At 71.7% G+C, this 57,671-nt stretch carries 51 protein-coding genes and 1 pseudogene (1 of these 52 running past the window's edge); 35 read left to right on the top strand and 17 right to left on the bottom strand.

All coding sequences use genetic code 11. The features are described 5' to 3' along the window. The 6 genes from IF02_RS0102265 to IF02_RS0102295 form a co-directional block, all read right to left on the bottom strand. Positions 1–2,038 (bottom strand): TPM domain-containing protein (locus tag IF02_RS0102265; protein WP_051695540.1); only part of this gene is annotated, 2,038 nt, incomplete at its 3' end. A gap of 112 nt (positions 2,039–2,150) precedes the next feature. Continuing rightward, positions 2,151–5,456 carry a protein kinase domain-containing protein gene (locus IF02_RS35865; RefSeq protein WP_158708437.1) on the bottom strand — a complete coding sequence of 1,102 codons (3,306 nt, stop codon included), beginning with the start codon at positions 5,454–5,456 and terminating at the stop codon, positions 2,151–2,153. A 60-nt stretch (positions 5,457–5,516) separates the two neighbouring features. Beyond that, on the bottom strand, positions 5,517–6,290 hold the full coding sequence (locus IF02_RS0102280; protein WP_030153366.1) for a succinate dehydrogenase/fumarate reductase iron-sulfur subunit: 774 nt from the start codon (positions 6,288–6,290) through the stop codon (positions 5,517–5,519). Then, positions 6,287–8,206 (bottom strand): fumarate reductase/succinate dehydrogenase flavoprotein subunit, encoded by a 1,920-nt coding sequence (locus IF02_RS0102285; protein WP_030153368.1) that lies wholly within the window; start codon positions 8,204–8,206, stop codon positions 6,287–6,289. Before IF02_RS0102285 ends, IF02_RS0102280 begins: the two co-directional genes overlap by 4 nt. A gap of 1 nt (position 8,207) precedes the next feature. Beyond that, on the bottom strand, positions 8,208–9,029 hold the full coding sequence (locus IF02_RS0102290) for a hypothetical protein (RefSeq protein WP_030153370.1): 822 nt from the start codon (positions 9,027–9,029) through the stop codon (positions 8,208–8,210). 149 nt (positions 9,030–9,178) lie between these two features. Next, positions 9,179–9,400 carry a hypothetical protein gene (locus IF02_RS0102295; protein ID WP_030153372.1) on the bottom strand — a complete coding sequence of 74 codons (222 nt, stop codon included), beginning with the start codon at positions 9,398–9,400 and terminating at the stop codon, positions 9,179–9,181. 350 nt (positions 9,401–9,750) lie between these two features. On the opposite strand from IF02_RS0102295, the gene IF02_RS0102300 reads away from it, so the two are divergent. From IF02_RS0102300 to IF02_RS0102405, 22 genes are all read left to right on the top strand, one after another. Further along, positions 9,751–12,051, top strand: coding sequence for an ABC transporter family substrate-binding protein (locus IF02_RS0102300; protein WP_030153374.1), 2,301 nt, complete (start codon positions 9,751–9,753; stop codon positions 12,049–12,051). A 317-nt stretch (positions 12,052–12,368) separates the two neighbouring features. Beyond that, complete coding sequence (gene typA / locus IF02_RS0102305; RefSeq protein WP_030153376.1) at positions 12,369–14,273, top strand: translational GTPase TypA; 1,905 nt, start codon at positions 12,369–12,371, stop codon at positions 14,271–14,273. Positions 14,274–14,702: 429 nt separating this feature from the next. Continuing rightward, the gene (locus tag IF02_RS0102310; RefSeq protein WP_030153379.1) at positions 14,703–16,340 is read left to right on the top strand and encodes a peptide ABC transporter substrate-binding protein; all 1,638 of its coding nucleotides are present in this window, start codon (positions 14,703–14,705) and stop codon (positions 16,338–16,340) included. Between the two features lie 174 nt (positions 16,341–16,514). Beyond that, positions 16,515–17,447: an ABC transporter permease gene (locus IF02_RS0102315; protein ID WP_030153381.1), complete on the top strand. Its 933-nt coding sequence runs from the start codon at positions 16,515–16,517 to the stop codon at positions 17,445–17,447. Further along, positions 17,440–18,387 (top strand): ABC transporter permease, encoded by a 948-nt coding sequence (locus IF02_RS0102320; protein ID WP_030153382.1) that lies wholly within the window; start codon positions 17,440–17,442, stop codon positions 18,385–18,387. The genes IF02_RS0102315 and IF02_RS0102320 overlap by 8 nt, the downstream gene beginning before the upstream one ends. Before the next feature lie 20 nt (positions 18,388–18,407). Beyond that, positions 18,408–19,454 carry an ABC transporter ATP-binding protein gene (locus IF02_RS0102325; RefSeq protein WP_420708086.1) on the top strand — a complete coding sequence of 349 codons (1,047 nt, stop codon included), beginning with the start codon at positions 18,408–18,410 and terminating at the stop codon, positions 19,452–19,454. Beyond that, entirely contained in the window at positions 19,447–20,499 is a 1,053-nt protein-coding gene (locus tag IF02_RS0102330; RefSeq protein WP_030153387.1) for an ABC transporter ATP-binding protein, read from the top strand. The genes IF02_RS0102325 and IF02_RS0102330 overlap by 8 nt, the downstream gene beginning before the upstream one ends. A gap of 95 nt (positions 20,500–20,594) precedes the next feature. After that, entirely contained in the window at positions 20,595–22,214 is a 1,620-nt protein-coding gene (locus tag IF02_RS0102335; protein WP_030153389.1) for a peptide ABC transporter substrate-binding protein, read from the top strand. Between the two features lie 66 nt (positions 22,215–22,280). Next, complete coding sequence (locus tag IF02_RS0102340) at positions 22,281–23,246, top strand: GNAT family N-acetyltransferase (protein ID WP_078621821.1); 966 nt, start codon at positions 22,281–22,283, stop codon at positions 23,244–23,246. 106 nt (positions 23,247–23,352) lie between these two features. Then, positions 23,353–24,981: a peptide ABC transporter substrate-binding protein gene (locus tag IF02_RS0102345; protein ID WP_030153392.1), complete on the top strand. Its 1,629-nt coding sequence runs from the start codon at positions 23,353–23,355 to the stop codon at positions 24,979–24,981. Between the two features lie 30 nt (positions 24,982–25,011). Continuing rightward, positions 25,012–25,935 (top strand): ABC transporter permease, encoded by a 924-nt coding sequence (locus IF02_RS0102350; protein ID WP_030153394.1) that lies wholly within the window; start codon positions 25,012–25,014, stop codon positions 25,933–25,935. Next, positions 25,928–26,929, top strand: coding sequence for an ABC transporter permease (locus tag IF02_RS0102355; protein WP_051695547.1), 1,002 nt, complete (start codon positions 25,928–25,930; stop codon positions 26,927–26,929). The genes IF02_RS0102350 and IF02_RS0102355 overlap by 8 nt, the downstream gene beginning before the upstream one ends. A 12-nt stretch (positions 26,930–26,941) precedes the next feature. Then, positions 26,942–27,916, top strand: coding sequence for an ABC transporter ATP-binding protein (locus tag IF02_RS0102360; RefSeq protein ID WP_030153397.1), 975 nt, complete (start codon positions 26,942–26,944; stop codon positions 27,914–27,916). Further along, positions 27,909–28,940 (top strand): ABC transporter ATP-binding protein, encoded by a 1,032-nt coding sequence (locus tag IF02_RS0102365; RefSeq protein WP_030153399.1) that lies wholly within the window; start codon positions 27,909–27,911, stop codon positions 28,938–28,940. Before IF02_RS0102360 ends, IF02_RS0102365 begins: the two co-directional genes overlap by 8 nt. 311 nt (positions 28,941–29,251) lie before the next feature. After that, a complete protein-coding gene (locus tag IF02_RS0102370) occupies positions 29,252–29,446 on the top strand; it encodes a hypothetical protein (protein ID WP_030153401.1) in 195 nt (64 codons plus the stop codon). A gap of 32 nt (positions 29,447–29,478) precedes the next feature. Continuing rightward, a complete protein-coding gene (gene mshB, locus IF02_RS0102375; RefSeq protein WP_030153403.1) occupies positions 29,479–30,405 on the top strand; it encodes an N-acetyl-1-D-myo-inositol-2-amino-2-deoxy-alpha-D-glucopyranoside deacetylase in 927 nt (308 codons plus the stop codon). After that, positions 30,402–30,785, top strand: coding sequence for a DUF6113 family protein (locus IF02_RS0102380; RefSeq protein ID WP_030153405.1), 384 nt, complete (start codon positions 30,402–30,404; stop codon positions 30,783–30,785). The genes mshB and IF02_RS0102380 overlap by 4 nt, the downstream gene beginning before the upstream one ends. A 205-nt stretch (positions 30,786–30,990) precedes the next feature. Then, positions 30,991–32,949, top strand: coding sequence for a hypothetical protein (locus IF02_RS33435; RefSeq protein ID WP_030153407.1), 1,959 nt, complete (start codon positions 30,991–30,993; stop codon positions 32,947–32,949). Positions 32,950–33,140: 191 nt separating this feature from the next. Beyond that, positions 33,141–34,097, top strand: a complete 957-nt coding sequence (locus IF02_RS0102390) for an ABC transporter ATP-binding protein (protein WP_030153409.1) — start codon at positions 33,141–33,143, stop codon at positions 34,095–34,097. Further along, positions 34,097–34,852, top strand: a complete 756-nt coding sequence (locus IF02_RS0102395; RefSeq protein WP_030153411.1) for an ABC transporter permease — start codon at positions 34,097–34,099, stop codon at positions 34,850–34,852. The genes IF02_RS0102390 and IF02_RS0102395 overlap by 1 nt, the downstream gene beginning before the upstream one ends. Before the next feature lie 62 nt (positions 34,853–34,914). Then, positions 34,915–36,090, top strand: coding sequence for a sensor histidine kinase (locus IF02_RS0102400; RefSeq protein WP_078621850.1), 1,176 nt, complete (start codon positions 34,915–34,917; stop codon positions 36,088–36,090). Beyond that, entirely contained in the window at positions 36,087–36,707 is a 621-nt protein-coding gene (locus IF02_RS0102405; protein WP_030153415.1) for a response regulator transcription factor, read from the top strand. Before IF02_RS0102400 ends, IF02_RS0102405 begins: the two co-directional genes overlap by 4 nt. Positions 36,708–36,759: 52 nt before the next feature. On the opposite strand, the gene IF02_RS0102410 is transcribed toward IF02_RS0102405, so the two are convergent. After that, a complete protein-coding gene (locus IF02_RS0102410) occupies positions 36,760–37,551 on the bottom strand; it encodes a transglutaminase-like domain-containing protein (protein WP_030153417.1) in 792 nt (263 codons plus the stop codon). Then, complete coding sequence (locus tag IF02_RS0102415; protein WP_037835380.1) at positions 37,548–38,564, bottom strand: GNAT family N-acetyltransferase; 1,017 nt, start codon at positions 38,562–38,564, stop codon at positions 37,548–37,550. The genes IF02_RS0102410 and IF02_RS0102415 overlap by 4 nt, the downstream gene beginning before the upstream one ends. A 117-nt stretch (positions 38,565–38,681) precedes the next feature. On the opposite strand from IF02_RS0102415, the gene fdxA reads away from it, so the two are divergent. Continuing rightward, entirely contained in the window at positions 38,682–39,011 is a 330-nt protein-coding gene (fdxA, locus tag IF02_RS0102420; protein WP_030153420.1) for a ferredoxin, read from the top strand. 122 nt (positions 39,012–39,133) lie between these two features. Next, positions 39,134–40,228: a succinyldiaminopimelate transaminase gene (gene dapC / locus IF02_RS0102425; protein ID WP_030153422.1), complete on the top strand. Its 1,095-nt coding sequence runs from the start codon at positions 39,134–39,136 to the stop codon at positions 40,226–40,228. Between the two features lie 90 nt (positions 40,229–40,318). On the opposite strand, the gene IF02_RS0102430 is transcribed toward dapC, so the two are convergent. After that, positions 40,319–40,783: a hypothetical protein gene (locus tag IF02_RS0102430; RefSeq protein WP_030153423.1), complete on the bottom strand. Its 465-nt coding sequence runs from the start codon at positions 40,781–40,783 to the stop codon at positions 40,319–40,321. 238 nt (positions 40,784–41,021) lie between these two features. Beyond that, positions 41,022–41,987 carry a hypothetical protein gene (locus IF02_RS0102435; RefSeq protein WP_030153424.1) on the bottom strand — a complete coding sequence of 322 codons (966 nt, stop codon included), beginning with the start codon at positions 41,985–41,987 and terminating at the stop codon, positions 41,022–41,024. A gap of 86 nt (positions 41,988–42,073) precedes the next feature. On the opposite strand from IF02_RS0102435, the gene dapE reads away from it, so the two are divergent. Both dapE and IF02_RS0102445 read left to right on the top strand, forming a co-directional pair. Further along, the gene (gene dapE, locus IF02_RS0102440) at positions 42,074–43,153 is read left to right on the top strand and encodes a succinyl-diaminopimelate desuccinylase (RefSeq protein ID WP_030153425.1); all 1,080 of its coding nucleotides are present in this window, start codon (positions 42,074–42,076) and stop codon (positions 43,151–43,153) included. A gap of 64 nt (positions 43,154–43,217) precedes the next feature. After that, complete coding sequence (locus tag IF02_RS0102445) at positions 43,218–43,985, top strand: TIGR00730 family Rossman fold protein (RefSeq protein ID WP_030153426.1); 768 nt, start codon at positions 43,218–43,220, stop codon at positions 43,983–43,985. 355 nt (positions 43,986–44,340) lie between these two features. Here IF02_RS0102445 and folP read toward each other — a convergent pair whose 3' ends face one another. Next, positions 44,341–45,201, bottom strand: a complete 861-nt coding sequence (folP, locus tag IF02_RS0102460; protein WP_030153427.1) for a dihydropteroate synthase — start codon at positions 45,199–45,201, stop codon at positions 44,341–44,343. Between the two features lie 82 nt (positions 45,202–45,283). On the opposite strand from folP, the gene IF02_RS0102465 reads away from it, so the two are divergent. Together IF02_RS0102465 and IF02_RS0102470 are read left to right on the top strand one after the other, a co-directional pair. Beyond that, complete coding sequence (locus tag IF02_RS0102465; RefSeq protein ID WP_030153429.1) at positions 45,284–45,646, top strand: DivIVA domain-containing protein; 363 nt, start codon at positions 45,284–45,286, stop codon at positions 45,644–45,646. Further along, positions 45,643–46,218: a DNA-3-methyladenine glycosylase I gene (locus IF02_RS0102470; RefSeq protein ID WP_030153430.1), complete on the top strand. Its 576-nt coding sequence runs from the start codon at positions 45,643–45,645 to the stop codon at positions 46,216–46,218. Before IF02_RS0102465 ends, IF02_RS0102470 begins: the two co-directional genes overlap by 4 nt. A gap of 70 nt (positions 46,219–46,288) precedes the next feature. Here the strand turns inward: IF02_RS0102470 and IF02_RS0102475 are convergent, their stop codons facing one another. Continuing rightward, positions 46,289–47,092 carry an enoyl-CoA hydratase/isomerase family protein gene (locus tag IF02_RS0102475; RefSeq protein ID WP_030153431.1) on the bottom strand — a complete coding sequence of 268 codons (804 nt, stop codon included), beginning with the start codon at positions 47,090–47,092 and terminating at the stop codon, positions 46,289–46,291. A gap of 333 nt (positions 47,093–47,425) precedes the next feature. Here IF02_RS0102475 and IF02_RS33440 point away from each other — a divergent pair, with 333 nt between their 5' ends. Next, a complete protein-coding gene (locus tag IF02_RS33440; protein ID WP_003966491.1) occupies positions 47,426–47,593 on the top strand; it encodes a DUF3117 domain-containing protein in 168 nt (55 codons plus the stop codon). Between the two features lie 121 nt (positions 47,594–47,714). Here IF02_RS33440 and IF02_RS0102485 read toward each other — a convergent pair whose 3' ends face one another. Further along, a complete protein-coding gene (locus tag IF02_RS0102485; RefSeq protein WP_030153432.1) occupies positions 47,715–48,377 on the bottom strand; it encodes an O-methyltransferase in 663 nt (220 codons plus the stop codon). 216 nt (positions 48,378–48,593) lie between these two features. Between IF02_RS0102485 and sigE the strand changes: the two genes are divergently transcribed. The 5 genes and pseudogenes from sigE to IF02_RS0102510 all read left to right on the top strand — a co-directional run bounded on the left by sigE (position 48,594) and on the right by IF02_RS0102510 (position 52,907). Continuing rightward, a complete protein-coding gene (gene sigE / locus IF02_RS0102490) occupies positions 48,594–49,373 on the top strand; it encodes an RNA polymerase sigma factor SigE (protein WP_078621824.1) in 780 nt (259 codons plus the stop codon). Then, positions 49,370–49,828, top strand: a pseudogene (locus IF02_RS32100) (zf-HC2 domain-containing protein); the annotation flags it as partial. The gene sigE and the pseudogene IF02_RS32100, both read left to right, overlap by 4 nt. A gap of 299 nt (positions 49,829–50,127) precedes the next feature. Further along, complete coding sequence (locus IF02_RS0102500) at positions 50,128–51,423, top strand: S1C family serine protease (protein WP_030153436.1); 1,296 nt, start codon at positions 50,128–50,130, stop codon at positions 51,421–51,423. A gap of 106 nt (positions 51,424–51,529) precedes the next feature. After that, a complete protein-coding gene (locus IF02_RS0102505) occupies positions 51,530–51,976 on the top strand; it encodes a sec-independent translocase (protein ID WP_030153438.1) in 447 nt (148 codons plus the stop codon). A gap of 151 nt (positions 51,977–52,127) precedes the next feature. Beyond that, on the top strand, positions 52,128–52,907 hold the full coding sequence (locus tag IF02_RS0102510) for a hypothetical protein (protein WP_030153439.1): 780 nt from the start codon (positions 52,128–52,130) through the stop codon (positions 52,905–52,907). Between the two features lie 83 nt (positions 52,908–52,990). On the opposite strand, the gene IF02_RS0102515 is transcribed toward IF02_RS0102510, so the two are convergent. The 3 genes from IF02_RS0102515 to IF02_RS0102525 form a co-directional block, all read right to left on the bottom strand. Next, entirely contained in the window at positions 52,991–54,106 is a 1,116-nt protein-coding gene (locus tag IF02_RS0102515; RefSeq protein WP_030153441.1) for an Mrp/NBP35 family ATP-binding protein, read from the bottom strand. An 87-nt stretch (positions 54,107–54,193) separates the two neighbouring features. Further along, positions 54,194–54,745, bottom strand: coding sequence for a DUF1003 domain-containing protein (locus tag IF02_RS0102520; RefSeq protein WP_030153443.1), 552 nt, complete (start codon positions 54,743–54,745; stop codon positions 54,194–54,196). Positions 54,746–54,878: 133 nt separating this feature from the next. After that, positions 54,879–56,150: a magnesium transporter MgtE N-terminal domain-containing protein gene (locus IF02_RS0102525; RefSeq protein ID WP_030153445.1), complete on the bottom strand. Its 1,272-nt coding sequence runs from the start codon at positions 56,148–56,150 to the stop codon at positions 54,879–54,881. 181 nt (positions 56,151–56,331) lie between these two features. On the opposite strand from IF02_RS0102525, the gene IF02_RS0102530 reads away from it, so the two are divergent. Further along, positions 56,332–57,129 (top strand): hypothetical protein, encoded by a 798-nt coding sequence (locus tag IF02_RS0102530; protein ID WP_234318065.1) that lies wholly within the window; start codon positions 56,332–56,334, stop codon positions 57,127–57,129. Between the two features lie 35 nt (positions 57,130–57,164). Here IF02_RS0102530 and IF02_RS0102535 read toward each other — a convergent pair whose 3' ends face one another. Next, positions 57,165–57,671, bottom strand: the 3' portion of a protein-coding gene (locus IF02_RS0102535; RefSeq protein WP_030153449.1) for a hypothetical protein. The gene runs 6 nt beyond the window's last position; the window shows 507 of its 513 coding nt (coding positions 7–513); its start codon lies off the right edge, out of view — the gene reads right to left on this strand; it ends in the stop codon at positions 57,165–57,167.

The raw sequence follows: 57,671 nt of genomic DNA on the forward strand, positions 1-57,671 counted from the left end.
CCCCGAATCCGCCCCCGAACCCGCCGCCCCCGCCCCGGCCGCCGCCCAGGATCTCGCCCAGGATGATCCCGCCGAGGACCGCGCCGCCCATGCCCCCGCGCTGCTGCCGCTGCCCGCCGTACGGGTTCTCGTACGCCCGTACGTCCTGCTCCGCCAACTCCTGTGCCTGCCGCGCCAGCCCGTCCGCCCGCTGCGCCTCCGCCAGCGCGCCCGCCGGGTCCGAGCCCGCCAGGGCCGCCGCCCGCTCCATGTGCCGCTGCGCCTCCGCGAGCCGGGTACGGGCCTGGCTGCCGACCGCGCCCCGGCTGGTGGTGACGTAGTCCGTCGCCGCGCCGATCGCGCTGCGCGCCGAGAGCATCGCCTGGTCCAGCAGGGCGGCCGCCCGCCGGCTCCCCGTCTCGCGCTCCCGGGCCCCGGCCAGCGCCTCGTCGAGGACGGCATCGGCCTCCTCCACCCGGCGCAGGGCGTCGATCGGGTCGTACCGGCCGGCCGCCTGCTCCCGCCGTACGTCCGCCAGGACCGCCTCCGCCCGGCCGATCCGGCCGCGCAGGTCCGCCGTCGAGGCCCCCTCCGCGGTGCCGGTCAGCAGGCCGCGCGCATCCGCGAGGTCGGTGTCCGTCTCCGTGAGCGCCCCGGGCAGCTTCCCCGCCGCCTCCGCCAGCTCCTGCGCCCGCCGCTCCACCGCGTCGACCAGCGTCGCCGCCTGGTCCACCGCGCCCTCGGCGGCCCGTACGTGCACGGCCGCCTTCCCGCTGTCGCCGCCGTCGATCGCCGCCCGCGCCTCGCCGAGGCTGGTCGTCGCGAACAGCAGCCGGTCCTCGGCCTGTTCGGCGTTGGAGGCCACCGGCGCGGCCGCCGAGTCCGCGTAGCGCCCGGCCAGCGCGGTCAGCGTCGCCCGGGCCGTCGTCGTACGGCCCGTCAGCGCGCGGAAGTGCGCCTCCACCGTGGCGAGCGCCTGCGGGGCGTTCTTCTCCAGGTCCCGCAGCCGGTCGAAGTCCGCCGACTCGGCGTCGAGCCGCCGGTTCGCCTCGGTGCAGCGGGCCACGATCTCGTCCAGCATCCGCCGCCGCGTCGGATCGTCCTCGGGGTACGCGTCGTCGAGCTGCTGGCGCAGCCGGAACGCGGCCGTCAGCTCGCTCTGCGCGAAGGCCACGGCCGCGGTGAAGGTGCCCACCGCCTCGTCGCCGAACTGCGCGGACGCGAAGCCGAGCTCCTCGTTGCTCGTACGGATCGCGTCGTCGGTCTCCACCAGCAGGGTCTTGGTCTTGGCGTCCAGTTCGGGCAGCGGGAGCGCGGTCGTGGTCGCGGGCTGCTCGCCCCAGCCCGTGGTCTTGCCGGAGCCGCCGCCCCGGCCGCCCCCGCGCTTGCGGCGGCTGTACGCGTACGCCCCGAGGGCGCCCGCCGCGCCGACGACGACCACCGGGAGCACGTAGTCCCCGGCCCCGCCGTCCTCCTCCGCGCCGCCGCCGGGGTTCGCCACGCCGGGCGTGATGGCCGGCGACGGTACGGGCTTCCCGTCGAGCACGGCCCCGTACCCGTCGGCGGCGCCGATCGCCGCGCCCGCCCAGTCGTTCTGCTTCAGCGCGGGCTCGATGGCCGTGCGGGCGACGTCCGCGAGCTGCGCCGCGGTGAAACCGGAGTCGACATCGGCCGAATAGGCGTACTGGCGGGCCCCGGTCGCCACCGCCAGCAGCACGTCGTCCTGGCCCAGGCCGTTCTTCTGCGCGGTGGCGTCCGCCCAGCTCTGCGCGGAACGCCCGGAGAAATCGTGCACGTACGTCACGAAGAGCTGGATCCGGTGGCCGGCGTACAGCCTGTCCAGCGCGGTGGTGACGGCGGCCGTCCGGTCGCCGAGGGCGCCCACGCGGTCGGTGATCTGCCCCTGCCCGGACAGCGTGACGGGATCCTCGGCCCGGGCGGCCGGCGCCCCGGCCACCCCCCAGCCGCCGAGCCCCAGCAGCGCGGCGGCCAGGACGAGCCCGGCCCGTACGGATATCCCGGCGGTGGTGCGTCGCTTCGACCTGCTCCTGGGCGGCATCACATTTGGGAGGGTATGGGCGGATCGTCCGCTCCGCACCCGCGCCGCACCCGGGACCGTCCCCGCACGACCCCGCCGCCCGGGGCAGGCGGCGAGGGCGGCGGGGGCCGGGTCAGGGCAAGGCCCGAGCCGAGAGGCTGGGGCGGGAGACGACGAGGTGGTCGGCGACCAGGAGGACTTCGTCGAGGGTGAGGGTGAGCGTGAGGTCCTCCCACAGGCGGCGGCGCTTGCCCGTCGCCGGGTCCAGGACTGCGATGAACAGGTCCTCCGGCCCGATCAGCCTCCAGCGGCGGCCGCCACCGGAGGCCTTCACGTAGAGCCCGCCCGGCCGGCGGCCCAGCAGTTCGAGCGCGCACACCGTGCCCTCGCGCCGCGTCAGCGACCGTTGCCAGCGCAGCGCCCCCGTCCGCGCGTCGAGTGCGAACACCAGGTCCGCGCGCTGCTGCGGGCGGTACGCCGCCGCGTACACGGTGTCGCCCTCGATCAGCAGCCGCTCCGCCGGATCGCCCAGCCTGAACCGCCACATTTCCCGGCCGGTGTCGCGTTCCAGCGCGAGGAGGTGGTCCCCGTCCAGGACGTGGACGGGCTGGCCCTGGACGGCGCGGACGGCGGGCCGGTCCCGGCGCCGTGACCACACCTGCCGCCCGTTCGCCAGGTCCAGCGCCTGGAACTCCCGGTCGTCCGCGAGGACCAGACGGTCGCCCACCGCGGCGAGCGACCGGGTGGCGGTGTCCCGCACGGCGCGCCGCCACAGGATCTCGCCCGTCGCCGCCCGCAGCGCGGTCAGGTCGCCCGGCGCCCCGTGCACCAGCACCGGCCCCGCGGTCCGCAGCGGCCGCTCCTGTGGCAGGTCCCGCCACCACCGCACCCGCCCGTCGTGCGGCTCGCGCGCCACGACCCGTACGCCCGGCTCGCCGTCCCGGCGTACGTTGACGTACACGGTGGCGGCGTCCGCCACGCAGGACACCAGAACCCGCCCGGCCCCGGGCAGCGGCGGCGCGGCCGTGCCCTCGTCGGCGTACGCCGTCCAGCGGGTCGTGCCCGTGTCGGCCCGTACGCAGCCCACCTCGATCCCCGACCGCCACACCACGTGCGCCCCGGCGGCACAGAGGGCGTCGGGCCGCGCGCTCGTGTGCCAGGCGCGGGTCCCGGGAGCCGCGGGCGGGAGCGACGACGGCGCCACGGACCCCTGGCCCACGCGTCGGACGTGCGCCCCGGGGGCCACCGCGGGCCCCGAGTCCGGGCCGCCCAGGGCCGTCGTGCCGGGCGGCGGAGGGGTTCCCGCGCCGTCGGCCGCCTCCGCCAGCCAGGGCATCCGGTCCGTCGGCAGGCACTCCCGCGCGGCACGGGCCAGCGCGCGGGCCCGTGGCCCCGGGTCGGGCAGGCTGCGGGCGGCGTACGCGTGCTCCCGCGCCGCCGCCGGGTCCAGCGGCGGCAGGGCCGCCCGCCGGACGTGGGCCCGGGCCTCGGCCAGCGCGGACAGGGCGTGGCCGGCCTTCTCGTCGGCGGCCTCTTCCGGGCGGTGGCTCAGCAGGGCGGCCGCCTGGGTGCGCAGCTGTTCGGACGTTGCGACCCGCCCCTGTCCGGCGTGGTGCGCCGCCTCCTCGCGCAGCCAGGCGGCCCGTTCCTCCAGGAACCGCGGAAGCTCCTCCTCGGCCTGCTCCAGCGCCAGGGCCCCGCCCGCCGCGTCCCCGGCCCCGGCGCGGTCGCGCGCCACCTGACACAGCGCCAGCAGCCGGGCCCCGGCGGAGCCGATCCGCTCGCTCAGGCGCAGGGCGCTCTCCAGGTCCCGCGGGGCGACGGCCAGCACCGTGTCGTACGTGGCGGCCGCGCGCTGGCCCGGGTCCTGGATCCGGGTCAGCCGCTGCTCGGCCTCCTCGGGCCGCTCCGCGGCGAGGGCCGCCTCGATCCGGGCGCGGAGCCCGCCGGGGGCCGGGCGCCCGCCGAGGTGGTACCCGGCGATCTGGGAGGCCTGCCCGGGGGCCACCTTGACCAGCTCCTCCGCCAGTGCGCGCAGCGGACCCTCCCGCCGGGAGCCGGGCACCGTGAACAGCGCCTGCTGCGCATCGGTCAGCAGCCGCCGGGCCCGCGCCGGGGCGTGCGGGGCGGTGGCCCGGGCCAGCGCCGTCAGCAGCCGGGCCACGCGGGCCCCGTCGCCGCCACCGTCGGACCACGCCGCGCTCTCGGCGTCGGCCAGCAGCCGGGCCGCCAGGTCCGCGTCGAAGCGGGCCGCGGCGTCGGCGGCGATGGCCAGCACCTCGACGCGGGCGTCGTCGCCACCCGGCAGCTCCCGCAGCGCGTCCTCCGCCTCGACGAGCAGCCCCCGTACGAACTCACGCACCCCGGAACCCACACCGTCGCCCGCCCCGGAAGCGACCGCCACCCCGGCTTCCGCCCCGGCTTCCACCCCGGACACCGCCCCGGCTTCCACCCCGGACACCGCCCCGGCCTCCGACCCGGCCACCGCCCCGGCTTCCGCCCCGGCTTCCGCTCCGGACACCGCCCCGGACACCGGCCCCGGCCCCCGGCCGGTCGGGGTGTACGCCGTCCCCGGGCCGTCCCCGTCCTCGTCCCCGCGAAGGCCGTGCAGCGCCCGGAGGGCCTTGCCCACCGCCTCCGCCGACTCCGGCCGGTCCGCCGGGTCCTTCGCCAGCAGAGCCAGCACCAGCCGGTCCAGCTCGGCCGGAACCGGCGTCCCCGCCTCGCGCAGCGGGAGCGGCGCCTCGGCGACGTGCCGGTGCATCAGGACGTACGGCCCCTCGGTCTGCCCGAACGGGGGCGCCCCGCTCACCAGCGCGTACAGCACGCACCCCAGCGCGTACAGATCGCACCGCGGGCCCACCCGCTCGCCCCGCCACTGCTCCGGCGCCATGTACGCGGGGGTGCCGATGATCCGGCCCGTGACCGTCCAGCCCGCCGTCGCGTCCGCGGAGTGCGCGATGCCGAAGTCGCATATCTTGATCCGCCGGCCCGGCAGCAGGAACAGGTTGCCCGGCTTCAGGTCCCGGTGGACCACGGCCTGTCCGTGCGCGACGGCCAGCGCCTCCGCCGTCTGCGCGGCCAGCTCCACCGCGAGGTCCACGGCGAGCCTGCCGTCCCGCGCCAGCACCGTGGCCAGGTCCTCGCCGGAGAGGAGCTCCATCACGATGAACAGCCGCCCGTCCTGCTGCCCCACGTCGTGCACCACGGTGATCCCGGGGTGCTGGAGCCGTGCCCCGATCGTGGCCTCGCGCCTGAACCGCGCGACCACCTCGTCGTTCGTGGCCGCCTCCAGCAGCACCTTGACCGCCACGGACCGGTCCAGCATCAGGTCGTGCCCGCGCCACACCTCGCCCATGCCGCCCTGGCCGAGCCGCTGCTCCAGCCGGTACCGGCCGGCCAGTTCGTCCCCCACCCGCACCGCAGAGCCCCCTGACATCACGTCATGCGACGTTTTCCCAGGGGGCATTGTGTCCTGCGAAGTGAACGGCCGGGGGTGCTACAGATCAGCGCGCCTGCGGATCTTGTTGCCCAGCCACACCAGCGGGTCGTACTTGCGGTCCACCGCCCGCTCCTTCAGCGGGATCAGCGCGTTGTCGGTGATCTTGATGCCCTCCGGGCAGACCTCCGTACAGCACTTGGTGATGTTGCAGTAGCCGAGCCCGTGCTCCTCCTGAGCCGTGCGCTTGCGGTCCAGGCCCGCCTCGGCCGCCGCGTCCAGCGGGTGCATGTCCAGCTCCGCCACCCGCATCAGGAAGCGGGGACCGGCGAAGGCGGGCTTGTTCTCCTCGTGGTCGCGCACCACGTGACAGGTGTCCTGGCACAGGAAGCACTCGATGCACTTCCGGAACTCCTGTGAGCGGTCCACGTCCACCTGCTGCATCCGGTACGCGCCCGGAGCCACCCCCTCCGGCGGCACGAAGGCGGGCACCTCGCGCGCCTTCTGATAGTTGAACGACACGTCCGTCACCAGGTCCCGGACGACCGGGAAGGCGCGCAGCGGCGTGACCGTGATCGTCTCGGACCGTTCGAAGGTGGACATGCGCGTCATGCACATCAGCCGCGGCCGGCCGTTGATCTCCGCACTGCACGAACCGCACTTGCCCGCCTTGCAGTTCCAGCGCACCGCGAGGTCCGAGGCCTGCGTGGCCTGCAGCCGGTGGACGATGTCCAGGACCACCTCGCCGTCGTGCACCTCGACGGTGAAGTCCCGCAGTTCCCCGCCTTCCGCGTCGCCCCGCCAGATCCGGAAGCTCGCGTCGTACGTACTCATTCGTACAGCTCCTCTTCGGCGAGGTACTTGACCAGCTCTTCCTTCTCGAAGAGCGCGAGCAGGTCGGGGCGGATGGGTTCGGTTCGGGTCCGGACGAGGGAGATCCGGTCGGCGGCCGGATCCTGCGGCGCCGGCTCCACCGGACGGCACAGCAGGTTCACCGGGCGCCAGGTGCGCTCCATCGACGGGCAGTCCTCCCGGGTGTGCCCGCCGCGGCTCTCGGTCCGCTCCAGGGCCGCGCGGGCCACGCACTCGCTGACCAGCAGCATGTTCCGCAGGTCCAGGGCGAGGTGCCAGCCCGGGTTGAACTGCCGGTGCCCCTCGACGCCGGCCCGGGCCGCCCGTACGCGCAGACCCGCCAGCCTCTCCAGGGCCTCGGCCATCTCGCCCTCGCGGCGGATGATCCCGACCAGGTCGTTCATGGTCGTCTGGAGCTCCTGGTGGAGCGTGTACGGGTTCTCCGCGCCCTCGGCGGCGTGGAACGGGGCCAGCGCCTCCGCCGCTGCCGCGTCGATCTCCGCCTGGGAGACCGCGGGCGGCGCCCCGGCGAGGCCGTCGGCGTACTCGGCCGCGTGCAGTCCGGCCCGCCGGCCGAACACCAGCAGGTCGGAGAGGGAGTTCCCGCCGAGCCGGTTCGAGCCGTGCATGCCGCCCGCGACCTCGCCGGCCGCGAACAGGCCGGGGACCCCGACGGTGGCGGCGGTGTCGGAGTCCACCGCGATCCCGCCCATCACGTAGTGGCAGGTCGGGCCGACCTCCATCGGCTCGGCGGTGATGTCCACGTCCGCCAGCTCCTTGAACTGGTGGTACATGGAGGGCAGCCGCCGCTTGATCCGCTCGGCCGGCATCCGGGTGGACACGTCGAGGAACACCCCGCCGTGCGGGGAGCCGCGGCCCGCCTTGACCTCGGAGTTGATGGCCCGGGCCACCTCGTCGCGGGGGAGCAGCTCGGGCGGGCGCCGGTTGTGGTCCGGGTCCTCGTACCAGCGGTCGCCCTCTTCCTCGGACTCCGCGTACTTCTCCTTGAAGACGTCCGGGACGTAGTCGAACATGAACCGCTTGCCCTCGCTGTTGCGCAGCACCCCGCCGTCGCCGCGCACCGACTCGGTGACGAGGATGCCCTTGACCGAGGGCGGCCAGACCATGCCGGTCGGGTGGAACTGCACGAACTCCATGTTCAGCAGAGGCGCCCCGGCGAGCAGGGCCAGCGCGTGGCCGTCGCCGGTGTACTCCCAGGAGTTGGACGTGGTCTTGAAGGACTTGCCGATCCCGCCCGTGGCCAGGACCACCGCCGGGGCCTCCAGGACGAAGAACCGGCCGGACTCGCGCTCGTAGCAGAAGGCCCCCGAGACCCTCTGCCCGTCCTTGGAACCGCGGTCCTTCAACACCCTGGTGACCGTGCACTCCTGGAAGACCTTGAGGCGGGCCTCGTAGTCCCCGAACTCCTTGAAGTCCTCCTGCTGGAGCTGGACGATCTTCTGCTGGAGGGTGCGGATCAGCTCCAGGCCGGTCCGGTCGCCCACGTGCGCGAGGCGCGGGTACTCGTGGCCGCCGAAGTTGCGCTGGGAGATCTTCCCGTCGGGCGTGCGGTCGAAGAGCGCGCCCCAGGTCTCCAGCTCCCAGACCCGGTCGGGAGCCTCCTTCGCGTGGAGTTCCGCCATCCGCCACTGGTTCAGGAACTTCCCGCCGCGCATGGTGTCGCGGAAGTGCACCTGCCAGTTGTCGCCCTCGTTGACGTTGCCCATGGAGGCGGCGATCCCGCCCTCCGCCATCACCGTATGGGCCTTGCCGAACAGGGACTTGCAGATCACGGCCGTGCGCTTGCCCCGCTCGCGGGCCTCGATCGCGGCCCGCAGTCCGGCGCCGCCCGCACCGACCACGACCACGTCCCACTGCTGCCGGTCGACTTGAGCCATCTCAGAAGAACCTCGGATCGGTGAAGGTGCCACTGGCCAGCAGGTACACGTAGAAGTCGCACAGGGCGACGCTGATCAGGGAGGCCCACGCGAGCTGCATGTGGCGGGTGTTGAGCCTGCTGACCCAGCCCCACAGCCGGTAGCGCACCGGGTGCTTGGAGAAGTGGCGCAGGCGGCCGCCCATGATGTGCCGGCAGGAGTGGCAGGAGAGCGTATAGGCCCAGATCAGCGCGATGTTGACGAGGAACAGCAGCGTCCCGAGACCCATGTGGCCCCACTCGTACCGGTCGTTGCGGAACGTCAGCACCGTGTCGTACGTGAGGATGCCCGCGACCGGCAGCGCCGCGTAGAAGAAGTACCGGTGGATGTTCTGGAGGATCAGCGGGAAGCGCGTCTCGCCGGTGTACTTCGCGTGCGGCTCGGCGACGGCGCAGGCGGGCGGCGAGGCCCAGAAGCCGCGGTAGTACGCCTTGCGGTAGTAGTAGCAGGTCAGCCGGAAGCCGAGCGGGAAGACCAGGATCAGCAGGGCGGGGGACAGGCCCCACCAGCTGCCGAACAGGTCCAGGTTCGGGCCGCCGCGCATCTCCTGGCAGTTCTCCGCGAGACACGGGGAATAGAACGGGGACACGTACGGGGCCGCGTAGTAGTCGGCGTTCGCGAAGGCCCGCCAGGTCGAGTAGACGATGAAGGCGAGCAGCCCGGCCGCGGTGACGGCGGGGGCCAGCCACCACCGGTCGGTGCGCAGGTGCCGGGCGGGGATCGCGGCCCGGGAGGCGTCGTGGACGCCGGTCAGCTGCCGGGGTGGTTCCGTGCCTGTGGCCAAAGGGGACTCCGGGTGGAGTGATGAGGGGTGACCCACGAGGCCCAGCCGCGGACGGCTGGGCCGGGTGGGGTGCTGGGCTGTGCGGGGGTGCGGTCGCGCGGGTGCACCGGTGCATTGGTGCGGTGCGGTGCGCGGGTGCGCCCGCCGGGTCAGGGTGCCCGGCGGTCGCGGGCGCCGAGACCCTCGTCGTCGACGTCCTTCCACAGCGAGCTGTCGTACGGGGCGTCCGGGACGGAGACCATCCCCTCCTGCCGTGGGGCCCGAGAGGTGGCCGGAGACTGCCGGGCGATGTCCTGCTCCAGCCGTTCCACCGAGCGGACCAGCTCGTTCAGGTTGCGTCGTACGGCGGTCAAATCGTCTTGCAGGGACATGACTTGCCCTCACTTCCGCTGGTTGCGGTGGCAACGCTCATGTGCGCCTGCGAGTGTCGCGCCTCCCGTCCCCGGTTGTGAAGGGACGTGCAGCGATTGCGGGCGCGCAGGCGCAATCTGTGCGCCCCTCCCTGCTCCCAGTCTGGTCCCTCTTACGAGCGAACGCCCGTCCGCGGCGCAAGCCGGATTGGTCCGCACGGGTGGGGTTCGCGGCGTGGCGAGGGTCGGCTGCGAGAGGTGCGGCGAGCTGTGGATTTCAGTGTGTTGCGGCACCCAGTGTGATCAGCTCCATATACCGCCAAACGTGATCAAGCTGCCCCCTTTCACGCCCCGCCCCGGAGGTACCACCCATGTCCCAGAGAAGGCGCAGGTCCTTGGCGCTCCTGACCTCGGGAGTCCTCGCACTGCCGCTGCTCGCGGGCTGCGGCTCTGGTGACGACGAGGGCGGCCCGGTGGCCGCCGGACAGGACATCGCGGCGACGGCCCGAGACAAGGTCGCCGACGGCGGCGTGCTGCGCTGGGCCGTGGACTCCCTCCCGGACACCCTGAACACCTTCCAGGCCGACGCGGACGCCACCACGACCCGGATCGCCGGGGCGGTGCTGCCGCAGCTGTTCGTCCTCGACGACAAGGGCCGGCCGGTCGCCAACCCGGACTACCTGGAGAAGGCCGAGGTCGTCGAGCGCGAGCCCAAGCAGGTCGTCCTGTACAAGCTGAACCAGCAGGCGGTGTGGAGCGACGGCCGCGAGATCGGCGCCGCCGACTTCGTGGCGCAGTGGCGGGCCCTGAACGGCAAGGACTCGGCGTACTGGACGGCCCGCAACGCCGGGTACGACCGGATCGAGAAGATCGAGCGCGGCAAGACCGACCTGGAGGTCAAGGTCACCTTCACCAAGCCGTACACCGACTGGCGCTCCCTCTTCTCGCCGCTCTACCCCAAGCAGGTCACCGGCACCCCGGACGCCTTCAACGAGGGCGCCCGCGGCACCATCAAGGTCACCGCCGGGCCGTTCAACCTCGGGGCCATCGACAAGAAGACCGGCACCGCCGCCCTGACCCGCAACGCCCGCTGGTGGGGCCGGCCGGCCAAGCTGGACTCGCTGGTCCTGACCGCGGTGCCCCGCGCCGAGCGCCCCGCGGCGCTGGCCGCGGGCAAGGTGGACCTGGCGGAGATCGACCGCGCGGGCGCCGACCGGATCGCGCTGGCCCACCGGGACGCGGCGCGCAGCCCGGGCCCGGGCGGGGCCCCGGCGCACGGACCGGGCGCGGCGATGACCCCGGCGCAGGCCACCCTGTCGTGGGCGATCGCGTACGGCTCCGACGAGGGCAAGGCGGCGACGGAGCGCGAGACCCGGGCGCAGAACGCCGAGGCGGCCACGAAGTACGCGGACGAGCAGTCGGCCCTGCGCTCCTTCATGGTCCGCAAGTCCCTGGAGCCGGCCTACACGCAGCTCGCCATGAACGGGGCCTCCGGCCCGCTGGCCGACGAGCGGGTCCGGCGGGCGGTGGCCCGGGCCCTGGACCGCAAGGAATTGGCCGAGATCGTACTGAAGCCCCTGGGCCTCCCGGCGAAGCCGGTCGGCAGCCACGTGGCACTGGCGGGGCAGCGGGCGTACGCCGACAACAGCGACGCGCTCGGTGGCAAGGACCTCCAGGCGTCCCAGGCCCTGCTCGCGGACGCGGGCTGGCGCCGGGGCGGCAAGCTCACCGAGCCGGAGGGCGCGAAGGCCGGACCGGAGGGGGAGGAGGGCCAGGACGACTCGAAGACCCCCTCGGGCCCGGGCACCGGCAACGACGGCCTGTACATCGTGGGCGAGACCGACGGGCGCAACGGGGACAGCCTGGAGCGGGGCATCCCGGTGGTGGAGTCCGCGATCAAGACGGGTGGGGAAACGTCTCCCCAGGGCGAGCGGGGCGAGCGGATCGACCCGTCGGGCCAGGAGGGCGAGGCCGCCGACCCGGGTGCCGTGGACGACGACAAGCGCGGTCCCGCCCGCGACGGCGAGGCGCCCGGTCCCGGCAAGGCCGCCAGCGCCTCCCCGGCGCCGGCCCCGGCCAAGCAGGTCCGCAACTCCGGAAACATGCTCGCCAAGGACGGCAAGGCCCTCAACCTGCGCTTCGTCCTCCCGGCCGGACCCGGCTCGGAGGCCCTGCGCACGGTCGGCGAGCGGATCGCCCAGATGCTCAAGAAGGTCGGCGTGAACACCGAGGTGACCAAGGTCGCCGACGAGAGCTTCTTCAAGGACCACATCGCCTCGGGCCAGTACGACCTGGCCCTCTATTCCTGGCCGGCGACGGCCTACCCGGCCACCGACGCCCGCCCGATCTTCGCCAAGCCGGAGCCGGCCGCCGACGGCTCGCTCCTCGTCGAACAGAACTACACCCGCGTCGGCACCGACCACATCGACCAGCTCTTCGACCAGGCGCTCGGCGAGCTGGACGAGGAGGCCTCGCGCGAGCTGATGCGCAAGGCGGACGCCCGGATCTGGGCCGCCGCCGGGTCCATCCCGCTCTTCCAGCGCCCCGAGCTGGTGGCCGCCAAGCCGAGCCTGGCCAATGCCGGCGCCTTCGGCCTCGGCACCCCCCGCTTCCAGGACATCGGCTGGAAGAAGCCGCCGGCCGCGAAGGAAGAGCCGAAGAAGAAGAAGTGACAAAACGGGGCCTGACGGGTTGAGGTTCGGCTCCCAAGCTCAGATGTGACTCAAGTCGCTTGCCCGCCGGTTCTCCGGCGGGCAAGGTCGTTCCATACCCGTTGACCCGCGGCAATACCCGCAGTACCCACGGCCGGGAACCCCCCACCCCGTACCCGGCCCTCCTCAGCCTTCCGGCCTCTTGACAGACCCCCCGGCGGGCGGTTCCCGCCACGCGACGTACGATGGGGTAAGGCCGTGGCAGGTTTTCCGCCCGGTCGAGGCGCGCGTGCCGGACCGTACGCGCCGCCATCCACGATCCCGGGAGAAGCGCCGAAGTGCCCACGCGCCACGACATCCGTAACGTCGCCATCGTCGCCCACGTCGACCATGGCAAGACGACCATCGTCGATGCCATGCTCAAGCAGGCCGGTGCCTTCGCCGCCCACCAGCACCTCGACGACCGCATGATGGACTCGAACGACCTGGAGCGTGAGAAGGGCATCACGATCCTCGCCAAGAACACGGCGGTGAAGTATCACCCCAAGGACGGCGGGGCCCCGATCACGATCAACATCATCGACACCCCCGGCCACGCCGACTTCGGTGGCGAGGTCGAGCGCGGTCTGTCGATGGTCGACGCCGTCGTCCTGCTGGTGGACGCCTCCGAGGGTCCGCTGCCCCAGACCCGCTTCGTCCTGCGCAAGGCCCTGCAGGCGAAGATGCCGGTCATCCTGTGCATCAACAAGACGGACCGCCCGGACTCCCGGATCGACGACGTCGTCAACGAGACGTACGACCTCTTCCTGGACCTGGACGCGACCGAGGAGCAGATCGAGTTCCCGATCGTCTACGCCTGCGGCCGTGACGGCATCGCCTCGCTGACCAAGCCGGAGGACGGCACCGTCCCCGCGGACAGCGACAGCCTGGAGCCGTTCTTCTCCACCATCCTGGAGCACGTCCCCGCCCCGGTGTACGACGAGGAGGCCCCCCTCCAGGCCCACGTCACCAACCTGGACGCCGACAACTTCCTCGGCCGCATCGCGCTGCTCCGCGTCGAGCAGGGCGAGCTGCGCAAGGGCCAGACCGTCGCGTGGATCAAGCGTGACGGCAGCATGTCCAACGTCCGCATCACCGAGCTGATGATGACCGAGGCGCTCACCCGCAAGCCGGCCGAGGTGGCGGGCCCGGGTGACATCTGCGCGGTCGCCGGCATCCCCGACATCATGATCGGCGAGACCCTGGCCGACCCGGAGAACCCGATCGCGCTTCCGCTGATCTCGGTCGACGAGCCGGCGATCTCCATGACCATCGGTACGAACACCTCGCCGCTGGTCGGCCGCGGCGGCACGGGCAAGGGCGCGGACGCGAAGTCCGCGGTCAAGGACCGCAAGGTCACCGCCCGCCAGGTCAAGGACCGCCTCGACCGCGAGCTGGTCGGCAACGTCTCGCTGCGCGTCCTCGACACCGAGCGTCCCGACGCCTGGGAGGTCCAGGGCCGCGGTGAGCTCGCGCTCGCCATCCTGGTCGAGCAGATGCGCCGCGAGGGCTTCGAGCTGACCATCGGCAAGCCGCAGGTCGTCACGCAGGAGATCGACGGCAAGGTCCACGAGCCGGTCGAGCGCATGACGATCGACGTGCCCGAGGAGCACATGGGTGCGGTCACGCAGCTCATGGGCATCCGCAAGGGCCGCATGGACAACATGTCGAACCACGGCTCCGGCTGGGTCCGCATGGAGTTCGTCGTCCCGTCGCGCGGCCTCATCGGCTTCCGCACGGAGTTCCTGACCAACACCCGCGGTACGGGTATCGCGCACTCGATCCACGAGGGCCACGAGCCGTGGTTCGGCCAGCTGGTCACCCGCAACAACGGTTCGCTGGTCGCCGACCGCGCCGGTGCGGTCACGCCGTTCGCGATGATCAACCTGCAGGAGCGCGGCGTCCTGTTCACCGACCCCGGCACCGAGGTGTACGAGGGCATGATCGTCGGCGAGAACTCGCGCTCCGACGACATGGACGTGAACATCACCAAGGAGAAGAAGCTCACCAACATGCGTGCGGCTTCCGCGGACAACACGGAGAACGTGGTTCCGCCCCGCAAGCTCTCCCTGGAGCAGTCCCTGGAGTTCTGCCGCGACGACGAGTGCGTCGAGGTGACCCCGGAGGCCGTCCGCATCCGCAAGGTCGTCCTGGACCAGAAGGAGCGCTCGCGCACCGCGTCGCGCGCCAAGTCCGCGAAGTAGCGGCAAGTCGGCCCGGCCGGGCCGCCGTTCCACCGGCAACCCCTTCACCACGGTTTCGTGGGGGAGGGGTTGTTGGCGTTTGTCAACCGGATTATTGCGTTCCCGTGTCCACGGTGTCCGTATACCGACCGTGACGCTCCGGAAGATGAACTAACAGTCCGTTTCGCACGTGTCTGTCTCCTATCCGTTTGTCCGGATTTCGGGTTTTCGCCATGCGGTGATGTTGTGAAAACGAGACCAGTTAAGTGTGGTTTACGGTCAAGCCGTCCCTGAGGATGGCTCCATTGAGCTCGGGTCAATGGGTCACACGCTGTGGGGAGCGTCGACTCACGAGCACACTCGGGGCACTGTTCAACTCGCCGTCAGGGGTGTCGGCGAAACGTCCATGTGTCCCGCACATCAAACAGTGGACTCATGAGGAGGAAACCCATGCGCGGTGCCAAGAGCGCCAAGTGGGTAGCGGGCGCGATTGTCGTCGCCCTGGCTGCGACCGCCTGCGGTGGCAACGACAAGGGCGACGCCGCCGGCAAGGGTGAAGTTGACCCGAACGGCATCTACTCCGTCGAGGTGGGCGAGCCCGAGAAGCTCCTCCAGCCGGCCGACACGATGGAGTCCAACGGCTCGATCGTCATGTCCGGGCTGTTCTCGCAGCTCGTCGACTACGACGCCGACGGCAAGCTCGTCATGGTGAACGCCGAGTCGGTGGACTCCAAGGACAGCAAGCTCTGGACCGTCAAGCTCAAGCCGGGCTGGACCTTCCACGACGGCACCAAGGTGACCGCCGAGTCCTACGTCAAGGCCTGGAACTGGGCCGCGAACATCAACAACAAGCAGGGCAACGCGTCCTGGTTCGCGGACATCAAGGGCTTCGAGGCGCTCCACCCCGAGGCCGAGGGCGCCAAGCCCACCGCCGAGGCGCTGGAGGGTCTGAAGGTCGTCGACGAGAACACCTTCACCATCGAGCTCGCCAACGCCGTTCCGTACTTCGCGTACAAGCTCGGCTACGAGGTCTTCTCCCCGCTGCCCGAGTCCTTCTACAAGGACCCGAAGGCCGCCGGCGAGAAGCCGGTCGGCAACGGCCCGTACAAGTTCAAGTCGTGGGAGCACAAGAAGCAGATCGAGCTCACCCGCTTCGACGACTACAAGGGCGAGAACAAGGCCAAGAACGGTGGCGTGATTCTCAAGAACTACTCCACCCTCGAGACCGCCTACGAGGACCTGAAGTCGGGCAACGTCGACGTCCTGCGTCAGATCGGTCCGAAGGACCTCCCGGTCTACCGCAACGACCTCGGTGCCCGCGCCGTGGACCAGGCCTACTCGGCCGTCCAGACCCTGGCCATCGCGTTCTACGCCGACCAGTGGAAGACCCCGAAGCCGGTCGACCCCAAGGTCATCCAGGGTCTGTCGATGGCGATCGACCGTGACACCATCACCAAGACGGTGCTCCAGGGCACCCGCGAGCCGGCCACGGGCTGGGTCGCCAAGGGCGTCCTCGGCTACACGCCGAACGCCACCGGTGACGTCACCAAGTTCAACCCGGCCAAGGCCAAGGAGCTCATCACCGCCGGTGGTGGCGTTCCGAACAACGAGATCTCCATCCAGTTCAACTCGGACGGCGGTCACAAGGAATGGGTCGACGCTGTCTGCAACAGCATCACCCAGGCCACCGGCGTCAAGTGCACCGGCGACGCCAAGCCGGACTTCCAGGCCGACCTCCAGGCCCGTAAGTCCAAGCAGGTCAAGTCGATCTACCGCTCCGGCTGGGTCCTCGACTACCCGGTGAACGCCAACTTCATCAGCGACCTGTTCCGTACGGGCGCGGGCGGCAACCAGGGTGGCTTCTCCAACGCCGACCTGGACGCCAAGATCGCCGCGGCGGACACCGCTCCGTCGCTCGACGAGTCGGTGAAGGCGTACCAGCAGGTCGAGAAGGACCTGGTGAACTACATGCCGTCGATCCCGCTCTGGTACTACAAGGTCAACGCGGGCTTCTCGGAGAAGGTCCAGAACGTGAAGTACGCCCAGGACGGCGACCCGATCCTCGAAGGCGTCGAGGTCAAGAAGTAAGTCCCACAGCGTAATTCCGCTCGACGGATGTGGGCCGGCGGGGAGCCGGCCCGCATCCGGGCCTAAATGCAGAGCCCGGGGGGCCCTTTCGCGACGCAGTGACGGTTCCGTCACGTGCGTGCGTGGCGAAAGGGCCCGTCCGGCTGCCTCTGCCGCATCTTCTACGGAGGCATGATGGGGCGCTATGTCGCACGACGACTGCTCCAGATGATCCCGGTCTTCTTCGGGACGACCCTGCTCATCTTCTTTATGGTCTACAGCCTGCCCGGCGACCCCGTGGCCGGACTCTTCGGCGACAAGGGCACAGACCCCGCCACGCTGGCCGCACTCCGGCACGAGCACGGTCTGGACCTGCCGATCCTGCAGCAGTACTGGAACTACATCTCGGACATCCTGTTCCACTTCGACTTCGGCAAGCAGATCCGAAGCGGACGTGAGATCACGGACGTCCTCGGTAGCGCCTTCCCGGTCACGCTCCGCCTGGCCCTCCTGGCGTTCGCCATCGAGATGGTCGTGGGCCTCGGCCTCGGCATCGTCGCCGGCCTCAAGGCCGGCAAGCTGGCGGACAACCTGGTCCTGATCCTGACGCTGCTGATCATCTCGATGCCGGTCTTCGTGCTCGGCTTCATCATCAAGACGGTGTTCGCCTTCCAGCTCGGCTGGATCGAACCCAACGTCAGCAACAACGAGACGTGGGGCGAACTGCTGACGCCGGCCATCGTGCTCGGCTCGCTGTCCCTCGCCTATGTGGCCCGCCTGACCCGCACGTCGATGGCCGAGAACCTGCGCGCCGACTACGTGCGCACCGCCGTCGCCAAGGGCCTCCCGAAGCGCCGCGTCATCGGTGTGCACCTGATGCGCAACTCGATGATCCCCGTCGTGACCTTCCTGGGTACCGACATCGGCGCCCTCATGGGCGGCGCCGTCGTCACCGAGGGCATCTTCAACGTCAAGGGCGTCGGTGGTCTGATCTACGACTCGATCATCCGCCGCGAAGGCCTCACCGTCGTCGGTGTCGTCACCGTCCTCGTCGTGGTCTACCTCGTCGCCAGCCTTCTCGTCGACCTCCTCTACGCGGTCCTGGACCCGAGGATCCGGTATGCCTGACATGACCAAGACCGAAGCCCTTTCGACCGAGGGCGCTCTCGCCCCCGTCGACGCGATCGCACCCGTCACCCACGAGAAGCCCCGCAGTCTGTGGGGCGACGCCTGGGCCGACCTGCGTCGCAACCCGTACTTCCTCGTGTCGTCGGTGCTGATCTTCCTGCTCCTGCTGATCGCCGCCTTCCCGGGCCTGTTCACCAGCGCCGACCCCACCAAGGGCGACCTGGTGCACCACTTCCTGACCAAGCCGGAGCTGGGCCAGATAGGTTCGCCCGACTGGTTCGGGTACGACGGCCAGGGCCGCAGCGTGTACGCCCGCCTGATCTACGGCACCCGCGCCTCGATCATCGTCGCCGTCGCCGTGACGCTGATCGTGACCGTCGTCGGCTCGATCACGGGCATGATCTCCGGCTACTTCGGTGGCATCACGGACGCGATCATCTCCCGCATCACCGACATCTTCTTCGGCATCCCGTTCCTGCTCGGCTCGATGGTCGTCCTCCAGGCCTTCACCAAGCGCACGGTGTGGACGGTCGTCTTCGCCCTGGCCTTCCTGGGCTGGACGCAGATCACCCGCGTCATGCGCGGTTCGGTCATCACCGTGAAGCAGGCCGACTACGTGCACGCCGCGAAGGCGCTGGGCGCCGGCACGACCCGGATCCTGTTCCGGCACGTCCTGCCGAACGCCATGGCTCCCGTGATCGTGGTGTCCACGATCGCGCTGGGCGGCTACGTCGGCGCCGAGGCGACCCTGTCCTACCTGGGTCTGGGCCTCGCGTCCCCGACCATCTCGTGGGGTGTGGACATCTCGGCCGGTGCCGCTCAGATCCGCGTGGCCGAGCACATCCTGCTCTACCCGTCGATCATGCTCAGCGTGACCGTGCTCGCCTTCATCATGCTCGGCGAAGCGGTCCGCAACGCCCTCGACCCCAAGCTGCGCTGAGGAGGGCGTACGTGATCACCATGGACAACACCAGCACTGTTCCCTCCCCGCGTGACGGGAACCCGCAGAGCCCGCTCCTCGAAGTGCGCGACCTGCACGTCGAGTTCCACACCCGCGACGGCGTGGCCAAGGCCGTCAACGGCGTCAACTACAGCGTGAGCGCCGGCGAGACCCTCGCCGTCCTCGGCGAGTCCGGCTCGGGCAAGTCCGTGACGGCGCAGGCCATCATGGGCATCCTCGACATGCCGCCCGGCAAGATCCCGCAGGGCGAGATCTTCTTCCGTGGCCAGGACATGCTCAAGATGAGCTTCGAGGAGCGGCGCAAGCTGCGCGGCCGGAAGATCGCCATGATCTTCCAGGACGCGCTCTCCTCGCTGAACCCGGTGCTCACCGTCGGCTACCAGCTGGGCGAGATGTTCCGCGTCCACCAGGGCCTGTCGAAGAAGGAAGCCCGCCTCAAGGCCATCGAGCTGATGGACAAGGTCAAGATCCCGGCGGCGAAGGAGCGTGTGGACGACTACCCGCACCACTTCTCCGGCGGTATGCGCCAGCGCATCATGATCGCCATGGCGATCGCGCTGGAGCCGGACCTGATCATCGCCGACGAGCCGACCACGGCCCTCGACGTGACCGTCCAGGCCCAGGTCATGGACCTGCTCGCGGAGCTCCAGCGCGAGCTCAACATGGGCCTGATCCTGATCACCCACGACCTCGGCGTCGTCGCCGACGTCGCGGACAAGATCGCGGTCATGTACGCCGGCCGGATCGTCGAGACGGCCCCGGTGCACGAGATCTACAAGCGCCCGGCGCACCCGTACACCCGCGGTCTGCTGGACTCGATCCCGCGCCTGGACCAGAAGGGCCAGGACCTCTTCGCGATCAAGGGCCTGCCGCCCAACCTCCTGCGGCTGCCGACCGGCTGCTCGTTCAACCCGCGCTGCACCGTCGCGCAGGACATCTGCCGTACCGACGTGCCCCTGCTCCAGGTGGTCAGCGAGCAGGACGGCTCCGAGCTGCCCGGCCGCGCCAGCGCCTGCCACTTCTGGAAGGAGCAGCTCCATGGCTGAGCTCACCAAGAACGCCCCCGAGCGCGAGCCGATCCTCCAGGTCCGCAACCTGGTCAAGCACTTCCCGCTGACCCAGGGCATCCTGTTCAAGAAGCAGGTCGGCGCGGTCAAGGCCGTCGACGGCGTCAGCTTCGACCTGTACCAGGGCGAGACGCTGGGCATCGTCGGCGAGTCCGGCTGTGGCAAGTCCACCGTCGCCAAGCTGCTGATGAACCTGGAGCGGGCCACCGCGGGCGAGGTCTTCTACAAGGGCCAGGACATCACCAAGCTGTCCGGGCGCGCGCTGAAGGCCGTCCGCCGCAACATCCAGATGGTGTTCCAGGACCCGTACACCTCGCTGAACCCGCGCATGACGGTCGGCGACATCATCGGGGAGACCTACGAGATCCACCCCGAGGTGGCTCCCAAGGGCGACCGGCGCCGCAAGGTCCAGGAGCTCCTGGACGTCGTGGGCCTCAACCCGGAGTACATCAACCGCTACCCGCACCAGTTCTCCGGCGGCCAGCGCCAGCGCATCGGCATCGCCCGCGGCCTCGCGCTCAACCCGGAGATCATCATCTGCGACGAGCCGGTCTCCGCGCTCGACGTGTCGGTGCAGGCGCAGGTCATCAACCTGATGGAGAAGCTGCAGGAGGAGTTCAACCTCTCCTACATCTTCATCGCGCACGACCTCTCGATCGTCCGGCACATCTCGGACCGCGTGGGCGTCATGTACCTGGGCAAGCTGGCCGAGATCGGCACCGACGCCCAGATCTACGACCACCCGACGCACCCGTACACCCAGGCGCTGCTGTCGGCCGTCCCGGTCCCGGACCCGGAGGCGCGCGAGGGCCGCGAGCGGATCATCCTCACCGGTGACGTCCCCTCCCCGGCCAACCCGCCGTCGGGCTGCCGCTTCCGCACCCGCTGCTGGAAGGCCGAGGAGCGCTGCTCCACGGAGGAGCCGGTGCTGGCGATCCCGACGCGCTTCCAGGGCGTGAACTCCCTGGCCGCGCACGAGTCGGCGTGCCACTTCGCGGAGGAGAAGGCCGTCCTGGCCGTCTGATCCCGCCGGAAACCGTACGGGGCCCAGCCGATCCCGGCTGGGCCCCGTACGGTTTTCCCGCCCACCGAAAGCGACTCCCGAGGAGGCAACCACCCATGCGCACAGCGAGCGCCCAGTGGATCGTCGGTGCCGTCGTCGTGGCGATGGCCGCCACGGCGTGCGGCCCCGGCGAGGACGCGAAGGCCGGCAGGACCGGCGGGCACATCACCGTGGTCCTCGGCGAGCCGCAGCACGGGCTGGTGGGGCAGGAGACCGCCGAGACCGAGGGGGCCGAAGTCCTCCACGCGCTGTTCACGGGCCTGGTCGCGTACGACACCAAGACCAACGAGCCCAAGCTGGCGATCGCCGAGTCCGTCGACACCACGGACTCGAAGACCTGGACGATCAGGATCAAGGACGGGTACACCTTCCACAACGGCGAGAAGGTCGACGCACAGTCCTTCGTCCGGGCCTGGAACTGGGGTGCCAACCAGGAGAACACCGCCGAGTCGATGGGCTTCTTCTCGAAGATCGAGGGCTCGCAGGAGCTGGCCCCGGGCAAGGGCAGGACGCCCACCGCCAAGGAGCTGAGCGGCCTGCGGGTCATCGACGACAGGACCTTCACCGTCACCCTGAAGGCACCGTTCTCGCAGTTCAGGACCATGCTGGGGTACGACGCCTTCTACCCGCTGCCCAAGGCGTTCGAGGCCGACCCGAAGGGGTTCGGCGAGGCCCCGATCGGGAATGGCCCGTTCCGCATGGACGGCACGTGGGAGCACCACAAGCAGATCAAGGTCAAGAAGTACGACAAGTACCCGGCCGAGGGCCGCGCCAAGCTCGACGCCGTGACCTTCAAGATCTACGACAACCTGGACACCGCCTACAACGACCTGCACAAGAACGCCCTGCAGATCACCGACAAGCTGCCGGTCTCCGCGCTCGCCACCGTCTCCGAGGAGTTCGGCGACCGCTACATCTACAAGCCGGAAGCCTCCGTCGGCTACCTCGGCTTCCCGCTGGAGGCCAACCCCGAGGCCTTCGGCAAGGCCGATATCCGCAAGGCGATCTCGATGGCCATCGACCGCGAGGCCATCTCGAAGAAAGTCTTCCAGGGCACCCGCAAACCGGCCGACGACTTCATCAGCCCGATCGTCCCCGGCTACCGCAGGGGAGCCCTGGGCGAGGCCGGTACGTACAACCCGACCAAGGCGAAGGCACTGTTCCAGCAGGCCGGCGGCATACCGGGCAACAGGCTGGAGCTCGGCTACAACGAAGACGGCGGCCACAAGGAGTGGATCGAGGCCGTCGCCGCGCAGCTGAAGGCGAACCTCGGCATCGAGGTGACCGCCAAGCAGTACCAGAGCTCCGCCGCCCTGATCGACGACGTGAAGTCGCAGAAGTTCAAGGGCGCCTTCCGCATGGGCTGGGCCATGGACTACCCGGCGGCCGAGAACTACCTGCGCCCGGTCTTCTCCAAGGAGGCCATCGCGAACGGCTCCAACTTCGGGCGCTACGGCAACGACGAGTTCGAGGCCGTCCTCGCCGCGGCCGACCGGGCGACCGACCCGGCCGAGAGCCTGAAGCTCTACCAGCAGGCCGACGACATCGTCATCAGGGACCTCCCGTACATCCCCGTCTTCACCTACATGTCGGCGGTGGCCTACTCCAAGACCGTGAAGAACGTCGGGGTCGACGCACAGGGCCGCATGGACCTGGCGCACGTCGAGCTCAACTGACACACCGCCGGGGGCCGCGCCGAAAGTGAGTTGCGGGGGCGCCGCCGACGGGCGGACAGTGGGCGGGTGACCGCGACACCGTACGCCCGCCGGAGCCGGAGCACGCTGACCGTACGGCCCGCCGGGCCCGGGGACGCGTCCGACATCTGCGCCCTGCTCAACGCCGTCGACCTCATCGAGATCGGCAGACCGGAGAGCGACCTCGCCGCCGTCGAGGCCGACCTCCACCACCCCGACACCGACCTGGCCAAGGACTCCTGGCTGGCCTTCGAGGGGGGCCGGCTCGTGGCCTACGCCCAGGTGTGGGCCGACTCCGGGCCCGGCAGGGTCGACTCCGAGCACTACGTGCTGCCCGGCCACCGCGAAGCCGCCGTCCGGCTGCTGGAGCTGATGGAGATCCGGGCCCGCGAGCTCACCGCCGGGGCGGGGAACGCCGTCTTGAGGCTCCAGCTCAACGTGAAGCCCGTCCTCGACGCCGACGTGCTGCCCGGCCGCGGCTACCGGTCCGTACGCCGCTACCAGGTGATGACCCGGGCGCTGTCCCCCGCCGCCGACCTGCCGCCCGCCCCTCCCGGGGGACTCGTCCTGCGCGACTGCGCCGCCGACGAGGCCGACCGCCGCCGGGTCCACGCCCTGGTCGAGGAGACCTTCTCCGCCCACTTCGGCCATGTGCACCGCCCGTACGAGGCGTGGCTGGACCACCTCGGCGCCCGCACCCTCGACTGGTCGCTGGTCTGGATCGCGAGCCTGCCCGGCGCCGGAGACGTGGGCGTCCTGCTGACCCGCGACGACCGCACCAGCATGGCCTGGCTGGGCCACCTCGGCGTCCGCGCCGACCTGCGCGGCCGCGGCATCGGCGGCTTCCTGCTGCGCCACGCCTTCGCCGCCTACGCGGCCCGCGGGCGGGACACCCTGGGCCTCGGCGTGGACACCCGCAACGCGACCGGCGCGCTCGCGCTGTACGAGGCGCACGGCATGACCCTGCACTACGCGGTGGACACCTGGGAGCTGAGTTTGCACTCGGGCGGGTGACAGGCGCGGGACGCGAGGGTGCAATCGGTCCAACCACGACCGATCCGGCCCCCACATAGGGTGACATTGGGCCCTAAGTGAGTCTTGGGAGCCAAGGAGGCACTCCATGCGCGGAGCCACCCACGCCAAGTGGGCCGCATGTGCGATGGCCGTCGCCCTCGCGGCGACGGCCTGCGGCGGTAGCGACAGCGGCGGAGGCGGCGGTGGCGCGGGAATCGTCAGCTCCTCCTGGGGTGACCCGCAGAACCCTCTGGAGCCGGCCAACACCAACGAGGTGCAGGGCGGCAAGGTCCTCGACATGATCTTCCGGGGCCTCAAGCGGTACGACCCGAAGACCGGCGCGGCCGAGAACATGCTCGCCGAAAAGATCGAGACGACCGACAGCCAGAACTTCACCGTCACGCTGAAGGACGGCTGGAAGTTCAGCAACGACGAGGCGGTCACCGCGCAGTCCTTCGTGGACGCCTGGAACTACGGCGCGGACGTGCGCAACAAGCAGAACAACTCGCCGTTCTTCTCCAACATCGTCGGCTACGAGGACGTCCACCCCGCCTCCGGTGAGCCCAAGGCCAAGACGATGTCCGGACTGGTCGTCAAGAACCCCAAGACCTTCACCGTTGCCCTGAAGAACAAGTTCTCCACCTGGCCCGAGACCCTCGGCTACCAGGCCTTCTCCCCGCTGCCCAAGGCCTTCTTCACCGACCACGCCGGCTGGCTGAACAAGCCGATCGGCAACGGACCGTACACGGTGGACTCGTACACCAAGGGCACCGGCATGAAGCTGCGCACCTGGGACGGCTACCCGGGCGAGGACAAGGCGCAGAACAGCGGCGTCGACCTCAAGGTCTACACCGACAACAACACCGCCTACACGGACCTGATCTCCGGCAACCTCGACCTCGTCGACGACATCCCCGCGCAGCAGCTGAAGAACGTCAAGAACGACCTCGGTGACCGGTACATCAACCAGCCGGCCCTCATCATCCAGACCCTCACCTTCCCGCTGTACGACCCGCAGTGGAGCAAGGAGGGCATGGAGAACGTCCGCCGCGGCATCTCCATGGCGATCAACCGCGACGAGATCACCAAGCAGATCTTCCGCGAGACCCGCACCCCGGCCAAGGACTGGACCTCGCCGGCCCTCGGCGAGAAGGGCGGCTTCAACGCCACGCTCTGCGGCGACGCCTGCAAGTACGACCCGGCCGCGGCCAAGAAGCTCATCCAGGACGCCGGCGGGCTCCCCGGCGGCAAGGTCACGCTGACGTCCAACGTGGACACCGGCTCGCACCGCGACTGGATGGACGCCGTCTGCAACAGCATCAACAACGCGATCGGCGAGGGCCCGGTCTGCACGGTCAACCCGATCGGCACCTTCGCCGACTTCCGCAACCAGCAGAGCTCCTTCAAGCTGACCGGCCCCTTCCGCTCCGGCTGGCAGGCTGACTACCCGCTGATCCAGAACTTCCTCCAGCCGCTCTACTACACCGGCGCCTCCTCCAACTACGGGAAGTTCAGCAACCCGGAGTTCGACAAGCTCGTCGACGAGGCCAACCAGGAGAGCGACGCGGCCAAGGCCATCGCGAAGTTCCAGGACTCCGAGAAGATCCTCGCCGCGCAGATGCCCTCCATCCCGCTCTGGTACCAGAACGGCAGCGCGGGCTACGCCGAGCGGCTCACGGACGTGGCGCTCAACCAGTTCAGCGTCCCCGTCTACAACGAGATCAAGGTCAGCTGACCCCCAGTCGGATCGATCCTGGAGCAGTCCATGGGACGTTACGTGATCCGGCGGCTGCTCCAGATGATCCCGGTGTTCATCGGCAGCACGTTCCTGATCTTCTTCATGGTGTACGCGCTCGGCGACCCGGTCGCCGCCCTCTTCGGCGACAAGGCGCCCGACCCCGCCACCGCCGCGCGCATCCGCAAGGACCTCTACCTCGACCGGCCCCTGTGGGAGCAGTACCTCCACTACATGGGCCAGATCTTCCAGGGCGACTTCGGCACGGCCTTCAACGGCCAGCCCGTCACCGAGCTGATGGCCTCGGCCTTCCCCGTCACCCTGCGCCTGACCGTCGTCGCGATCTTCTTCGAGATCGTCATCGGCATCACCCTCGGCGTGGTCAGCGGGCTGCGCCGCGGCAAGTCCGTCGACACCTCCGTACTGGTGCTCACCCTCGTGGTCATCTCCGTGCCGACGTTCGTGACGGGCTATCTGCTCCAGTACCTCTTCGGCGTCAAATGGGGCTGGGTCCGGCCCACCGTCTCCCCGGACGCCCCCCTCAACGAGCTGATCCTGCCCGGCATCGTGCTCGCGCTGGTCTCCCTCGCGTACGTCACCCGGCTCTCGCGCACCTCCATCGCCGAGAACGTCAAGGCCGACTACGTGCGCACCGCCGTCGCCAAGGGCCTCCCGCGGCGCCGCGTCGTCACCCGCCACCTGCTGCGCAACTCGCTCATCCCCGTCGTCACCTTCATCGGCACCGACATCGGCGCCCTGATGGGCGGCGCCATCGTCACCGAGCGGATCTTCAACATCCACGGCGTCGGATACCAGCTCTACCAGGGCATCCTGCGCAACAACTCCCCGACGGTGGTCGGCTTCGTGACCATCCTCGTCATCGTCTTCCTGCTGGCGAACCTGCTCGTCGACCTGCTCTACGCGGTCCTGGACCCGAGGATCCGTTATGCCTGAGCCCAGCGAGCCCGCCTACGACCCACTGGAACCCGGAAAGGGGGAGGCCATCGCCCCCACCGGCCAGGGCGGTCCCATGGATCTCGCGCTCGACGAGGCCGAGAGCCTGGAGAAGCCGCTCGGCGACGCGCCCACCGGTCCCCAGGAGAGGGCCCGCTCCCTGTGGTCCGACGCCTGGCACCAACTGCGCCGCAACCCCGTCTTCATCATCTCCTCGCTGATGATCCTGTTCCTCGTGATCATCGCGATCTGGCCGCAGCTCATCGCCGGCGGCGACCCGCTCCAGTGCGACCTGTCCAAGTCCCAGCAGGGTTCCTCGCCCGGCCACCCCTTCGGTTACGACACCCAGGGCTGCGACGTCTACACCCGCACCGTCTACGGAGCCCGCGCCTCCATCACCGTCGGCGTCTGCGCCACCCTCGGCGCGACCCTGCTCGGCGCGGTGCTCGGCGGGCTCGCCGGGTTCTTCGGCGGCTGGGGCGACTCGCTGCTCTCCCGGGTCGCGGACATCTTCTTCGGCATCCCCGTCGTCCTCGGCGGCCTGGTCTTCCTCTCCGTGGTCACCAGCACCACCGTCTGGCCGGTCGTCGGCTTCATCGTGCTCCTCGGCTGGCCGCAGATCGCCCGCATCGGCCGCGGCTCCGTCATCACCGCCAAACAGAACGACTACGTCCAGGCCGCCCGGGCCCTCGGCGCCGGCAACGGCCGGATGCTGCTGCGGCACGTGGCGCCCAACGCCATCGCCCCCGTCATCGTCGTCGCCACCATCGCCCTGGGCACGTACATCGCCCTGGAGGCCACCCTGTCCTTCCTCGGCGTCGGCCTGCGCCCGCCCACCGTCTCCTGGGGCATCGACATCTCCAACGCGGCCTCGCAGATCCGCAACGCCCCGCACATGCTGCTCTGGCCCGCGGGCGCGCTGAGCCTGACCGTGCTCGCGTTCATCATGCTCGGCGACGCGGCCCGCGACGCCCTCGACCCCAAACTGCGCTGAGGAGTGGGCACCATGCTGCTCGAAGTCCGCGACCTCCATGTGGAGTTCCGTACGCGGGACGGAGTCGCCAAGGCCGTCAACGGCGTCAACTACTCGGTGGACGAGGGCGAGACGCTCGCCGTGCTCGGCGAGTCCGGCTCGGGCAAATCGGTGACCGCGCAGGCCGTGATGGGCATCCTCGACATCCCGCCCGGGCGGATCGCGGGCGGCGAGATCCTCTTCAAGGGCAAGGACCTGCTGAAGATGAAGGAGGAGGAGCGGCGGAAGATCCGCGGCGCCGACATGGCGATGATCTTCCAGGACGCCCTGTCCTCCCTGAACCCGGTCCTCAGCGTGGGCGCCCAGCTCGGCGAGATGTACGAGGTCCACCGCGGGATGTCCCGCAAGGACGCCAAGGCCAAGGCCGTCGAGCTGATGGACCGGGTGAAGATCCCGGCGGCGCGGGAACGGGTGGGGGACTACCCGCACCAGTTCTCGGGCGGCATGCGCCAGCGCATCATGATCGCGATGGCGCTGGCCCTGGAGCCCTCCCTGATCATCGCGGACGAGCCGACGACGGCCCTGGACGTGACCGTCCAGGCCCAGGTGATGGACCTGCTCGCGGAGCTCCAGCGCGAGCTCAACATGGGGCTCATCCTCATCACCCACGACCTCGGTGTGGTCGCCGACGTAGCCGACAAGATCGCCGTCATGTACGCGGGCCGGATCGTCGAGGCGGCCCCCGTCCACGAGATCTACGCCGCTCCCGCCCACCCGTACACCCGCGGCCTGCTCGACTCCATCCCGCGCCTCGACCAGAAGGGCCAGGAGCTGTACGCGATCAAGGGCCTGCCGCCGAACCTGCTGGCCATCCCGCCCGGCTGCGCCTTCAACCCGCGCTGCCCGATGGCCCAGGCGGTCTGCCGCACCGACGTCCCGCCGCTCGCGCAGGTGGGCGCGGACCGCACGAGCGCGTGCTTCTTCTGGAAGGAGTGCCTCGGTGGCTGAGCCCATCCTGGAGGTCAAGGACCTCGTCAAGCACTACCCGCTGACCCAGGGCATCCTGTTCAAGAAGCAGGTCGGCGCGGTCAAGGCGGTCGACGGGGTCTCCTTCGGCCTCGCGCGCGGCGAAACGCTCGGCATCGTCGGCGAGTCCGGCTGCGGCAAGTCCACCGTCGCCAAGATGCTGGTCAACCTGGAACGCCCGACGGCCGGGGCGATCTCGTACAAGGGCGAGGACATCACCAAGCTGTCCGGCAGGGCCCTCAAGGCCGTCCGCCGCAACATCCAGATGGTGTTCCAGGACCCGTACACCTCGCTGAACCCGCGCATGACGGTCGGCGACATTATCGGGGAGCCGTACGACATCCACCCCGAGGTGGCTCCCAAGGGCGACCGGCGCCGCAAGGTCCAGGAACTCCTCGACGTGGTCGGGCTCAACCCCGAGTACATCAACCGGTACCCGCACCAGTTCTCCGGCGGCCAGCGCCAGCGCATCGGCATCGCCCGCGGACTCGCGCTGCGGCCGGAGGTCATCGTGGCGGACGAGCCGGTCTCCGCGCTCGACGTCTCCGTCCAGGCCCAGGTGATCAACCTCCTGGAGCGCCTCCAGAACGAGTTCGAGCTGTCGTACGTGTTCATCGCGCACGACCTCTCGATCGTGCGGCACATCTCCGACCGGGTCGGCGTGATGTACCTGGGCCGGGTGGTGGAGATCGGCACCGACACGCAGATCTACGACCACCCCACCCACCCGTACACCCAGGCCCTGCTGTCGGCCGTGCCCGTCCCGGACCCGCGGGCCCGCGCCCACCGCGAGCGGATCATCCTGACCGGCGACGTGCCCTCCCCGGCCAATCCGCCGTCCGGCTGCCCGTTCCGCACCCGCTGCTGGAAGGCGCAGCAGCGCTGCACGGACGAGGTCCCGCTGCTGGCCGTTCCGGAGGCCTTTCCGTCCGGTCCGGCGGCCCATCCCTCGGCCTGTCATTTCGCAGTCGAAATCCGGCCACCCCGCGCGGATTCGCTCCGTTAGGGTCACCTTCCCGCCAACCCGGTTTACGCGCAGGCAACTTGACCGTTTCTGTCCCGAGATCTGGGGCGTGCAGCCTGGGTCCCGTGCGGCCGTGCGGGTGCCGACAGCCGGCCGGGGAGGCGTACAGACTCCCCGGCCGGCCTCCCCCGTGACCCTGCGCATGCGCGGCGTGCGCCCCTCGTGCTGCCGGAATTCGATCGATGCGCTGGTACGGATAGTTATGATCCGTAGCGCACGGTGGGTATGTACTCCGCCGAGCACTGAGTACGAGTACGCGTACCGATGTCCGCTCGACGTGGAGGTGAAACGCCGTGGCACTCTCGATCTCGGCCGTGGTGCTGCTGGCGATCGTCGTCTTCCTGCTGGTCCGCCGGTCGGGCCTGAAGGCGGGCCACGCCGCTGTCTGTGTGCTCCTCGGGTTCTACTTGGCGAGTTCGACGATCGCGCCGACCCTCAGCCAGCTGACCACGAACGTGGCCAGCATGATCAGCGGCCTCAAGCTGTAGGCCGCCCGCCGCTTGATCGTAGTCTTGGCCCCATGAACGGTCTTCCCGCCCGTCGGCTGCTCCTGGTGCACGCGCACCCGGACGACGAGTCGATCAACAACGGCGTCACCATGGCCAAGTACGCGGCCGAGGGTGCCCACGTCACGCTCGTGACCTGCACCCTCGGTGAGGAGGGCGAGGTCATCCCGCCCGGGCTCGCGCACCTGGCGCCCGACCGCGACGACACCCTGGGCCCCCACCGCATCGGCGAGCTCGCCGCCGCGATGGCGGAACTCGGCGTCACCGACCACCGGTTCCTCGGCGGCCCCGGCCGCTTCCGGGACTCCGGGATGATGGGCGCCGAGCAGAACCTGCGGCCCGGGTCCTTCTGGTCCACCGACGTGGACGAGGCCGCCGCCCACCTCGTCGAGGTCATCCGCGAGGTCCGCCCGCAGGTGCTCGTCACGTACGACCCCGACGGCGGCTACGGGCACCCCGACCACATCCAGGCCCACCGGGTCGCCACGCGCGGCGCGGAGCTGGCCGCGGAGGCCGCCTACCGCCGGGACCTCGGCGACCCGTGGCGGATCGGCAAGATCTACTGGAACCGGGTGCCGCGCTCGGTGGTCGAGGAGGGCTTCGCCCGGCTGAAGGCGGCGCGGGAGCACCCCCCGGCGGTGGCCGAGGGGGACCCCAAGGCGCCCTTCCCGGGGCTGGCTTCGCCGGACGACGTGCCCGGGGTCATCGCCGATGACCGGATCACCGCCGAGATCGGGGCCGACGAGGCGTTCGTGGCGGCCAAGGCGGCCGCGATGCGCGCCCACGCCACCCAGATCGCCGTGGACGGGCCCTTCTTCGCGCTCTCCAACGACCTCGCGCAGCCGCTGTTCGCCCGCGAGTACTACGAACTGGTCGCCGGCCGGCCGGGCGCCCCGGCGGGCGAGCGCGAGCACGACCTGTTCGCGGGGGTGGACGCGTGACCGGCACCCTGACCCCCGGGCGGATCGCCACCCTGCTCGGCCTGTTGGCCGCCGGCCTGCTGACCGGCGCCGCCGGCTGGCTCGTCGTGGACCTGTGGTTCCCCGGCGGGCTGCTGCTGGGCCTGCTGGCCCTCTTCGGGCTGTTCCTCGGCGGCCGGATCGCCGTCGGGACCGGGCTCGGGGTGGGCGCCGGAGCGCTCGGCTGGTTCCTCGCGTATGTGGTGCTGAGCATGCCGCGCCCGGAGGGGGACTTCCTGCTCGGTTCGTCCGCAATCGGTATGTACGCCTACCTTTTGGGCGGGGCGGTGCTGGCTGTGATGTGTGCCACGCTGCGCGGCCCGTTCGACGGGCCGGTTTCGGCCGCGCGGTCCGGCAAGTGACGTGCCGTTGAACTCGGTCGGGGTGTGCGTTCACGGGGGTTGGGCGGGGGTCGGCGGGCTGCTCGGAGGGGGCGCGAGGGGGTTGAAGGGGAACCCCTGATTCCCCTAGGACAGTTGCGCGAGGGCGGCGGCCAGTATGGTGGTCGGGCCGCCGAGCTGCCCGCGCACGGCACGCGGGCGGCGGAGCCAACCGGGAGAACCTGCCTTGAGTCGTGAAACCGACAGTTCGTCCTCCGGGCCCCAGGGGCGCGGTGGAGCCGCTTACCCCTCGGGTACACCGCCGTACGGAACCGGCCGGAACCCGTCCCTGCCTGTGCCTGGGCCTGGCGCGGCGACTGCCTCGGAGGAGAACCCTGTGACCTCGAACCCGTCCACGCCCGACACCGACGGGCCGAAGACCGAGACCACCCTGACGACCCGGATCCGGATCAACATCCCGGGTTCGCGGCCGATCCCGCCGGTGGTCGTACGCACGCCGGTGGCGGCCGCCGCCGAACCGGAGCCGGAGGCCGCGGCCGAGCCCGCCGCCGTCGCCGGGCAGCCCGCGGCGGAGCCCGCCGGGAGCGCGCCCGCCGCCGAGCCCGAGGAGGCGGCCAGCAACTGGTTCGCCCCCCGCAAGTCGGCGGCCCCGGCGCCCGCGCCCGCCGCGGCTCCGGCCCCGGCGCTGCCGACCCGTACCCCGGCAGCGGCGGGCCCCGCGCCCGTGCTGCCCACCCGTACGCCGGCCGGTCCCGGCCCGGTGCCGCCCGGCCCGGGGGCCGGCTTCGCACCGGGCCGCCCGGCCGGCCCGGGTCCCCGTACGGGCGCACCGGCCGGCCCCGGCTACGGCCCGGGCCCCGGCCCGCAGGCACCGCCCGCTCCCCGGATGCCCGGCGGCCCCGGCGTCGGCACGCCCCTGGGGCACTCCGGTTACGGCGACACCGACGGCGGCCCCGCCACCGAGGCGTTCCCCGCGTACGGCGGCCCGGTCGGTACCGGCGCCCCCGCGGGCCCCACCGGCGGCCCCGCGCTCGGCTCCGTCCCGGTCGGCGCCCCCCGCGGCGCCGAGGCCCCCCGCTGGCCCGGACCCGAGCTGGACGACCCGTTCCCGCCGATGCCCGGTCCGGGCGGTCCGGGCGGTCAGGGCCCGGTCCCGACGCCGGTCCCGAAGCCGGTCCCCGTCCAGGCGGCGGCCGCCCCCGCCCGCCCGAAGCCGGCCTCCTCCATGACGCCGACCAAGGTCAAGAAGGGCCGCTCCAAGCTGGTCCTCCTCGGCGGCGGCCTCATCGCCCTGCTCGGCGTGGCCTACGGCGCCGGGCTGCTCCTCAACCACTCCGACGTCCCCAAGGGCACCACCGTCATGGGCGTCGACATCGGCGGCAGCCGCGACGAGGCCGTCGGCAAGCTCCAGACGGCCTTCGGCAACCGCGCCGCCTCCCCGCTCGCGCTCACCGTCGGCGGCAAGCAGGTCGAGCTCAAGCCCGAGAAGGCCGGCCTGAGCCTGGACGCCCAGACCACCGTCCGCAACGCGGCGGGCAGCGACTACAACCCCCTCACGGTCATCGGCTCGCTCCTCGGCAACGAGCGCATCGCGGAAGCCGAGTTGCCGGTCGACGAGGAGAAGCTCCAGGTCGCGCTCCAGGAGCTGGCCGGCACCGCCGGCACCGCCACCGAGGGCACCATCACCTTCGACACCGGCAAGGCCGTCGCCGTCCCCGGCAAGCCCGGCACCACCCTGGACGCGGGCGCCTCCGCCGATCTGGTCAAGAAGGCCTTCCGCGAGCTGGTCTCCACCGGCAAGGCCGCCCCGGTCGAACTCCCGGTCACCACCAAGAACCCGGTCGTGGACCAGGCCGAACTGGACCGGGCCATGAAGGAGTTCGCCGAGCCCGCGATGTCCGGCGTGGCCACCGTCAAGGCGGGCGGCAAGTCCCTCCCGTTCGGCGCCAAATCCCTGCCCAAGATCCTCAGCATGCAGGTCGTGGACGGGCACCTGACCGAGAAGTACGACCTGGAAGCGCTCAAGGCCACGTACGGGAACGCCTTCGACGGCGTCCTGATCACGCGCGGCACGGGCGAGAAGACCGCGGTCACCCCGCAGGACGTCGTCGGCGCACTGCGCCAGGCGCTGCGCGGCAAGACCGCGGCCGAGCGGACGGTCACGATCAACACCAACGGCAGCTAGCGAACCGGCTTGCGAAGAGCCCCCGTCCGACCTCTCGGGCGGGGGCTCCGCCCTGTCCGCCGCCGGCCCGGCCGGTCGGCCCGGCCGGCCCGGGCGCAGCGCCCGTCATGCCGGCCGCATGACATCTGTCATCCACCAGTCACGACCGCAGACACTGCCGCGCACACCCCCGTACGAGGGAATCTTCGGTCATGACGACGACGACCTCGGCGCACACCACCGCCGCGAAGGACACCGGCTCCGGCGCCGGCCCGGTGGTGGCCTTCCAGAACGTGACCAAGAGCTACGGCGCGGTCCGCGCGGTCGACGGCCTCTCCCTGGAACTCCACCCCGGTGAGACCGTCGCCCTGCTCGGCCCCAACGGCGCCGGCAAGTCCTCCACCCTCGACCTGCTGCTGGGCCTGCGCCCCGCCGATTCCGGCACCGTCCGGCTCTTCGGCACCACCCCCCGCGAGGCCATCGCGGCCGGCCGGGTCGGCGCGATGCTCCAGAGCGGCGGCCTGATGGAGGACGTGACCGTACGGGAGATCGTCGCCCTCGGCTGCGCCCTGCACCCCCGCCGCTACCCGGTCGAGGAGGTGCTCGACCGCGCCGGGATCGGCGAGATCGCCGACCGCGTGGTCAACAAGCTCTCCGGCGGCCAGGAGCAGCGCGTGCGCTTCGCCCTCGCCACGGCCGGACGGAACGACCTGATCGTCCTCGACGAGCCGACCACCGGCATGGACGTCACCTCCCGCCAGGCCTTCTGGGCCACGATGCGGGAGCAGGCCGCCCAGGGCCGCACGGTCCTGTTCGCCACCCACTACCTCGAAGAGGCCGACGCGATCGCCGACCGCGTCCTGGTCCTCAACAAGGGCCGGCTGCTCGCCGACGGCACCGCCGCCGAGATCAAGGCCAAGGCCGGCGCCCGCCGGATCGCCTTCGACCTGGCCGCGGACGCCCCCGTGGACGAGACGGCGCTGCGCGCCCTCCCGTACCTGACGGCGTACGAGCGCCACGGCGACACGGTCCGGCTGCAGTCGCGCGACGCCGACGCCACCGTCCACGCCGTGTACGCGCTGGGGCTCTACCCCCGGAACCTGGAAGTCGCCGGGCTGGGCCTGGAGCAGGCCTTCATCGCCCTCACCGAGGCCGAGGAGGCCAAGTAATGCCGACCACCGGAACGCTCCAGCTCATCAAGCTCGAGATCAGCCGCGCCCTGCGCAACAAGAAGTACCTGTTCTTCACGGTCCTCTACCCGGCCGCGCTGTTCCTGATGCTCGGCGGCACCCTGAACGGCACCACGAAGGTCATGGGCACCGAACTGACCATGCCCGCCTTCTACATGGTCGCCATGGCCTCCTTCGGCGCCCTGACCGCCGTCCTGATGGGCAACAGCGAGCGCATCGCCAAGGAGCGCGAGAAGGGCTGGGTCCGCCAGCTGCGGCTGACCGCGCTGCCCGGCCGCGGCTACGTCCTCGGCAAGACCGCCAGCGCGGGCGTGCTCTCGCTGCCCGCCATCCTGGTCGTGTTCGCGGTCGCCGCGCTCGTCAAGGGCGTACGGTTCGACGCCTGGCAGTGGCTCGCCCTGACCGGTTCCATCTGGGCCGGCAGCCTCGTCTTCGCCGCCCTCGGCGTGGCGATCGGCTACCTGGCGAGCGGGGACACCGTCCGCCCGATCACGATGCTGTTCTACTTCGGCCTGTCGATCCTCGGCGGCCTGTGGATGCCGACCGCGAACTTCCCCCAGTGGCTGCAGAACATCTGCGAATGGCTGCCGACCCGGGCGTACGCGGGCCTCGGCCAGGCCATCGAGCTCGGGGGCGCGCCCCACCTGAAGGACGTGGCGATCCTGGCGGTGTACTTCGTACTGTTCACCGGTGCCGCCGCATGGCTGTACCGCAAGGACTCGCTGAAGGCGTGACGGGTGTGACGAGCGTGATGGGTGCGACGGGGACGACCGGTGGAACCGGCGCGGCGGAGCCGATGACCGAGACCGGTCTGATGGGGACGAAGGGCGGCCCCCGGATCGGGGCCCGCCCCGAGAACCGCCGGCAGAGGGTCGTGAAGTCGCTGTGGATCAGCGTCTGGCTGTTCTACCTCAGCGCCCCCGTCACCGACCTGGTCAGCGGCGGACACAGCCTCGGGGCCCGGCTGCTCGGCGGCCTGGGCCTCGTGGCCTTCGTCGCCTGGTACCTGGTCCTGGTCTTCCGCACCGCCCGGCAGACCCAGGTGCGGCGCGTACTGCTCTCGGTGGCGGTCCTCTCCGCGCAGGCCACGATCCTGTCGCTGGCCCTGGGCCGCGAATGGCTCGTCCTCTTCGTCTACGTGGCGATCGCCTCCGGCGCCGCGCTGCCGGGGGAGATCTCCCGGTTCACGGTGCCCGGCGCCACCGTCCTGCTCGCGCTGACGGCCTTCGCGGTGCCGGGCGGCGACGAGTACCTGGCCGGGCTGCTGATCCCGGCCCTGATGGGCGGGTTCGCGATGGTCGGCATCCGCGCGATGATCCGCACGACGATGGAACTGCGCGAGGCGCGGGCCACGGTGGCGCAGCTCGCGGCGAACGAGGAGCGGCTGAGGATGGCCCGGGACCTGCACGACCTCCTCGGCCACTCGCTGTCCCTGATCACGCTCAAGAGCGAGCTGGCGGGGCGCATGCTGCCGGAGCACCCCGAGCAGGCGGCCCGGCAGGTGGCCGACATCGAGCAGGTCAGCCGGCAGGCGCTGGTCGACGTACGGGAGGCCGTGAGCGGCTACCGGCGGCCGACCCTGCCCGGCGAACTGGCGGGCGCCCGCACGGCGCTGGCGGCGGCGGGCGTGGTGGCGGACCTCCCGGCGGAGCCGGTGGAGCCGGTGGAGGACCTCCCCGAGGAGGTGGAGTCGGCGCTGGCCTGGTCGCTGCGCGAGGCGGTGACGAACGTGGTCCGGCACAGCGGGGCGCAGCGGTGCACCGTCCGGCTGGAGACCCGGCAGACCCTGGCCGGACGGGTGGTGGAGCTGTCGGTCGCCGACGACGGCGGGGGCGGACCGGCGCAGGCGGGCAACGGGCTGACGGGCCTGACGGAACGCCTGGAGGCGGTCGGCGGCACCCTGTCGGCCGGACAGACGGGCAAGAAGGGCTTCCGCCTGCTGGCCCGCATCCCCCTAGGATCGGGATCATGAGCAGCACACGCCCCATCCGGATCCTCCTGGCGGAGGACCAGTCCATGGTCCGGGAAGCCCTCGCGGCCCTCCTCGGACTGGAGCCGGACATCGAGGTGCTGGCCCAAGTCGCCCGCGGCGACGAGGTGGTGCCGGCGGCCCGGGCGCACGACGTGAACGTCGCGCTGCTCGACATCGAGATGCCGGGCATGACGGGCATCGAGGCGGCGGCGGCCCTGCGGACCGCGGTCCCGGAGCTCAAGATCGTCGTCCTGACCACCTTCGGCCGCCCCGGCTACCTGCGCGGCGCGATGGAGGCGGGGGCATCGGCGTTCCTGGTCAAGGACGCCCCGGCCGCGCAACTGGCCGATGCGGTGCGCAAGGTCCTTGCGGGCGAGCGCGTCATCGACCCCACCCTGGCGGCGGCGGCCCTGGCGGAAGGCGCGAACCCGCTGACGGACCGCGAACGGGAGGTCCTGCGCGCCGCCGAAGACGGCGCCACGAACGCCGAACTCGCGGCCCGCCTCCACCTCTCCCAGGGCACGATCCGCAACTACCTCTCGACGGCGATCCAGAAGCTGGCTGCCCGCAACCGCGCGGAAGCCGTCCGCACGGCCCGCGAGAAGGGCTGGCTGTAGGGGCCGGCCGGAGCCGATCCGGCCCCGCGCCGCGGCGCCCGCCCCGGGCCGGTCAGTTCAGCAGGGCCCTGGCCGACAGGGCCTCGCCGCGGATCCGCGCCGCGGCCGGCGGATCGATCGCATCGACCACCTGCGCGTAGGACTCCATCTCGGCGGCGCCGAACGCGAACTCCCCCCGCTCGACCAGCAGCTTCGCCCGCTCGTACCGCAAGGACGCCGGATGCGAGGGCAGCAGCAGCGACAGCTCCAGCGCCCACAGCGCCACCCCCGAGTGCTCCGGCCGCGCCGACGCCCACGCCCTGATGTTGTTCAGGATCCGCAGGACGATGTCCAGCGTCCGCGCGGGCGTCCGCGGCTCGGCCGCCTGCTCCGCGGGCCCGGCCCCCAGCGAGGCGCCCCCGGCGAACGGGTCCACCACCAGCCCCTCGTCCGGATCCCCGAACCCCACCACGAAGTGTCCCGGCAGCCCCAGCCCGTACACCGGCGCACCCGCGCGCCGCGCGACCTCCAGCCAGACGACGGACAGGAGGATCGGCAGGCCCCGGCGCCGCCGCAGCACCTCGTGCAGCAGCGAGGACGACAGCCGGTCGTAGTCCGCGGGCGTGCCGTGGAAGCCCATCCTGCCGCCCAGCAGCTCCGTCACCGCCGAGGCCCAGGCCTTCCCGCCGCGCAGCCCGTACGGCAGCATCCCCGCCAGCCGGTCCAGCTCGATCTGCGCCCAGTCCATGGCCCGCTCGTCCAGCTCCGGATCCGCCTCCGCGGCCAGCAGCAGGCACAGCAGGGCCAGGTCCGGCCGCTCCGAGCGGGCCTCCTCCGCGAACCGCGCCCGGGACTCCGCGCTCATCGCGCGGCCCCCGCGGCCGGGGCCGTCTCCGCCCGGGACCGGAAGTGGTGGTACGCGTGGTGCGTCGCAAAGCCCAGCCCGTCGTACAGCGCCAGCGCACCCGCGTTGTCCGCCTCCACCTGGAGCCACGCCGCCGACGCGCCCTCCTCCAGCGCCCGCCGGGCCAGTACCGCCATCACCGCCGTGCCCAGGCCCCCGCGCCGGTGCTCCGGGTCGACCTCGACCGCCGCGAAGCCGGCCCACCGGCCGTCCACCACCAGCCGCCCGATCGCCCGCCCGGGCAGCGTCGCGAACCACACCGAGGGCCCCGCGACCAGCACCCGCCGGGCCACCTCCGGGTCCTTGACCCGCCCGTACATCCCGAGCCACTCCTCGTCCGGGGCGCGGGTCAGCCGTACCCCGGAGTCGGTGGCACCGGTGTCCACGTCCGCGATCGGCGCCAGCGCCGCGATCCGGACCTGGGCCGACACCTCGTTCACCCAGCCCCGGCGCTCCAGCTCCGCGCCCAGCAGCTCCTGGGTGCCGACCGCGCCCGTGGCCGTCTGCACGTACGCCGGAAGTTCACGTTCCGCGTACCAGGCCGTCACTCGCGCGAGTGCTTCGTCCAGCGGGACCCCGGGGTCGCCGAGCGGCAGCACGGAATTGGCCCGCCGGGTGAAGCCGCCGGCCGCCCGCAGCGTCCACTCGCCCAGCGGCTCGCTCTCCAGCGGCTGCCAGGCCCGCGCGCCGACCCGCGCCAGCTCCTCGAAAGAGGCCGCGGGACCCCGCCGCCGGGCCGGTGCCGGGGGCACGATCTTGCCCGCCACCAGCGACGATTCCAAGATGCGGACGGACTCGCCGCTCTTTCGTGTGATCGTCAGCACACCTTGGTCCCAGGATGTGAGAACCCCTACCGTGTCAGTGAACGACGGCGCCTTGTCCGCCCCGCTCTCGACCCGTCGTATAGAGACTCGTTTACCCACGTCAGCCGGGGTAATACGGATCTCCAGCAGCCCACCGGCAGTGATTTCCACAGCTCTGTCCGCCCCTCCTGTTCGGATCGTGCCCGGGAACGGAGATACTAGGCGTGGGCATCGACGACGCCGCGCTCCCGCGCGATATGGAAAGCCCTACCGAGGAGGAACGAGAGCGTGACCTACGTCATCGCGGAGCCTTGTGTCGACGTCAAGGACAAGGCATGCATCGAAGAGTGCCCCGTCGACTGCATCTACGAGGGCCAGCGGTCCTTGTACATCCACCCGGACGAGTGCGTCGACTGTGGTGCGTGTGAGCCGGTCTGCCCGGTCGAGGCCATCTTCTACGAGGACGACACTCCGGAAGAGTGGAAGGACTACTACAAGGCGAACGTCGAGTTCTTCGACGAGCTCGGTTCGCCCGGTGGTGCCTCCAAGCTGGGCCTGATCGAGCGTGATCACCCGTTCGTCGCGGCGCAACCGGCGGACATCAACGCGAGTCACTGACGACGGCCGGTACCGCCAGAGCCGTCCCTCGGTCCCGTACGGCCCCCGTGCCGCGCGGGACCGAGCCGTTTGCCCGCACGCACAGCCAGTACGTCCAGCACCAGTAGAGAGCAGAGAACACCGTGGCCGCAGTATCCGCACGTCTTCCCGCCTTCCCCTGGGACAAGCTGGAGCCGTACAAGAAGACGGCGGCGGCCCACCCGGACGGCATCGTGGACCTGTCCGTGGGCACGCCCGTGGACCCGGTCCCGCAGCTGGTCCAGGACGCCCTCGTCGCGGCCGCCGACTCTCCGGGCTACCCCACGGTGTGGGGCACCGTCGCGCTGCGCGACGCGATCACCGGCTGGCTGAAGGGCCGCCTCGGCGCGAGCGCCGCCGGGCACCGCAACGTCCTGCCGGTCGTCGGCTCCAAGGAGCTGGTGGCCTGGCTGCCGACCCAGCTGGGTCTGGGGGCCGGGGACAAGGTGGCGTACCCCCGGCTCGCGTACCCCACGTACGAGGTCGGCGCGCGGCTGTGCGGCGCGGAGGCGGTCGTCTACGACGACCCCTGGGACCTCGACCCGGCCGGTGTGAAGCTGCTGTGGCTCAACTCCCCGTCCAACCCCACCGGAAAGGTCATCCCGAAGGAAGACCTGGTCCGGATCGTGACCTGGGCGCGCGAGCACGGGATCCTGCTCTTCAGCGACGAGTGCTACCTGGAGCTGGGCTGGGAGGCCGAGCCCGTCTCCGTCCTGCACGACGACGTCTGCGGCGGATCGTACGAGGGCATCGTCGCCGTCCACTCGCTCTCGAAGCGCTCCAACCTGGCGGGCTACCGGGCCGCGTTCATCGCCGGTGACGCCGAGGTGCTCGGCGAGCTGCTGGAGATCCGCAAGCACGGCGGCATGATGACCCCGGCGCCGGTGCAGGCGGCCACGGTCGCCGCGCTCGGCGACGACGCGCACGTCGCGGAGCAGCGCGGGCGCTACGCGGCGCGGCGCGAGGCGCTGCGGGCGGCCCTGGAGGCGCACGGCTTCCGGGTCGAGCACAGCGAGGCCAGCCTGTACCTGTGGGTGACCCGGGACGAGCCCTGCTGGGACACGGTCGCCCACCTCGCCGGGCTGGGCATCCTGGTCGCGCCGGGCGATTTCTACGGTGCGGCGGGCGCGGAGTTCGTCCGCGTCGCCTTCACGGCGACGGACGAGCGCGTCGAAGCGGCGGTCAAGCGCCTCGCCTGACCCGGCCGTCGGCGCGGCCGAGGTCCGCAGACGGCCCGAGGGGCCGGGAGCTCGTGCTCCCGGCCCCTCGGTGTTCCTGCGTGCGGCGGGTCAGCCGCCCAGCGGGAGGCCGCCCAGCGGCAGCCCCTGGGTGGGGAGCGCGCCGGTCAGGGTGCCGGTCTGGACGGCGTCGGTCGGCAGCGCGTCGGTGGGCAGGCCCTTGGTCGGCAGGGCGTCGGTGGGCAGGCCCTTGGTCGGCAGCGCGTCGGTCGGCAGGCCCTTGGCCGGCACCCCGCCGAGCAGGCCGGTCGCGGTGTCGGTGATCTCCGCGGGGGCGCCGGGTACGGCCTTGGCGGCGGTGTCCGTCGCGGTGGTGGCAGCGGCCTCACCGGTGCCGACCACGTCGCCCGCGGCGCCGGTGGCGTCCGAGGCGTCGGGGCTGGTGAGCGCGCCCAGCTGCGGCACGGACCCCAGGTCCGCGGCGCTGGCCGCGCCGGCCGCACCGACCACGGGAGCTGCCCCGGCTGCGAGCAGCAGCGCGGTACGGGCGATCCGGCGGGTCAGGGGGAGGGACATGATGCTCCTAAGCGGTAGCGGCTGAGTACGCCGTGTACAACCGCTCGGGGGGCGGGTGGAGTTGCGGAGACATCGGGTAAAGGATCAGTAACGCATCGTTTAATCGGCCTGCGCTACAACCTCATCGGATGCGCGCCGACCAGCGGTTCCGTCCTCCAGGAGGCGGATCGGGCCGCTGCCCGGTCACCCCCGCACGGGGGACGCCTCGTACAGGCGAGCCCACGGCGGCGGCAGCCCGTCACTGGGCCACGAAGATCCGTACCGAGCCGTCCTCCGCGCGGTGGGGATCGACGGCCCCGGTCTTGCCCTGCGGGCCGGCGGGGCCCAGCTGCTGCCACTCGCCCTTCGCCTGGCCCGCCACCCAGCTCGCCGGGCCGTACGAGACCCGGACGACCCCCATCCCGCGCGAGTTGGCCACCGCCCAGCCCGCCATCACCTTGCTGCCGCGCGCCGCGGAGGCCCCGCCGTCCTTCTTCTCGACGAACGTCACCTCGGCCTCCTTGACCTTCCCGGCCGCGTCCTGCGTACGGCGCGGCTCCGCCGGAGCGTTGTGCATCTTGGCCTTGGCGAAGATCCGGGTGAGCTCCGTGCGCACCTTCTCCGGGTCGCCCGGCGCGGTCGGCGCGGGTCCGCCACAGGTCAGCTCGCCGTCCCCGGCGAACGCCGCCGCGATCACGACCGCTTCCGACTCGTGCTTCGCGTACGCCTCGGGGTAGCCGCTGCGCTGCACCTCCTGCGCGGCCTCCGTCAACGGGAGCTGCGCGTACCCCTTGACCTCGACGAGGTGGTCGTAGAACTTCCCGGCCGAGTACACCGGGTCCATGATCTGCGCCTCGGTGCCCCAGCCCATCGAGGTCCGCTGCTGGAACAGGCCCAGCGAATCCCGGTCGCCGTGGGGGAGGTTGCGCAGCCCCGACTCCTGCATCGCGGTCGCCAGCGCGATGGTCACCGCCCGGTCCGGCAGGCCCTTGGCGACGCCGACCGCCGCTATGGTCGCCGCGTTGCCCGCCTGTTCCGGGGTCATGTCGACGCCGGTCGGACTCGTCCGCACGCTGGCCGTACAGTGCGGCGCGCCGCCACCGCCGTTCGTGGTGTTGTACTGCACGGCGAAGTAGCCGATCAGCGCGAGCAGCACCAACACACCGGCGCACGTGAGCAGCGGCCGACGTCGGCGACGAGGACGGGAGGGATCGTTCCGGGTCACGGCGCCCACCGTACTTGAGCCATGCGACGCGTCCACCGGCCGGACGTGAGAGCTTCGCCGCAGTCCTGGGCATTAGGGTCAGAGCCATGTCCGAATCCGAGCTGGACCTCACCCTGGACGCCGCCGAGCTGACCGCCCGGCTCGTCGACATCCCGTCCGTGAGCGGCGACGAAAAGGTCCTCGCCGACCTGGTGGAGCACGCGCTGCGCGCCCTGCCGCACCTCACGGTCGACCGGTACGGCAACAACGTCGTGGCCCGTACGAACCTCGGCAGGGCCGAGCGCGTCGTCCTCGCCGGCCACCTCGACACCGTGCCGATCGCCGGCAACGTCCCGTCCCGCCTGGACGAGAACGACGTCCTGTGGGGTTGCGGAACGACCGACATGAAATCCGGCGTCGCCGTACAGCTGCGCATCGCCGCGACCGTGCCCGCTCCCAACCGCGATCTCACCTTCGTCTTCTACGACCAGGAGGAGGTCGCCGCCGACCTCAACGGCCTGGGCAAGGTCGCCGAGGCCCACCCCGACTGGCTGACCGGCGACTTCGCGGTCCTGCTGGAGCCGTCGAACGCCGAGGTCGAGGGCGGCTGCCAGGGCACCCTGCGCGTCCTGCTCCGCACGTCCGGCGAGCGCGCCCACTCCGCGCGCAGCTGGATGGGCTCCAACGCCATCCACGCGGCGGCCCCGATTCTCGCCAAACTCGCGGCGTACGAGCCCCGCAAGCCGGTGATCGACGGCCTGGAGTACCACGAGGGCCTGAACGCGGTCCGGATCGAGGGCGGCGTCGCCAACAACGTCATCCCCGACGCGTGCACGGTGACGGTCAACTTCCGATTCGCCCCTGACCGCAGCATGGACGAGGCGATCGCCCACGTACGGGAGGTCTTCGCGGACTGCGGCGTCGACGAGTTCGTCATCGACGACTTCTCGGGCGGCGCCCTCCCCGGCCTCTCCCACCCCGCCGCGGCCGCGTTCATGGAGGCGGTCGGCGGCCGCGCCATGCCGAAGTTCGGCTGGACGGACGTCTCCCGCTTCAGCGCCCTCGGCGTTCCGGCGGTCAACTACGGCCCGGGCGACGCCCTGCTGGCCCACAAGGTCGACGAGCGCGTGGAGACGAAGGCGATCCTCCACTGCGAGGAACGACTCCGCGCCTGGCTGACCTCCTGAATTCCGCTTCTCGTCACCTTTGTGCGCCTAGGCTGATCCAACGATCAGCAGGAGGGAGCACATCATGGGCAACCACCGCACTTCCGACGGGGACGCTCGTCGCCGGCCCGAGGAGCAGCAGCTCGGGCCGGTGCTGCGCAGGAGGAGCCAGGTGCAGGCGGGCAGTACGACGGACCAGCGGCTGCTGGATTCCGCCGGGCCTTCCGAGTGGGTGCACACCGATCCCTGGCGGGTCCTGCGCATCCAGTCGGAGTTCATCGAAGGCTTCGGCACGCTGGCCGAGCTGCCGCCGGCGATCAGCGTGTTCGGCTCGGCCCGTACGCCCGCCGGCTCGCCGGAGTACGAGGCCGGCGTGCAGATCGGCAGCGCGCTCGTCGAGGCCGGCTTCGCGGTGATCACGGGCGGCGGCCCGGGCGCGATGGAGGCGGCCAACAAGGGCGCCCGGGAGGCCAACGGGATCTCCGTGGGCCTGGGCATCGAGCTCCCCTTCGAGCAGGGGCTCAACCAGCACGTGGACCTCGGGCTGAACTTCCGGTACTTCTTCGTCCGCAAGACGATGTTCGTGAAGTACAGCCAGGGCTTCGTGGTCCTGCCGGGCGGACTCGGCACGCTGGACGAGCTGTTCGAGGCCCTGACCCTGGTCCAGACCCAGAAGATCACCCGGTTCCCGATCGTGCTGTTCGGGTCGCAGTACTGGTCGGGCCTGGTCGACTGGCTGAAGAACACCGTGATCGCGCAGGGCAAGGCCTCGGAGCGCGACCTCTACCTCTTCCACGTCACGGACGACGTGGACGAGGCGATCGCGCTGGTGACGAAGGAAGTCGGCAAGTAGCCGCCACCGCCGCGACGGCCGCCCCGCCGCTACGCGAGCCCCCGGCGGGCCACCGCCGGGGGCCGGTGGCCCCGGATCGAGGCCACCATGTCCAGGAGCCGTTTCTTCACGCCGCTCTCGCGCGGTTCGGCGCCGGGGCGCCTCACCGGCTTCGAGTGGCTGCGCCGGCCTCCGGCCGTCGGGCCGTGTGGCTCAGGCCAGTCCCCGGCGCGCCACCGCGGGCGGCCGGTGGCCCCGGATCGAGGCCACCATGTCCAGGAGCCGTTTCTTCACGCCGCTCTCGCGCGGTTCGGCGCCGGGGCGCCTCACCGGCTTCGTGCGGCTGCGCCGGCCTCCGGCCGTCGGGCCGTGTGGCTCAGGCCAGTCCCCGGCGCGCCACCGCGGGGGGCCGGTGGCCCCGGATCGAGGCCACCATGTCCAGGATCTGCTTGGTTTCCGCGACCTCGTGGACCCGGTAGACCTGGGCGCCGAGCCAGGCCGAGACGGCCGTCGTGGCCAGGGTGCCCAGCAGGCGCTCCTTGACCGGCTTGTCGAGGGTCTCGCCGACGAAGTCCTTGTTGGACAGGGAGACCAGCACCGGCCAGCCGGTGTCCGCCATCTCGCCCAGCCGGCGCGTGGCCTCCAGCGAGTGGCGGGTGTTCTTCCCGAAGTCGTGGCCCGGGTCGATCATGATCGCGTCGCGCCGGACGCCGAGCGCGGCCGCGCGCTCCGCGAGCCCGACCGTGACCCGCAGGATGTCCTCCATCACGTCCTCGTACGTGATCCGGTGCGGCCGGGTGCGCGGCTCGACCCCGCCCGCGTGGGTGCAGACCAGGCCGGCGCCGTGGCGGGCCGCGACCTCGGCCAGCTTCGGGTCCACCCCGCCCCAGGCGTCGTTCAGAACGTCGGCCCCGGCTTCGCACACGGCCTCGCCGACCTCGTGCCGCCAGGTGTCGACGCTGATCACCACGTCCGGGTGGCGGCGCCGCACCTCGGCCACGAAGCCCACCGTGCGCCGGGCCTCCTCGGCCGCGTCCACGTGCTCGCCCGGACCCGCCTTGACCCCGCCGATGTCGATGATCGCGGCGCCCTCGGCGACGGCCTGCTCGACCCGGTCCAGCGCGGGCTCGTCGCGGAACGTCGCACCCTGGTCGTAGAAGGAGTCCGGAGTCCGGTTCACGATGGCCATGATCACCGGCTCGTGGGTGTCGAACTCGCGCCTGCCCAGTCGCAGCATCCCGTTCTTTCCTCCTCCGGCGGCCCTCGCGCCTCGCTGCGACCTTAACCTGGTGGCCGGTGGCCCGATGTCTCTCAGGGAGTTGCTCGTGTTCTGGTTCTTGCTGATCGCGCTGGTCGTGGTCGTCGCGGCGGTCACCCTGGCCGTGGTGGGCGGTGGTTCCGAGGCGGTGCTGCCGGAGGCGGAGCCGGACCGGGTGGCCGACGCGCTGCCGGAGAGCCGCCCGGTCGTACGGGGCGACATCGACGCCCTGCGCCTGCCGGTCGCGCCGCGCGGGTACCGGATGGCCGAGGTGGACGACGTACTGGAGCGGCTCGCGGCGGAGCTCGCCGAGCGGGACGCGCGGATCGCGGAGCTGACCGCCGCGGCCGCGCAGGGCCGCGGCGCGCAGGCGCCGGGCAGCGCGGTCGACCTGCACAAGGACGCCCACCAGGAGGGGCGGTGACGGCGGTCGCGGGTCCGGACGGCGGCCTGCGCTGCCCCTGGGCGCTGGCCACCGAGGAGTACATCGCGTACCACGACACGGAGTGGGGGCGCGCGGTGCACGGGGACGACGCCCTGTACGAGCGGCTGTGCCTGGAGGCCTTCCAGTCGGGGCTGTCCTGGCTGACGATCCTGCGCCGGAGGGAGGGCTTCCGTACGGCCTTCTCGGGGTTCGTGATCGCCGAGGTCGCCGCCTTCGGGCCGGCCGACGCGGAGCGGCTGCTCGCCGACGAGGGGATCATCCGCAACCGGGCCAAGATCGAGGCCACGCTCGCCAACGCGAAGGTGCTGGCCGAGTGGGAGCCGGGCGAACTGGACGAGCTGATCTGGTCGTACGCGCCGGAGCCGGGCCGCCCGGCCCCGGCGACGATCTCCGAGGTGCCGGCGGTGACGCCCGAGTCCACGGCCCTGTCCAAGGCGCTGAAGAAGGCGGGGATCCGGTTCGTCGGGCCCACGACCGCCTATGCGCTGATGCAGGCCTGCGGCCTGGTCAACGACCACCTGGCCGCCTGCGCCGCCCGTACCCCCGCCTGAGGCGGAGGAGGGCGGGGGCAGGCGGCGAAACGGGGCGCCGGACCCGGCTGCCGGGTTCAGCGGCCCGGGTTCAGCGGCCCAGGTACTTCGGCGGCTGCTTCGCGAGGAAGGCCTGGACGGCGATCGAGTGGTCCTCGGAGGCGCCCGCGCGGGCCTGCAGGGTGTCCTCGTGGGCCAGCGCCTCGGCCAGCGAGCGGGAGGCCCCGTAGGCGAGGGACTCCTTGAGGGCCGCGTAGGCCACCGTCGGGCCGGCCGCCAGGGTGCGGGCCACCGCCTCGGCCTCCGCGTGCAGGGAGTCCGAGGGGACCAGGCGGTTCACGATGCCGAGCTCGTACGCCTCCTGCGCCTTCACGGAGCGGGGGAAGAGCAGCAGGTCGGATGCGCGGGAGGCGCCGATCAGGCGGGGGAGGGTCCAGGAGACGCCCGAGTCGGCGGTCAGCGCCACCCCCGCGAAGGAGGTGTTGAAGGAGGCCGTGTCGGCGACGACCCGGAAATCCGCCGCCAGTGCGAAGCCGAAGCCCGCCCCGGCCGCCACGCCGTTGACGCCCGCCACCACCGGCTTGGGCATCTCGGTCAGGGCGCGCACGATCGGGTTGTAGTGCTCCGCGACCGTGTTCATGGTCAGCGAGGAACCGGTCTCGCGGTCCGCCGCCAGGTTCCCGATGTGCTCCTTGAGGTCCTGGCCGACGCAGAACGCCCGGTTGCCGGCCGCCGTCAGCAGCACCGCCCGGACGGCCGGATCGGCGGCCGCCGCCTGGACCGCGTCGCGCAGCGCGACCTTGGCCTCGGTGTTCATCGCGTTCATGGCGTCGGGACGGTTGATCGTGATCTTCGCGAGTCCGTCGGTCACTTCGTAGAGCACGCTGTCGGCCATGGCAGGGGGTCCCCCTTCGTCGCGGGCTTGGCTACCGGCCGGTACCGGCCGGTGCAAGGGCCAGCATGGCGGACCGGACCGCTCCGGGGCATGTGATGTGCGTCAAAGAAAGCGGAGGGCCGACGCCGGGTGCGACGGCGCAGTATCGCAGGCACGTCCCCGAAATGAGTGGTTTTGGCCGAGCGCGTTGCGCAAGCGTTCCCTGCCGATGTTGGTCATCGGGTCCTGACATGCGGGATAATGGCCAAGAAGCAATGTGTTCGATGCCGGGTTCCAGGCGCCTGAATGGGGCCGTCGGCTGACGATGAGCTGGTTTCAGGAAGGGGAACGAGCATGGCGGCCATGAAGCCGCGGACGGGCGACGGCCCGCTCGAGGTCACCAAGGAGGGGCGGGGCATCGTCATGCGCGTACCGCTCGAGGGCGGCGGTCGGCTTGTCGTCGAGCTGACTCCGGACGAGGCGGACGCCCTGGGTGACGCCCTGAAGAAGGTCGTCGGCTAACCCGTCGGCAGCACCGCAACACCGCAGCACCAGTATTCTCTGCGCCGCCCCGGCCGCTTCCCGCGGTCGGGGCGGTGTTGTGTCATGTCCGGGTCCGGGTCCCGCCGGGCCGTACGGGCGCTCAGCGCCGGACCGCGCACAGCAGGCCGTCGCCGACCGGGAGCAGGGCGGCCTCCAGCGCCGGGCTCTCGCGGACGCTGCGCAGCAGCTCCCGTACGCGCAGCACCTCGGTCTGCTGGGCCGCCCCGTCGACGGTGCGGCCGTCCGAGAAGACCCCCTCGAAGCACACCAGCCCGCCGGGGCGCAGCAGGCGCAACGATTCGGCGAGGTAGTCGAGGGACTCGGAGGGGTCCCCGTCGCAGAAGACGAGGTCGTACCCGCCGTCGGCGAGCCGGGGGAGTACGTCGAGCGCGCGGCCGGGGATGAACCGGGCGCGGTTGCCCGCGAAGCCGGCGGCGCGGAAGGCCTGGCGGGCGAAGGCCTGCCGGTCGGCCTCGGGATCCACGGTGGTCAGCACCCCGTCGGGGCGCATGCCGTGGAGGAGGTGGATGCCGGAGACGCCGGTGCCGGTGCCGATCTCGGCCACCGCCTTGGCGTCCGCGGTGGCGGCGAGCAGGCGCAGCGCGGCCCCGGTGCCCGGGGAGACGGAGCGAAGGCCCGCTTCCCTGGCCCGGTCGCGGGCCCACCGCAGAGCGTCGTCCTCGGCGACAAACGCGTCGGCGAACGCCCAGCTCGTCTGCCGGTTGCCGGTAATGACCCTCTCCTGTCCCCATAGTTGGCGCAACGGTGACTGTATCCGCTGACGTCGGGAACCCGCAGATGGGACCGGGCGTTGGAGAAAACAGCGGCGGACTGAACCAGCGAGGCGAAAAGGGGCGTATGGGCCGGGCGCAGCCGGGATAGATGGGGCGGCAGCGGGCAGATCGACGGCCCGGCCAGTCGCAGGCACGTGCAAAGTTACTGCAAAAACGCTTATCCGGAGCTGACGGGAGGGGTGGCTATGGTAGGGACTCCACTGGACACCACCAGAGCCGATAGGGGAGGTGCGGCTGCGCCTGTGGATCGTGGAGGCGTATTCAGACGCCTCTTCTGGTCGGCGGGTGAGCCGAAATCCGTGACCGACATTGCTGACCGCTTCCACACCGCTGCCACCGCAACCACCGCGACCTTTGCCGCCGATGCGGGCACCCAGGCGTGGACCCCTCCTTCATGGGAGGAGATCGTCAGCACGCACAGTGCGCGGGTCTACCGCCTTGCCTACCGTCTGACGGGCAACCAGCACGACGCCGAGGACCTGACGCAGGAGGTCTTCGTCCGCGTCTTCCGCTCGCTGTCCACGTACACGCCGGGCACCTTCGAGGGCTGGCTGCACCGGATCACCACCAACCTGTTCCTCGACATGGTCCGCCGCAAGCAGCGGATCCGCTTCGACGCGCTCGCCGACGACGCCGCCGAGCGGCTGCCGAGCCGCGAGCCGTCCCCGCAGCAGGTCCTGCACGACACCCACTTCGACGCGGACGTGCAGCAGGCGCTGGACACCCTCGCGCCCGAGTTCCGCGCGGCCGTGGTGCTGTGTGACATCGAGGGCCTGTCGTACGAGGAGATCGCCGCGACGCTGGGCGTGAAGCTCGGCACCGTGCGCAGCCGTATCCACCGGGGCCGGTCGCACCTGCGCAAGGCGCTCAAGCACCGGTCCCCCGAGGCCCGGGCCGAGCAGCGGGCGCTGGCGGGAGTGGCGGTGGGCGCGCCGGGCGCCGGGGGAGAGGGCGGAACCGAGTGAGCGGAGTCAGTCCCTCTCCTGCCGAGCAGCACCTGGGTGACCGGCTGGCCGCCCTGGTCGACGGGGAACTGGGCCATGACGCGCGCGAGCGGGTCCTGGCCCATCTGGCCACGTGTGCCAAGTGCAAGGCCGAGGCCGATGCGCAGCGCCGCCTGAAGAGCCTGTTCGTCGAGAGCGCGCCGCCGCCGCTGTCGGCCGGGCTGTTGGCCCGGTTGCAGGGGCTGCCGGGCGGTGGTCCCGACGGGCCGCCGGGTCCCTCTTCCGGTCCGCTGGGTCCGCCCGGCGCGGACCTCTTCGGGTACGTGGCTCCGGCCGCGCCGCAGCAGGGTTTCCGCATCCACGAGGTGGGGCGGCCGCGCCGCCGCTTCGCGTTCGTGGCGGCCGGGGCGGTCTCGCTGGCCGCGATCGCGCTGGGCGGCTCGCTGCCGATCGACTCGCTGGATCCGACCGTACGGGGCGAGGCCCCCGCATCGCGTCCGGGCCCGGCGGTGTCGGTGACGGATGCGGTGGTCCGCGACCGCGCTCCCGGCCCAGGCCCAGGCCCAGGCCCCGGCCCCGGCCCCGGTTTCGTGGCGGGCCCGCGCCCCACGGCTCCCCTCCCTCCGGTGCATCCCTCGATCTCTCCCCGCCCGGTCTCTCTCACCCGCTGAGGGGCCGCCCACCGGGGGTGGAGCCCCCGGTGGGCGGTGGACCTGGTTGAATCTGCGGCAGATGCGCCGCCCGGCGGTGCCACAGGTACCTCGGGGGAGCGCCCATGGCCGATCAGCAGCAGTCCGACACGGCCCCGACGTGGTGGAGCCGCCCCGCCGCCCCGCAGGCGGAACCGGAGGCGGCTTCGGGCCCCGTGGCCGAGGCCGTGCCGCAGGCCTCCGACGCCGCGGCGGGGCCGCGGTACGACCCCTGGGGCGAGCAGCCGCTGCAGGTGGTGGACCAGGGCAAGGCGGCCGGCGGCGGCCACGTGGTACGGATGCGGCACGCCCTCGCGCTCGGCCTCGGCATCGCCCTGCTCGCCGGGGGCATCGGCGGGTGGCTCGGCGTACTCGCCGAGCGCCAGAGCAGCACGCGCCTCGAACTGCCCCAGGCCGCCGTCGAGAACAAGGGCCGCGCCCCCGAGAGCGTGGCCGGCATCGCCGCCACCGCGCTGCCCGGCGTCGTCACCCTCCACGTACGCGGCAGCACCGGCAGCGGTACCGGAACCGGGTTCGTCCTCGACGGGCAGGGGCACATCCTGACCAACAACCACGTCGTCTCCGACGCCAAGGACATAACGGTCACCTTCAGCACCGGCGAGAGCGTCACCGCCGCGCTGGTCGGCCGCGACAGCGGCTACGACCTGGCCGTGGTCAAGGTCGACGGCGTACGGGGCCTGCAGCCGCTCTCCCTCGGGAACTCCGAGAACGTGAAGGTCGGCGACCCGGTCGTGGCCATCGGCGCGCCCTTCGACCTCTCCAACACCGTCACCGCCGGCATCATCAGCGCCACCGGCCGGCCCATCACCGCCGGCGGCGACAAGGGCGACGGCAGCGACATCAGCTACGTCGACGCCCTCCAGACCGACGCCCCCATCAACCCCGGCAACTCCGGGGGCCCGCTCCTCGACGCCAAGGCCCGCGTGATCGGCATCAACAGCGCCATCCGGGGAGCCGACAAGGGCGAATCCGAAAAGCAGAGCGGCAGCATCGGGCTCGGCTTCGCCATCCCGGTCAACCAGGGCAAGCGCGTCGCCGAGGAGCTGATCCGCACCGGCCGCGCCACCCACCCCGTCATCGGCGTCACCCTCGACATGGAGTACACCGGCGACGGGGCCCGCGTCGGCACCAAGGGCGAGGGCGGCAAGCCCGCCGTCACCCCCGACGGCCCCGGGGCCCGGGCCGGGATCCAGGGCGGCGACGTGATCACCAAGGTGGACGGCGTGCGCGTGCACGGCGGCGACGAGCTCGTCATCAAGATCCGCGCCCACCGCCCCGGCGATCCGCTCACCCTGACCGTGCTGCGCGACGGCCGCGAGCGCACCCTGGAGCTGGTCCTCGGTTCGGCGAACGGATCATGACCAGATGGAGAATCCGGGGCTGATGCGCCACCGATGTATGGGCCCGCCGACGAGGCCGGGTACCGTGTGTCGTGGCCCGAAGTGAAAAGAGCCGAGGAGCGGCAAGGTGTTCAACGACATAGGCGCACTCGAGCTGGTCACGATCGTGGTGCTCGCCATCCTCATCTTCGGCCCGGACAAGCTGCCGAAGGTGATCCAGGACGTCACCGGTGTCATCCGGAAGATCCGCGCGTTCTCCGACAGCGCGAAGCAGGACATCCGGTCCGAACTCGGCCCCGAGTTCAAGGACTTCGAATTCGAGGACCTGAACCCGAAGACGTTCCTGCGCAAGCAGCTGAGCGAGAACGAGGACCTGAAGGAGATCCGCAGCACCTTCGATCTCCGCAAGGAGCTGAACGACGTCACCGACGCCGTGAACAGCCGCGAGGCGGAGCCGGCCCCGGCCGCCGCGGGCACCTCCGCCGCGCCCGCCGCCACCGGCCCGGACCTGCTGAAGAAGCCCTCCGCCCCGGCCGCCGAGCAGCGCACTCCGTACGACGCCGACGCCACCTGAGACACCCCCTGGTTTCGAGCCTTCCGGGCGATTCGGGGTCCGGTGGCTATCCTCCATGAGTCCGGACCCAGGACGCCCCAGGGTGGGGGTCCCCCCGACGACACGTGGGGGAGGGCGCGTTCCGGACCCCACGGAACGAGAGGCCGCATCGATGGAGACGACGAGCAGTAGCCGGGTAGGGGTGCAGCCCGCCGAGGCGCCCGCTCCCGCCGCCGCACCAGCCGCGCAGTCGCAGCCCGCACCAGCCGCGCAGGCGCAGCCCGCGCCGGCCGAGACCGCCGCACCCGCGCAGCCGGCGCCCGCGCAGCCCCAGGAGGCCGCCGCGCCCGTCCCGGCGGCCCGCCGGACGGCGGAGGGGTACCTGCGGGCAGATTTCCCCTGGTACGGGCTGGACGGGGCCTTCACCGGCCCGCGCTGGCTCATGCAGGTGGGCACCGGGGCCGACGGCACCGTCGAGCACGGTTCCACCGGCCACGGAGACGAGCCCTCCGCGCGCGGAGAGCTCGCGACCGGCGAGAAGGAGCGCTTCGCGGTGGTCGTCACCGTCGCGAGCAACCCGCTGCGCCGCAGCAGCGACGGCACCGGCGTCCTGGAGGCCACCTCGGTCTCCTCGGCGGCCTGGCTGGCCGGCTCGGGGCTGCTGGCGTACAGCTGGCCGGGGCAGATGGACCACACCCTGCGCGACGACTGGCTCGACCAGCAGACCGAGGCCGCGTGGGAGCTCGCCGACGACCTCGCGGGGCCGGACTGGTCGACGCTCTCGCTCCCGGTCGACGGGGAGCCGACGCCGTTCCACTACCGCGAGTCGGAGTTCGGCTGGGTCCTGGCCGGGTCGACGGCGGCCGGCGTCCACGTGGGTGCGTACGGGCGGGGGATGAGCGCGTACGGACTGGGCTTCTCGGTGATCGGCGACATCGCGTCGTACGAGTAGCCCGGGTACGCCGGGTACGCCGCGCACTCCGGGTTACGGGAAAGGGCACCGCCGGCCGGCGGTGCCCTCCTCGTTCGGAACGCTCAGAACTTGTTGCGCGGGGTGATGCCCAGGGACATGCCGGCCAGGCCGCGGGCGCGGCCGCCCAGCTTGCCCGCGATGGAGCGGAGCGCCGCACCGGCCGGGGAGTCCGGGTCCGACAGGACGACCGGCTTGCCCTCGTCGCCGCCCTCGCGCAGCCGTACGTCGATCGGGATCGAGCCGAGCACCGGCACCGTCGCGCCGACCGTCTTCGTCAGGCCGTCGGCCACCTTCTGGCCACCGCCCGAGCCGAACACGTCGACCATCTCGTCGCAGTGCGGGCACGGCAGCCCGGACATGTTCTCGACGACGCCGACGATCTTCTGGTGCGTCTGCACCGCGATCGAGCCGGCCCGCTCCGCGACCTCGGCCGCCGCCTGCTGCGGGGTGGTCACGACCAGGATCTCCGCGTTCGGCACCAGCTGCGCCACCGAGATCGCGATGTCGCCCGTACCCGGCGGCAGGTCCAGCAGCAGCACGTCCAGGTCGCCCCAGAACACGTCCGCCAGGAACTGCTGGAGCGCCCGGTGGAGCATCGGGCCACGCCACACCACCGGCGCGTTGCCCGGCGTGAACATGCCGATGGAGATGACCTTCACGCCGTTCGCCGACGGCGGCATGATCATGTTCTCGACCTGGGTCGGGCGGCCCTCCACGCCCAGCATGCGCGGCACGCTGTGGCCGTAGATGTCCGCGTCGACGACGCCGACCTTCAGGCCGTCCGCGGCCATCGCCGCGGCCAGGTTCACCGTCACCGACGACTTGCCGACGCCGCCCTTGCCGGACGCCACCGCGTAGACGCGGGTCAGCGAGCCCGGCTTGGCGAACGGGACCTCGCGCTCGGCGGTGCCGCCGCGCAGCGTCGCCGCCAGCTCCTTGCGCTGCTCGTCGCTCATCACGTCCAGCGTGACCGCGACCGAGGTGACGCCCGCGACCCGCTCGACGGCCTCGGTGACGTTCTTGGTGATCGTCTCGCGCATGGGGCAGCCCGACACCGTGAGGTAGACCGTGACCGCGACCTCGCCGCCGTCACCGATCTCCACCGATTTGACCATGCCGAGTTCGGTGATCGGCCGGTGGATCTCGGGGTCGTTCACCGTCGCCAGCGCGTCGAGGATCGCGTCCTGCTCAGGCACGGCGGCGGAGCTTGTGTCGGTAGCCATGTCCCGATGGTACGGCTCGGTAGCCCGCCTCAGGAAAGGCCGCTAGCGGTCGCCTTCGTCACTCTCCGCCGGGAATAGCCGCCGCTCGTCCATCTCCTTGATCAGGTCCTGGAACTCCGACCGGATCCAGTCGCGGGTCGCGACCTCGCCCAGGCCCATCCGCAGCGCCGCGATCTCCCGGGTCAGGTACTCGGTGTCGGCGATGGAGCGCTCGTTCTGCTTGCGGTCCTGCTCCAGGTTGACCCGGTCGCGGTCGTCCTGCCGGTTCTGCGCGAGCAGGATCAGCGGGGCCGCGTACGAGGCCTGCAGCGACAGCATCAGCGTCAGGAAGATGAACGGGTACTCGTCGAACCGCAGGTGCGTGGGCGCGAAGATGTTCCACAGCACCCAGACGATGATGACCAGCGTCATGTAGACGATGAACCGGCCCGTGCCGAGGAAGCGCGCCACCCGCTCCGACAGCCGCCCGAACGCCTCCGGGTCGTAGACCGGAAGCACCCGCCGCCGGTCCGACCGGGGCTGGTCCAGGCGCACCCGCGGCGAGCGGCTCAGCGCGGTCGACCCGGTCGAGGAAGCGGCCGCCTTGGACCGCATCCGCTCGGCGGACTCCTCCTCCCGGCCCGTCAGCCCCTGCTCGCGCGCGTACTCACGGGCGTGCTCGCGCGCCAGCTCGCGCCGCACGCGGATCTGCTCACGGCGCCGTTCGCGGGCCGGCTCCCCCCGTCGTTCACTGCCCACTGGAGACCTCCTCGGCGTGGAAGTCCGTCTCCCGCCAGTCGTCCGGCAGCAGGTGGTCCAGTACGTCGTCCACGGTCACCGCGCCCAGCAGCGAGCCGCTCTCGTCGACCACCGGTACCGCGACCATGTTGTAGGCGGCGAGGTAACTCGTCACCTGGGGCAGCGAGGCGTCCGGACGCAGCGGCGGCAGGTCCGTGTCCACGATCGAGCTCACCAGCGTGAACGGGGGGTCCCGCAGCAGCCGCTGGAAGTGCACTGTGCCCAGGTACTTGCCCGTGGGCGTCTCGTCCGGCGGCCGGCACACGTACACCTGCGCGGCCAGCGCCGGCGACAGGTCCGACTGCCGTACGCGGGCCAGCGCGTCCGCGACCGTCGCGTCGGGCCGCAGCACGATCGGCTCGGTCGTCATCAGACCGCCCGCGGTGTTCTCCTCGTACGACAGCAGGCGCCGTACGTCGGCCGCGTCGTCCGGCTGCATCAGCGTCAGCAGCCGCTCCTTGTCGTCCTCCGGGAGCTCCGAGAGCAGGTCGGCCGCGTCGTCCGGGTCCATCGCCTCCAGGACGTCGGCGGCGCGCTCCTCCTTCAGCTTGCCGAGGATCTCCACCTGCTCGTCCTCGGGCAGCTCCTCCATGACGTCCGCGAGCCGGTCGTCGTCGAGGGCGTTGGCCACCTCGGCGCGGCGCTTCGGCGACAGGTGGTGCAGGACGTTCGCCACGTCGGCCGGGCGCATCTGCTCGAAAGTGGCCACCAGGTTCTCGGCGCCCTGGCCCTCCTCCTCCAGCGAGAAGCCGGTCACCGCCGACCACTCCACGGTCAGGGTCTCGCCGCGCCGGCGCAGCGCGCCGCCCTTGCCCTTGCGCACGAAGATCTTGTCGATCTCCCAGTCCCGGCGGGCCGGCAGCTGCTGGATGGCCACGTCGAGGACGGTGACCTCCTCGCCGGTGGCCCCCAGCGTCACCCGGCGGTCCAGCAGTTCGCCGAGGACCAGGCGCTCGGTGGGCCGCTGCTCGAAGCGCCGCATGTTGACGACGCCGGTGGTGATGACCTGGCCGGACTCCACGCCCGTCACCCGGGTCATCGGGAGGAAGATCCGGCGCCGGCTGACCACCTCGACCACCAGGCCCAGCAGCCGCGGCGGACGCCCGCCGACGCGCAGCATCGCGACGAGGTCGCGGACGCGGCCGACCTGGTCGCCGTTGGGGTCGAAGACGGGCACACCCGACAGATGCGAGACGAAGATCCGCGGGGCGCCACCAGCCATGCGAGCGCCTCCTAGAGCGTCGATCCTCAGTCCTGCCGCCCCTCAGGCTAGCCCGTGCCCAGGGAGAGCGTCCTGGTGGGGCGGTCCGCCCGTGGGTAGGGCCGACCACCCGCCCGGTGCGGTGGCTACGGGCGGGTACGCTGCCTGCTGCTCCAAGACGCACGACGAGAGGCACCTGCCCGTGACCGCCTACCTCCCCGCCGTTCGGCTGCGCCGGGCGGCCTTCGCCGGTGTCCTGTTCGCGGGCCTGGCCGTCGCCGGCACGGGCTGCGGCGCGGACCCGGACGAGGGCACCAACGGGGTCGGCAAGCTCTCCGCCGGCCAGATCGAGGACAAGGCGAAGGCCGCGGCCGGCGCCGCCGCCTCGGTCCACCTGTCCGGCACGCTCGTCAGCGGCGGCAAGTCCTTCACGCTCGACATGCGGCTGGGGAAGGACGGCGGCTCCGGCGAGGTGAAATCGCAGGAGGACACCTTCCAGGTGCTGCGCGTGGGCGAGCAGCTCTACCTGAAGGCGAGCGCCGCCTTCTGGGGGAAGTCCGACTCGGCCGGCAAGCTCGGCGACAAGTACGTGAAGGTGCCCCAGGGCGACCCCACGTACAAGCAGTTCCGCGGGTTCACCGACATGCACGTGCTGCTCGACGGGCTGCTCGGACTCGACGGCAAGCTCGCCAAGGAGGAGGACTACACCAAGGTCGGGCACACCCGCGCGGTCCTGCTCACGGCCGACAAGGGCAAGGGCGGCAAGCTGTCGGTCTCCCTGGAGGGGACCCCGTACCCGCTGCGCCTGGAGCGGGCCGGCGGGGCCGGGCAGGTCGACCTCGCGGAGTGGGGCAAGACGTTCCCGCTGGAGGCGCCCGGGCAGGACCAGACCGTCGACTACGGCACCCAGATGCCGACGACGAAGGAGCAGGGCGGTGGCTCCGCCCCGTCGCCGAGCCCGGGCAAGAGCTCCGGACAGGGCTCGAACCCGACCAAGTAGCGGTACGGGGGGACCGGCGGGCGCGGGGACCGGCCCTAGCGGGCCGCCTTCTTCCGCTTGAGCAGCAGCTTCGGCAGCCCGGCCGGAACGGGCCGGCGGGTGACCGCCGGCGAGCCCAGCGGGGTCGCCGCCAGCGATCCGCCGGGCAGGTCCGTGCTCGCCGCCACCGGCTCCAGCCGCAGCAGCCGGCACTCGCGCGCCCACCGCTCCGTCATCTGCTCCGAGTCGGGCGCGTTCAGCCGCTTCCCCTTCAGCTCGGCGACGGCGGCCTGCCACTCCTCGCTGCGGGGCGGGAGCTCCCGTACGGCCGCCGTCCAGGCGACCAGCCGGCCGCCCTTGTCCTTGCTGCGCACGGTCACCTCGGCGGCGGCGCCGTCCGCGAGCCCCGGGAACGGCTGCTCCCCGGGCCCGTCGCCCAGCACGTGGGCCGCGCCGTCGACCCAGGCGTGCCACAGGGCCCGGTCGGCCCCGGAGCCGCGGACCCAGATCAGGCCGGACTTCTTGGTGGCCTCCTCGACGAGGGCCAGGTCGAGCGCGCTGAG

This window comes from Streptomyces sp. NRRL S-244 (genome assembly GCF_000717915.1).
GTDB lineage: Bacteria > Actinomycetota > Actinomycetes > Streptomycetales > Streptomycetaceae > Streptomyces.

Excerpts from the sequence above, each read along its gene's own strand:
- IF02_RS0102345 (WP_030153392.1), top strand. The coding sequence starts at position 23,353 with ATGCGCGGAGCCACCCACGCCAAGTGGGCCGCATGTGCGATGGCCGTC.
- folP (WP_030153427.1), bottom strand. The coding sequence starts at position 45,201 with ATGCTGCGACTGGGCAGGCGCGAGTTCGACACCCACGAGCCGGTGATC.
- IF02_RS0102430 (WP_030153423.1), bottom strand. The coding sequence starts at position 40,783 with ATGTCCCTCCCCCTGACCCGCCGGATCGCCCGTACCGCGCTGCTGCTC.
- IF02_RS0102390 (WP_030153409.1), top strand. The coding sequence starts at position 33,141 with ATGACGACGACGACCTCGGCGCACACCACCGCCGCGAAGGACACCGGC.
- IF02_RS0102335 (WP_030153389.1), top strand. The coding sequence starts at position 20,595 with ATGCGCACAGCGAGCGCCCAGTGGATCGTCGGTGCCGTCGTCGTGGCG.
- IF02_RS0102475 (WP_030153431.1), bottom strand. The coding sequence starts at position 47,092 with ATGGCCGACAGCGTGCTCTACGAAGTGACCGACGGACTCGCGAAGATC.
- IF02_RS33440 (WP_003966491.1), top strand. The coding sequence starts at position 47,426 with ATGGCGGCCATGAAGCCGCGGACGGGCGACGGCCCGCTCGAGGTCACC.
- IF02_RS0102295 (WP_030153372.1), bottom strand. The coding sequence starts at position 9,400 with ATGTCCCTGCAAGACGATTTGACCGCCGTACGACGCAACCTGAACGAG.
- IF02_RS0102285 (WP_030153368.1), bottom strand. The coding sequence starts at position 8,206 with ATGGCTCAAGTCGACCGGCAGCAGTGGGACGTGGTCGTGGTCGGTGCG.
- IF02_RS0102445 (WP_030153426.1), top strand. The coding sequence starts at position 43,218 with ATGGGCAACCACCGCACTTCCGACGGGGACGCTCGTCGCCGGCCCGAG.
- IF02_RS0102325 (WP_420708086.1), top strand. The coding sequence starts at position 18,408 with ATGGACAACACCAGCACTGTTCCCTCCCCGCGTGACGGGAACCCGCAG.
- dapE (WP_030153425.1), top strand. The coding sequence starts at position 42,074 with ATGTCCGAATCCGAGCTGGACCTCACCCTGGACGCCGCCGAGCTGACC.
- IF02_RS0102315 (WP_030153381.1), top strand. The coding sequence starts at position 16,515 with ATGGGGCGCTATGTCGCACGACGACTGCTCCAGATGATCCCGGTCTTC.
- IF02_RS0102360 (WP_030153397.1), top strand. The coding sequence starts at position 26,942 with ATGCTGCTCGAAGTCCGCGACCTCCATGTGGAGTTCCGTACGCGGGAC.
- IF02_RS0102525 (WP_030153445.1), bottom strand. The coding sequence starts at position 56,150 with ATGGCTGGTGGCGCCCCGCGGATCTTCGTCTCGCATCTGTCGGGTGTG.
- IF02_RS0102520 (WP_030153443.1), bottom strand. The coding sequence starts at position 54,745 with ATGCGGTCCAAGGCGGCCGCTTCCTCGACCGGGTCGACCGCGCTGAGC.
- IF02_RS0102500 (WP_030153436.1), top strand. The coding sequence starts at position 50,128 with ATGGCCGATCAGCAGCAGTCCGACACGGCCCCGACGTGGTGGAGCCGC.
- mshB (WP_030153403.1), top strand. The coding sequence starts at position 29,479 with ATGAACGGTCTTCCCGCCCGTCGGCTGCTCCTGGTGCACGCGCACCCG.
- IF02_RS0102350 (WP_030153394.1), top strand. The coding sequence starts at position 25,012 with ATGGGACGTTACGTGATCCGGCGGCTGCTCCAGATGATCCCGGTGTTC.
- sigE (WP_078621824.1), top strand. The coding sequence starts at position 48,594 with ATGGTAGGGACTCCACTGGACACCACCAGAGCCGATAGGGGAGGTGCG.
- IF02_RS0102320 (WP_030153382.1), top strand. The coding sequence starts at position 17,440 with ATGCCTGACATGACCAAGACCGAAGCCCTTTCGACCGAGGGCGCTCTC.
- IF02_RS35865 (WP_158708437.1), bottom strand. The coding sequence starts at position 5,456 with ATGTCAGGGGGCTCTGCGGTGCGGGTGGGGGACGAACTGGCCGGCCGG.
- IF02_RS0102355 (WP_051695547.1), top strand. The coding sequence starts at position 25,928 with ATGCCTGAGCCCAGCGAGCCCGCCTACGACCCACTGGAACCCGGAAAG.
- IF02_RS0102510 (WP_030153439.1), top strand. The coding sequence starts at position 52,128 with ATGGAGACGACGAGCAGTAGCCGGGTAGGGGTGCAGCCCGCCGAGGCG.
- IF02_RS0102400 (WP_078621850.1), top strand. The coding sequence starts at position 34,915 with ATGACCGAGACCGGTCTGATGGGGACGAAGGGCGGCCCCCGGATCGGG.
- IF02_RS0102410 (WP_030153417.1), bottom strand. The coding sequence starts at position 37,551 with ATGAGCGCGGAGTCCCGGGCGCGGTTCGCGGAGGAGGCCCGCTCGGAG.
- IF02_RS0102280 (WP_030153366.1), bottom strand. The coding sequence starts at position 6,290 with ATGAGTACGTACGACGCGAGCTTCCGGATCTGGCGGGGCGACGCGGAA.
- IF02_RS0102405 (WP_030153415.1), top strand. The coding sequence starts at position 36,087 with ATGAGCAGCACACGCCCCATCCGGATCCTCCTGGCGGAGGACCAGTCC.
- IF02_RS0102330 (WP_030153387.1), top strand. The coding sequence starts at position 19,447 with ATGGCTGAGCTCACCAAGAACGCCCCCGAGCGCGAGCCGATCCTCCAG.
- IF02_RS0102300 (WP_030153374.1), top strand. The coding sequence starts at position 9,751 with ATGTCCCAGAGAAGGCGCAGGTCCTTGGCGCTCCTGACCTCGGGAGTC.
- IF02_RS0102395 (WP_030153411.1), top strand. The coding sequence starts at position 34,097 with ATGCCGACCACCGGAACGCTCCAGCTCATCAAGCTCGAGATCAGCCGC.
- IF02_RS0102310 (WP_030153379.1), top strand. The coding sequence starts at position 14,703 with ATGCGCGGTGCCAAGAGCGCCAAGTGGGTAGCGGGCGCGATTGTCGTC.